Source organism: Variovorax sp. GW821-FHT09B01, assembly GCF_059418345.1.
The window spans coordinates 166,648-224,318 of the sequence record NZ_JBWKPQ010000007.1 but is presented as its reverse complement, the minus strand read 5'-3'; the positions used below and the strand labels follow the sequence as shown (position 1 = coordinate 224,318).

Annotated in this window: 43 protein-coding genes and 2 riboswitches (2 of these 45 only partly in view); of the genes, 26 read left to right on the top strand and 17 right to left on the bottom strand. The window is 69.2% G+C overall.

Annotated features, from left to right (window positions below; all coding sequences use genetic code 11):
- The 10 genes from AC07RV_RS21655 to AC07RV_RS21610 form a co-directional block, all read left to right on the top strand.
- Positions 1-8,557, top strand: partial view of a filamentous hemagglutinin family protein gene (locus tag AC07RV_RS21655; RefSeq protein WP_296782140.1) — the 3' portion only. Its footprint begins 2,825 nt before the window's first position; the window shows 8,557 of its 11,382 coding nt (coding positions 2,826-11,382); its start codon lies off the left edge, out of view; its stop codon occupies positions 8,555-8,557.
- A 103-nt stretch (positions 8,558-8,660) separates the two neighbouring features.
- The gene (locus AC07RV_RS21650; protein ID WP_296782139.1) at positions 8,661-9,290 is read left to right on the top strand and encodes an RNA polymerase sigma factor; all 630 of its coding nucleotides are present in this window, start codon (positions 8,661-8,663) and stop codon (positions 9,288-9,290) included.
- A 261-nt stretch (positions 9,291-9,551) separates the two neighbouring features.
- Positions 9,552-14,156 (top strand): TreTu family toxin, encoded by a 4,605-nt coding sequence (locus tag AC07RV_RS21645; protein ID WP_296782138.1) that lies wholly within the window; start codon positions 9,552-9,554, stop codon positions 14,154-14,156.
- Between the two features lie 14 nt (positions 14,157-14,170).
- Entirely contained in the window at positions 14,171-14,470 is a 300-nt protein-coding gene (locus AC07RV_RS21640; RefSeq protein WP_444813757.1) for an immunity protein TriTu family protein, read from the top strand.
- A 150-nt stretch (positions 14,471-14,620) separates the two neighbouring features.
- Positions 14,621-14,911, top strand: coding sequence for a hypothetical protein (locus AC07RV_RS21635; protein ID WP_296782136.1), 291 nt, complete (start codon positions 14,621-14,623; stop codon positions 14,909-14,911).
- Positions 14,912-15,054: 143 nt separating this feature from the next.
- Positions 15,055-16,137, top strand: coding sequence for an RHS repeat-associated core domain-containing protein (locus AC07RV_RS21630; protein ID WP_296782135.1), 1,083 nt, complete (start codon positions 15,055-15,057; stop codon positions 16,135-16,137).
- A gap of 15 nt (positions 16,138-16,152) precedes the next feature.
- Positions 16,153-16,677 carry an Imm21 family immunity protein gene (locus tag AC07RV_RS21625; protein WP_296782134.1) on the top strand — a complete coding sequence of 175 codons (525 nt, stop codon included), beginning with the start codon at positions 16,153-16,155 and terminating at the stop codon, positions 16,675-16,677.
- Between the two features lie 110 nt (positions 16,678-16,787).
- On the top strand, positions 16,788-17,279 hold the full coding sequence (locus AC07RV_RS21620; RefSeq protein ID WP_296782133.1) for a hypothetical protein: 492 nt from the start codon (positions 16,788-16,790) through the stop codon (positions 17,277-17,279).
- A complete protein-coding gene (locus tag AC07RV_RS21615) occupies positions 17,264-17,653 on the top strand; it encodes a hypothetical protein (RefSeq protein ID WP_296782132.1) in 390 nt (129 codons plus the stop codon). The genes AC07RV_RS21620 and AC07RV_RS21615 overlap by 16 nt, the downstream gene beginning before the upstream one ends.
- Before the next feature lie 118 nt (positions 17,654-17,771).
- Positions 17,772-18,137 carry a hypothetical protein gene (locus AC07RV_RS21610; RefSeq protein WP_296782131.1) on the top strand — a complete coding sequence of 122 codons (366 nt, stop codon included), beginning with the start codon at positions 17,772-17,774 and terminating at the stop codon, positions 18,135-18,137.
- Positions 18,138-18,287: 150 nt separating this feature from the next.
- Here AC07RV_RS21610 and AC07RV_RS21605 read toward each other — a convergent pair whose 3' ends face one another.
- Entirely contained in the window at positions 18,288-19,073 is a 786-nt protein-coding gene (locus AC07RV_RS21605) for an IclR family transcriptional regulator domain-containing protein (RefSeq protein WP_296782130.1), read from the bottom strand.
- Positions 19,074-19,273: 200 nt separating this feature from the next.
- On the opposite strand from AC07RV_RS21605, the gene AC07RV_RS21600 reads away from it, so the two are divergent.
- The 11 genes from AC07RV_RS21600 to AC07RV_RS21550 all read left to right on the top strand — a co-directional run bounded on the left by AC07RV_RS21600 (position 19,274) and on the right by AC07RV_RS21550 (position 31,974).
- Positions 19,274-20,188, top strand: coding sequence for a shikimate dehydrogenase family protein (locus AC07RV_RS21600; protein WP_057596427.1), 915 nt, complete (start codon positions 19,274-19,276; stop codon positions 20,186-20,188).
- Positions 20,189-20,216: 28 nt separating this feature from the next.
- On the top strand, positions 20,217-21,050 hold the full coding sequence (locus tag AC07RV_RS21595) for a shikimate dehydrogenase family protein (RefSeq protein ID WP_296782129.1): 834 nt from the start codon (positions 20,217-20,219) through the stop codon (positions 21,048-21,050).
- A gap of 21 nt (positions 21,051-21,071) precedes the next feature.
- The gene (pcaB, locus tag AC07RV_RS21590; protein ID WP_296782128.1) at positions 21,072-22,271 is read left to right on the top strand and encodes a 3-carboxy-cis,cis-muconate cycloisomerase; all 1,200 of its coding nucleotides are present in this window, start codon (positions 21,072-21,074) and stop codon (positions 22,269-22,271) included.
- A gap of 35 nt (positions 22,272-22,306) precedes the next feature.
- Entirely contained in the window at positions 22,307-22,732 is a 426-nt protein-coding gene (locus tag AC07RV_RS21585; RefSeq protein WP_296782127.1) for a carboxymuconolactone decarboxylase family protein, read from the top strand.
- A 35-nt stretch (positions 22,733-22,767) separates the two neighbouring features.
- Positions 22,768-23,967 carry an MFS transporter gene (locus AC07RV_RS21580; protein WP_296782126.1) on the top strand — a complete coding sequence of 400 codons (1,200 nt, stop codon included), beginning with the start codon at positions 22,768-22,770 and terminating at the stop codon, positions 23,965-23,967.
- Complete coding sequence (locus AC07RV_RS21575; protein WP_296782125.1) at positions 23,964-24,728, top strand: alpha/beta fold hydrolase; 765 nt, start codon at positions 23,964-23,966, stop codon at positions 24,726-24,728. Before AC07RV_RS21580 ends, AC07RV_RS21575 begins: the two co-directional genes overlap by 4 nt.
- A gap of 191 nt (positions 24,729-24,919) precedes the next feature.
- Positions 24,920-26,803 carry a bifunctional sugar phosphate isomerase/epimerase/4-hydroxyphenylpyruvate dioxygenase family protein gene (locus AC07RV_RS21570; RefSeq protein ID WP_296782152.1) on the top strand — a complete coding sequence of 628 codons (1,884 nt, stop codon included), beginning with the start codon at positions 24,920-24,922 and terminating at the stop codon, positions 26,801-26,803.
- Positions 26,804-26,862: 59 nt separating this feature from the next.
- The gene (locus AC07RV_RS21565; protein ID WP_093344958.1) at positions 26,863-28,275 is read left to right on the top strand and encodes an MFS transporter; all 1,413 of its coding nucleotides are present in this window, start codon (positions 26,863-26,865) and stop codon (positions 28,273-28,275) included.
- Between the two features lie 73 nt (positions 28,276-28,348).
- Entirely contained in the window at positions 28,349-29,032 is a 684-nt protein-coding gene (locus AC07RV_RS21560; RefSeq protein WP_296782151.1) for a DsbA family oxidoreductase, read from the top strand.
- 121 nt (positions 29,033-29,153) lie between these two features.
- Positions 29,154-30,737 carry a DUF1800 domain-containing protein gene (locus AC07RV_RS21555; RefSeq protein ID WP_296782124.1) on the top strand — a complete coding sequence of 528 codons (1,584 nt, stop codon included), beginning with the start codon at positions 29,154-29,156 and terminating at the stop codon, positions 30,735-30,737.
- A gap of 25 nt (positions 30,738-30,762) precedes the next feature.
- The gene (locus AC07RV_RS21550) at positions 30,763-31,974 is read left to right on the top strand and encodes a DUF1501 domain-containing protein (RefSeq protein WP_296782123.1); all 1,212 of its coding nucleotides are present in this window, start codon (positions 30,763-30,765) and stop codon (positions 31,972-31,974) included.
- 3 nt (positions 31,975-31,977) lie between these two features.
- Here the strand turns inward: AC07RV_RS21550 and AC07RV_RS21545 are convergent, their stop codons facing one another.
- Together AC07RV_RS21545 and AC07RV_RS21540 are read right to left on the bottom strand one after the other, a co-directional pair.
- Entirely contained in the window at positions 31,978-32,604 is a 627-nt protein-coding gene (locus tag AC07RV_RS21545) for a hypothetical protein (protein ID WP_296782122.1), read from the bottom strand.
- A 15-nt stretch (positions 32,605-32,619) separates the two neighbouring features.
- Entirely contained in the window at positions 32,620-33,543 is a 924-nt protein-coding gene (locus AC07RV_RS21540; RefSeq protein WP_296782121.1) for a hypothetical protein, read from the bottom strand.
- 224 nt (positions 33,544-33,767) lie between these two features.
- On the opposite strand from AC07RV_RS21540, the gene AC07RV_RS21535 reads away from it, so the two are divergent.
- The 3 genes from AC07RV_RS21535 to AC07RV_RS21525 all read left to right on the top strand — a co-directional run bounded on the left by AC07RV_RS21535 (position 33,768) and on the right by AC07RV_RS21525 (position 36,639).
- Positions 33,768-34,829, top strand: coding sequence for an NAD(P)H-dependent flavin oxidoreductase (locus AC07RV_RS21535; RefSeq protein WP_296782120.1), 1,062 nt, complete (start codon positions 33,768-33,770; stop codon positions 34,827-34,829).
- Between the two features lie 30 nt (positions 34,830-34,859).
- Complete coding sequence (locus tag AC07RV_RS21530) at positions 34,860-35,528, top strand: alpha/beta hydrolase (RefSeq protein WP_296782119.1); 669 nt, start codon at positions 34,860-34,862, stop codon at positions 35,526-35,528.
- Between the two features lie 178 nt (positions 35,529-35,706).
- On the top strand, positions 35,707-36,639 hold the full coding sequence (locus tag AC07RV_RS21525) for a DUF3014 domain-containing protein (protein WP_444813755.1): 933 nt from the start codon (positions 35,707-35,709) through the stop codon (positions 36,637-36,639).
- Here the strand turns inward: AC07RV_RS21525 and AC07RV_RS21520 are convergent.
- From AC07RV_RS21520 to AC07RV_RS21500, 5 genes are read right to left on the bottom strand one after another with little or no spacing between them, the layout of a single operon-like run.
- Positions 36,636-37,232: a glycerol-3-phosphate responsive antiterminator gene (locus tag AC07RV_RS21520; protein ID WP_057596439.1), complete on the bottom strand. Its 597-nt coding sequence runs from the start codon at positions 37,230-37,232 to the stop codon at positions 36,636-36,638. The two genes, AC07RV_RS21525 and AC07RV_RS21520, sit on opposite strands and share 4 nt — an antisense overlap.
- Before the next feature lie 10 nt (positions 37,233-37,242).
- Complete coding sequence (locus tag AC07RV_RS21515; protein ID WP_296782118.1) at positions 37,243-38,793, bottom strand: FAD-binding oxidoreductase; 1,551 nt, start codon at positions 38,791-38,793, stop codon at positions 37,243-37,245.
- A complete protein-coding gene (locus AC07RV_RS21510) occupies positions 38,790-40,469 on the bottom strand; it encodes a glycerol-3-phosphate dehydrogenase/oxidase (protein ID WP_296782117.1) in 1,680 nt (559 codons plus the stop codon). The genes AC07RV_RS21515 and AC07RV_RS21510 overlap by 4 nt, the downstream gene beginning before the upstream one ends.
- Complete coding sequence (locus AC07RV_RS21505; RefSeq protein ID WP_296782116.1) at positions 40,466-42,025, bottom strand: FGGY family carbohydrate kinase; 1,560 nt, start codon at positions 42,023-42,025, stop codon at positions 40,466-40,468. Before AC07RV_RS21505 ends, AC07RV_RS21510 begins: the two co-directional genes overlap by 4 nt.
- Positions 42,022-43,491, bottom strand: a complete 1,470-nt coding sequence (locus tag AC07RV_RS21500) for an MFS transporter (protein ID WP_296782115.1) — start codon at positions 43,489-43,491, stop codon at positions 42,022-42,024. Before AC07RV_RS21500 ends, AC07RV_RS21505 begins: the two co-directional genes overlap by 4 nt.
- Positions 43,492-43,761: 270 nt before the next feature.
- Between AC07RV_RS21500 and AC07RV_RS21495 the strand changes: the two genes are divergently transcribed.
- Positions 43,762-45,327: an alpha/beta fold hydrolase gene (locus AC07RV_RS21495; protein WP_296782114.1), complete on the top strand. Its 1,566-nt coding sequence runs from the start codon at positions 43,762-43,764 to the stop codon at positions 45,325-45,327.
- On the opposite strand, the gene AC07RV_RS21490 is transcribed toward AC07RV_RS21495, so the two are convergent.
- The 9 genes from AC07RV_RS21490 to AC07RV_RS21450 all read right to left on the bottom strand — a co-directional run bounded on the left by AC07RV_RS21490 (position 45,270) and on the right by AC07RV_RS21450 (position 57,198).
- A complete protein-coding gene (locus AC07RV_RS21490; RefSeq protein ID WP_296782113.1) occupies positions 45,270-46,001 on the bottom strand; it encodes a Crp/Fnr family transcriptional regulator in 732 nt (243 codons plus the stop codon). The genes AC07RV_RS21495 and AC07RV_RS21490 overlap by 58 nt on opposite strands.
- 25 nt (positions 46,002-46,026) lie before the next feature.
- Positions 46,027-48,939, bottom strand: a complete 2,913-nt coding sequence (gene gcvP, locus AC07RV_RS21485) for an aminomethyl-transferring glycine dehydrogenase (RefSeq protein ID WP_296782112.1) — start codon at positions 48,937-48,939, stop codon at positions 46,027-46,029.
- A 75-nt stretch (positions 48,940-49,014) separates the two neighbouring features.
- The gene (gene gcvH / locus AC07RV_RS21480; protein WP_296782111.1) at positions 49,015-49,386 is read right to left on the bottom strand and encodes a glycine cleavage system protein GcvH; all 372 of its coding nucleotides are present in this window, start codon (positions 49,384-49,386) and stop codon (positions 49,015-49,017) included.
- A gap of 83 nt (positions 49,387-49,469) precedes the next feature.
- Entirely contained in the window at positions 49,470-50,669 is a 1,200-nt protein-coding gene (gcvT, locus tag AC07RV_RS21475) for a glycine cleavage system aminomethyltransferase GcvT (RefSeq protein WP_296782110.1), read from the bottom strand.
- Positions 50,670-50,684: 15 nt separating this feature from the next.
- Positions 50,685-50,791: riboswitch (glycine riboswitch) on the bottom strand.
- 20 nt (positions 50,792-50,811) lie between these two features.
- Positions 50,812-50,895, bottom strand: a riboswitch (glycine riboswitch).
- A 22-nt stretch (positions 50,896-50,917) separates the two neighbouring features.
- Positions 50,918-51,877 (bottom strand): alpha/beta hydrolase, encoded by a 960-nt coding sequence (locus AC07RV_RS21470; RefSeq protein WP_296782109.1) that lies wholly within the window; start codon positions 51,875-51,877, stop codon positions 50,918-50,920.
- Entirely contained in the window at positions 51,874-53,217 is a 1,344-nt protein-coding gene (locus AC07RV_RS21465) for an amidohydrolase family protein (protein WP_296782108.1), read from the bottom strand. Before AC07RV_RS21465 ends, AC07RV_RS21470 begins: the two co-directional genes overlap by 4 nt.
- Before the next feature lie 4 nt (positions 53,218-53,221).
- Positions 53,222-54,745 carry an FAD-dependent oxidoreductase gene (locus tag AC07RV_RS21460; protein ID WP_296782107.1) on the bottom strand — a complete coding sequence of 508 codons (1,524 nt, stop codon included), beginning with the start codon at positions 54,743-54,745 and terminating at the stop codon, positions 53,222-53,224.
- A 24-nt stretch (positions 54,746-54,769) separates the two neighbouring features.
- A complete protein-coding gene (locus AC07RV_RS21455; RefSeq protein WP_296782106.1) occupies positions 54,770-55,843 on the bottom strand; it encodes a porin in 1,074 nt (357 codons plus the stop codon).
- Between the two features lie 32 nt (positions 55,844-55,875).
- Complete coding sequence (locus AC07RV_RS21450) at positions 55,876-57,198, bottom strand: MFS transporter (protein ID WP_444813754.1); 1,323 nt, start codon at positions 57,196-57,198, stop codon at positions 55,876-55,878.
- Positions 57,199-57,356: 158 nt separating this feature from the next.
- Here AC07RV_RS21450 and AC07RV_RS21445 point away from each other — a divergent pair, with 158 nt between their 5' ends.
- Positions 57,357-57,671 carry the start of a LysR family transcriptional regulator gene (locus tag AC07RV_RS21445; protein WP_296782104.1) on the top strand. The gene runs 645 nt beyond the window's last position, so 315 of the gene's 960 nt are visible here — the first part of the coding sequence; it begins with the start codon at positions 57,357-57,359; its stop codon lies off the right edge, out of view.

The window sequence follows — 57,671 nt, the reverse complement described above, 5'->3', positions numbered from 1 at the left end:
CCGGGACATCCGCATCTTCGGCCAGATCCGCACGCCGGGCGGGCGCATCGGCCTGTCGTCGAGCAACGGCGCGCTCGAGATCGGCGCGCAGGGCCGGCTCGATGCCAGCGGCCAGTGGCTCAACACCTGGCGCGAAGGCCCGGGCAGCGGCGCCTGGGCCATCGACGGCGGCGCGATCTCGATCAGCGTGGGGAAGATCGCGGCCGATCCGGCGGCGGTCTTCGACGTCTCGGGCGGCGGCCGCGTCGATGTCGCGAAGAACGGCCTGCCCGCGTTGCGCGCGGGCAATGCGGGTTCGGTCACGCTGGTGGGCGTGACGCCCGAGCTGGACCTGGGCGCGCTGAACCTGCGCGCCTTCGCGGCCGGTTCCGCGGGCAGCCTGGTGCTCGACGTGTTCTCGCCGGTGCAGATCGGCGGCAGCGCGGCTACCGATCCCGAGACCGGCAAGCCGCTCGTGACGCTGCTGCCGCCCACCCTCTACGGCGAGCGCGGCTTCGGCCGCGTCACGGTCTCGGTGCGCGGCGAGGGCGGCATCGTGGTGCCCGAGGGCGTGACGGTGTCGCAGCAGGCGTCGAGCCTCGATCTCGCGAACTTCGACTGGCGCCACCTGCCCGGCGGTGCCAGCCTGGCCGATGCCGCACCGATCGGCATGCTGCGGCCCGAGGAGCGCGCGGCGCGCAAGCCCACCGCGCTGTCGCTGGGCACCACCAACGGCGCGATCTCGATCGGGGCGGGCGCGGTGGTGCGCACCGACATCGGCGGCAACCTGTCGCTCGGTGCCGGCGGCGAGCTGGGCACGATCACCGTGGCCGGCCGGCTCGACGCGCCGGCCGGCAGCATCTCGCTGTCGGGCGGCAAGGTCACATTGCAGGCCGGCGGCGAACTGCTGGCGCGCGGCGTGCCGCTGACCTACCTCGACAACCGCGGCCGCCAGGTGGGCGAAGTGCGCGACGGCGGTTCGGTCGACATCCAGGCCGGCGAGGTGCAGCTCGAGAAGGGCGCGCTGATCGACGTGTCGGGGGCCACCGGCGAGATCGACGGCGTGGCCGACACCGGCCGCACCGGCACGCAGCTGCCGAAGGCGACGCCGAAGATCCGGCTCGACAGCGACGGCGGCCTGATCCAGGTCAAGGGCCAGGGCCTGATCGAGAGCACGCTGGTGGGCAACGCGGGCGGTCCCGGCGGCATCGGCGGGCGCATCCGGATCAACATGGACGTGCCCGCCGCGCCCGGCGGCTCGCCGCTGGAGCGCCTGAGCCAGACGCTGCAGGATCCCGACTGCTTCGGCTTCTTCGTCGACGGCGCCTGCAACAACTGGCGCCAGGGCCTGGACTACGACTGGGCGCCGGGCCTGCGCAGCTTCGGCTACGAGGTCGACGGCACGATGATCATTCCGTCGAGCCTGCTGGCGCACCTGGCGGAGAGCAAGGAGCTGGTGCTGTCCGACCGCCTGCCGGCGCCCGGCCCGGTCGGGGCGCTCGACCCGGCGCAGTTCGGGCTGACGCCGGCCACGCTCGACCTGTTCCGCGACACCCTGTTCGGCGGCGAGCTGCTGCGCGAGATCCTGCAGAAGCCGGGCCAGGCCTTCGCGCTGACGCTGCGCCCGCAGTCCTTCGCGAACGGCGGCTTCGCCGACCTCGCGCTGGTGAATTCCTCGCAGGGGCCGATCCGCCTCGACGACGCGCACATCAGGATGGGCCGCGCGATCTCGCTGCAGGGCCGGATCCTCGGACATGCCGACACCTCGTCGTCGCTGAGCGCGCCGCACCTCACGCTGCTGACCGTGCCGGGGCCGGCCTCGGCCTCGCTGGTGGCCGAGGTGCCCGATGCCAAGGGCGAGCTGAAGCTCGCAGGCCAGCTGATCGAGATCGTCTCGGGCAACGAGGCGGGCGTGTCGCCCGAAGGCACCGTGCGCATCGGCGGCTTCGGCCGCACGCGACTCGAGGCCGGCGAGATCCGCATCGGCGGCGCGCTGCCCGATCAGATCAACGACGACACCCGGTTGCAGTTGAACCTCGACGTCGACGGGCAACTGGTGCTCGCGGCCGGCCAGGTCTATCCGAGCACGGCCATGACCGGCGTGATCCGCGCCACCGGTTCGATCGCCGTCGAGCGGTTCGGCGAGCCGGGCGACACGCCGCTGTCGGCCGGCGGCACCCTGCGGCTGGAAGCACCGACGATCGCGCAGAACGGCGTGCTGCGCGCGCCGCATGGCCAGATCGAACTGGCCGCGAGCGAGCGCCTCGCGCTGGGCGCCAACAGCCTGACCTCGGTGTCGGGTGCCGGCGTGGTCGTGCCCTACGGCACCTTGCTCAACGACGAGCACTGGCACGATCCCACCAAGGCGGTGGACGCGGCCAATCCCTCGGGCGGCTCGCTGAGCGCGCCGCCCGAGAAGCGGATCACGCTCAAGTCGCCCGACGTGGCGCTGGCGCGCGGCGCGACGGTGGACATCACGGGCGGCGGCGACCTCTATGCCTGGGAGTTCGTGCCCGGGCCCGGCGGCTCGCATGACGTGCTGAACCGGCCCGGCACCTACGCGATCCTGCCGGGGCAGACCGCCGCCGCACCGGCGAGCGCCGCCGAAGCGGGCCAGCGGGTCTGGCTCGCGGGCGGGCCGGGCCTGGCGGCCGGCTGGTACACCCTGCTGCCGGCGCGCTATGCGCTGTTGCCCGGCGCCTTCGCGGTGCAGGCCACCGGCAAGGCCTGGGGCGGCGCGCTGGCGCCGGCCACGCTGGCCTCGGACGGCAGCCTGGTGATGCAGGGCCGCGGCGGCAATGCCTACAGCGGCCAGCAGGACGCGCAGGCCTCGGCCTGGCGCGTGATGTCGGGCGACACGCTGCGCAAGTACACCGAATACAACGAGGCCACGGCCAACGACTTCTTCTCGTCCGAGGCCTTCAAGCTCACGCAGTACCGGCTGAGCGGCCAGAACGTCGTCACGCCCCGGCTGCCGCGCGACGGCGGCGCCGTGGTGTTCGATGCCGGCAAGCGGCTCACGCTCGACGGCACGCTGCGCTCGGCGCCCGACGCGGGCGGCCGCGGCGGGCTGGTCGACATCGCGGGCGGCAAGATCGCGATCGTCGGCGCCGGCCTGGACGCGGCCAGCCTGCAGGCCGACGGCTACCTCGTGATCGATTCGGCGAGCCTGTCGAACTTCGGCGCCGGCAGCCTGCTGGTGGGCGGCAAACGCCAGGGCAATGCGCTCGGCCTCGAGATCGACGTGACGGCCACCGACATCGTGGTGCGCAACGGCGAGGGCTCCGAGCTCAGCGGGCCCGAGATCATCCTCGCGGCCAGCGAGCAGGTGGCGATCGAGGGCGGCAGCCGGGTGCGCGCCAAGGGCGCGGGCGGCCGCGGCTCGGGCAACCTGGTGATGAAGCCGAAGGCGCCGGCGGTCTACACCGACCCCGACGGCAACCTCGACGACAACGGCGACGGCGTGATCGACGCCAGGGACGCGGCCGACGACGTGCTCACCTCGCCGACGAAGGACTGGGGCGCGCTGGTGCGCCTGGCCGCCGGCGACGCGGTGCAGGTGCTGCGCCAGAACGTGGACACCACGCGCGGCGGCCTGGTGACGATCGGCGCGGGCGCGCTGGTCGACGGCGGCGCCGCGCTGCTGATCGACGCGACGCGCACCACCGAGCTCGCGAGCTCGGCGCGGATCGCCGGCGCCGACCTGTCGGTGTCGGCCGGCCGCATCGGCTTCGGAGGCGGCACCGAGGGCATGGTGCTCGACAGCGGCGCGCTGGCGCAGCTCGCCAACTCGCAGCGCCTGACGCTGCGCAGCTACTCGGACTTCGACTTCTACGGTTCGCTCGACCTCGGCGCGGCCGGCCTGCATTCGCTGACCTTCGACGGCGCCGCCTTCGTCGGTCGTGGCACGGGCGACGTGACGATCCGCGGCGATGCCGTCACGCTGATCAACAGCGGCGGCGGCACCGGCGGCAGCGGCACCGGCAACGGCGCCTTCACGCTCGATGCCGGCACGCTGGTGCTGGGCGCGGGCCGCAAGGACTTCGCCGGCTTCGGGTCGGTCACGCTGGCGGGGCGCGACCAGATCGTCGGCGAGGGCGCGGGCGTGGTGGATACCGGCGCCGCGGCGCTGACCCTGGCCACGCCGCTGCTGACTGGCCGCGGCGGCGCGGCCCAGACCATCGCCACCCAGGGTGCGCTGCGCGTGACGGGCGGCGATGCCGGCGCGGGCACGCCCAGCGACCTGCAGGACAGCCTGGGCGCGCGCCTGAGCCTGAGCGGCAAGACCATCGACTTCGGCGGCCGCGCGGTAGCGCTCGGCGGCAGCATCGGCATGACGGCGACCGGCGGCCACCTGGTGGTGGGCGAGGGCGCGCTGATCGACGTGGGCGGTTTCGCCAAGCGCTTCTTCGACCTGGCCGAGTACGCCGACGCGGGCCGCATCGACCTGTCGGCCGTGGGCGGCGACGTCCGGCTCGAGGCCGGCAGCCGGCTCGGCCTGGCCGCACACGCGGGCGGCGGCAGCGCCGGCACCCTGGGCCTGGCCGCATCGAACGGCGGCACCGTGGTGCTCGACGGCACCATCGCCGCGCAGGCCGGTGCCGGCGGCAAGGCCGGCAGCTTCTCGCTCGACATCGAGGCACTGCCCGACTTCGCGGGCTTCAGCCAGCGCCTGAACGACGCCGGCTTCAACCGCTCGCGCCAGTTCCGCATCCGCCAGGGCGACGTGGTGCTCGGCGGGCTCACGACGGTCGAGGACTTCGGCCTCACCGCCGACCGCGGCAGCATCGACATCGCCGGCACCGTGGATGCGCGCTCGGCCTATGGCGGCACGATCCGCATCACCGGCGGCAACGGCGTGGCGATGCGCGACGGCGCGAAGCTGCTGGCCGGCGCGACCGGCGAACTCGGCAGCGGCCGCGTCACGCTCGAGGCGGCCGGCGGCCGGCTCGAGCTGCGCGGCGGCCAGATCGACGTGGCGGGCAACGAGGGCGGCAAGGTGCGCCTGCGCGCGCGGCAGAACGCGGGCCACGACGAGATCGAGGTCGGCGCGCTGAACGTCGCGGTCATGGGCGCGCGCTCGGCGGTGCTCGAGGGCACCAGCCGCTACGAGGCGCAGGACGGCACGGTCGATGCGGTCAAGGCCGAGGCGATCGCCGATGCGCGCCGCTTCAGCGCCGCCGCCGGCGCGATCGCCGGGCGCCTGGGCACCGGGCTCGCGGTCATGCCGGGCATCGAGATCCGCAGCGCCGGCGACCTGGCGCTCAACGGCGACTGGAACCTGTTCGCCGATCTGCCGGGCGCGCGCGACGGCACGCTGACCCTGCGCGCCGGCGGCAACCTGCTGATCAACGGCCACCTGAGCGACGGCTTCGACGCGGCGGACCGCAGCGGCGTGCTGCAGCCCGGCGCCTCGTGGAACCTGCGGCTGGTGGCCGGCGGCGACCTCGACTCGGCCAATGCGCTGGCATTGCGGCCGCTGGCCGCGCAGGCCGCGGGCAAGGGCTCGATCGTGATCGGCACCGCCAACACGGCGCAGCCGAGCGACAGCGACCCCACGCCCGACAACGGCGCCGGCAAGCTGGTGCGCACCGGCACCGGCGACCTCGAGGTGCGCGCGGGGCGCGATCTCACGCTGGCGCACAAGGAGTCGGCGATCTACACCGCGGGCCGCAAGGACACGACGGTGTGGAGCGACTTCACCACCGCCAACGCTAAGGCCAGCTACGGCATCGAAGGCGGCAATCTCGACATCGGCGTGCAGGGCAGCATCGACGCCGCGCCCGCGGGGCAGCGCTTCACCGAGTGGCTCAACCGCCAGGGCACGCTGAACGCGCAGCGCTATTTCGGCGAGTACGAGAACGGCGAGCTGGGCATGCGGCCCGATGGCAGCTTCGGCCCCCTGATCCACCCGACCGAGCAGTCGAGCTGGTGGATCGACTACGGCCGCTTCCAGCAGGGCGTGGGCGCGCTCGGCGGCGGCAACGTGGCGGTGCATGCGGGCGGCGACCTGCGCAACCTGCTGGTCGCGCTGCCCACCAACATGCGCGTGCGCGGCGGGCTCTCCGCGGGCGAGGCGATGACCGTCGAGATGCGCAACGGCGGCGCGATGCAGGTCGAGGCCGGCGGCGCGATTCGCGGCGGCCAGTACTACGTCGCGCGCGGCGCGGGCGAGATCCGCGCGGGCGAGACCGCGGTCGGCCGCACCGTGACCCTGAGCCGCGACGACAGCATGGGCGGCATCACGCGCACCAGCTACGGCGTGGCGCCGGTGCTCGCGCTCGGCGATGCCACGCTGAGCCTGCGCACCGCGGGCGACCTGGTGCTGCAGACGGTGGTCGACCCGCTGCTGGTCACCTACGGCGAGGGCCTGCGCCCCGACGGGCAGCAGCTCAACTACGGCGCCTACATGAGCGGCTACACCGACCGCAGCGCACTGAAGCTGGTCTCCACCGGCGGCGACATCCACTTCGTCAACCGCGCGGAGTTCATCTTCCGCGACGTGCTGCTGCGCAGCTTCGACCACGACACGCTGGTCGGCTTCGGCGGCAACCGCTATCCGGCGCGGCTGTCGGCGGTGGCGCTCAATGGCAGGCTGTCGATCGAGGGCCCGCTGTACGTGCTGCCGGGCACCACCAACGACGTCTCGCTGGCCGCGAAGAACGACATCCGCTTCGCCGCGCCGCTCGCGATGGCCTATGCCACGCCGGCGATGATGCCCTCGCCGACCATGCCCGCCGGCGCGGGTTCGCCCTTCAGCCAGATGAACATGGAGGACATGCTCGACAACTGGATCAACTGGTCGGGCGCTTCCTTCATCAAGGACCCGTACCTGCGCAGCGTGAGCAATCCCTCGGTGCTGCCGCTGGCCGGCGACTACGAGCCCAGCCGCATCTATGCCGCCGAGGGTTCGATCTTCGGGCTCGACCTCAAGGCCAATGAGCAGACCTGGGTGCGCGCGGGCAAGGACATCCGCGGCGTGCGCGTGGCGGGGCGCAACCTGCGCGCCTCCGACACCACGCTGCTGGAGGCGGGCAACGACATCCTGGCCACGGTGCGGGTTGATCCGATCGAGCGCGAGAACGCCATCAGCAACAGCCTGACCGGCAACATCGAGATGCAGGGGCCGGGCACGCTGACGCTGGCCGCCGGTCGCGACGTGTACGCCGACAACCTGCAGGTGCGCACGGTGGGCAACCAGCGCTACGACCGGAACAACCGGCCGCAGCCCGATACGCAGATCAACGGCCTGCCGGCCAACAGCGCCGCGATCACCGTCATGGCCGGACTGAACGGCGCCGTGGGCTACGACGCCTTCGCCGCGGCCTACCTCGATCCGGCCCGCGTGGCCGCGATGCCCGACTACCTCAAGACCCGCGCGCCCGACGGCACGCAGGTGCCGATCTACCTGGTGGACCAGGTCGAGACACGCCCCGGCGGGCAGGAGAAGACTGTGCGCCGCGGCCTCGTGTCGTACATGAAGGACATGACCGGCGAGACGCTCGCGCCGCTCGATGCCTGGACCCGCTTCCAGGCGCTGCCCGAACCCGCGCGCCAGCAGTTCCTGCGCCAGGCCTTCCTGCTCGAGCTGCGCGAGGCCGGCCGCGACCAGAACGAACCGGGCACGGGCGGCCTGCCGCGCAACGGCGGCTACAACCGCGGCTACGCGGCGATCGACACCCTGTTCCCGGGCAAGGACTGGAAGGGCGACGTGGCGGCCAACACGCTGATGCTGCGCACCATGGCCGGCGGCGACATCAACGTGCTCACGCCCGGCGGCGGATTGCAGGTGGCGGCGCTCGGTGCCACCGTGCCGGCCGGCTACGGCCTGGTCACGCTGGCCTCGGGCCACATCGACATCTTCGCCAAGGACGACGTCACGGTGAACCAGTCGCGCATCCTGTCCTTCGTGCCCGAGGTGACGAAGCAGGGCAGCGACCAGATCATCTGGTCCACGGTCGGCAACATCGACGCCGGCCGCGGCGCGAAGACCCTGCGCGTGCCCTCGGCGCCCGAGGTCGTCACCGACCTCGACGGCGTGACGGTGGTGCGCGAGAAGTCGGACATGAGCGGCAGCGGCATCGGCACCGTGGGCGACGGCGACGTCGACCTGGTCGCGCCCAGCGGCACCGTGAACGCCGGCGATGCCGGCCTGCGCGTGGCGGGCAATCTCAACATCGCCGCGTTGCAGGTGCTCAACGCCGACAACATCCAGGTCAAGGGCGAGACCAAGGGCCTGCCGGTGGTCGCGGCCGTGAACGTCGGCGCGCTGACCAATGCCAGCGCGGCCGCGGCCCAGGCCGCGGTGGCCGCGCAGGAGAGCCTGCAGCGCGACCGCACCGCGGCGCGCCAGGCGCTGCCCTCGGTGTTCACCGTGCGCGTGCTCGGCTTCGGCAACGAGCCGGCCGAGGGCGGCAGCCGCAACCCGCCGCCGCCCGCGGCCGGGCGCGCGGGCGACAGCGCCGTGCGCTACGACCCCGCGAACCCCGTGCAGCTCGTGGGCAACGGCCGGCAGTTCGATGCCCGGCAGGTGGCGCGGCTGACCGACGAGGAACGCCGCGCCTTGCAGGGCCGCTAGGTCCCACGCCCTCCGGCGCCTGCGTCCCGCCTCCCGCGAACCGGGAGGCGGGGCGGCAGCGTGCCTCTTTTCGCCCGCCGATGCACACCGAGACGGATCCGCCATGAGCCTGAACATCCCGTGCCGCACTGCAGACCATTCCTTGGACGACGCTTCATGCGGCGAGCCGTCCGATCCCGCGCCGCGTTGCGCCGCGCTGCAGGCCATCCTGGTCGCGAACTACGAGCATCTGCGGCGCCGGCTGCTGCGCCACCTGGGCTGCCCCGACCTCGCGAGCGAATGCCTGCACGAGGCCTGGCTGCGGCTCGGCGACCTGGGCCTGGCGCACGACGTGCAGAACCCGCTGGCCTACATCCACCGCATGGCGAGCAACCTCGCCGTGGACCGGCTGCGCAGCCACCGGCCGTGGCAGTACGCGGGGGAGGAGCAGGTTGCGCTCGATGAATTGGTGGACCGCGCGCCCGGGCCCGAGTCGATTGCACAGGCGCGGTCCGATGTGGCGGCGGTGGAGCGTGCGATCGAGCGGCTGCCACGGCGCCATCGCGCGGTGCTGATCGCGTTGCGCATCGATGAGATGACGCGGGTGGAAGCGGCGGCGCGATTCGAGCTGTCGTTGCGCAGCGTGGATACGGCGCTGCGGCAGGCGCTGGATTACTGCGCGGAGAGTGCGGGGCAGGAGGTGTGGGTGGGGGTGAATGGGGGGAGGAGGGCGGTGCGGGTGGGGGCGGCGTAGGGGGCTCGGCACTTGAGCATGAGGGGCATGGTTGGCGTTGAGGTTCGGTGCGGGAGTTGGTGGGAGGTGGCCGGCAACTGCGGCATCGGCCTTTGGGAGCGATCGACTTCGAGTTGTCGTTGCTCAATTAAAGTATTTGGTTTATCTTGAAAAGATTTTACGATTGTGCAGTGCGCACGTCGCCTAAGCAGCGCGTGACCATTCAACGAATGTGCCATGGCGGCCGAACATAGCAAAAGAATAGAGAGGGAGTGCGGGAATATGCAAAGCCACGTGAGTCTTGATCGCGGCACAGCCGGAAAAATTCTTGCCACCGCGAAACGCAATCGCGCAATTCTCCATGTGCTATCGAAGTGCGCCATTGATATGGCTAAGCGCGTCAACCGGATAGTCTGCCTTGGTGCCATGCTCTTGTTTGTTGTGCTCGGCTCCAACAATGCATCAGCAGAAATTTCGCCGATCTCGCAAGCGGTTACTCTCAGGGCTGACGGCTATCTTGAATTTCTCACCTCAAGGGGGTGGTTTTCTTCCAAAGAAAAGGCTTGCGAAGCATTTTCTGGATGGTATGGGGAAAGATGGCCGCCCGGTCCTTACAACTTTCAAGTACATCCGCAGGGGCATTTGTGCGGGGTCTGGGCTTTCATCTTCGCATCGAACATGTGCCCCATAAATAGCGAATTGGTCGAGAATAGATGCGAATGCAAACGAGGCTTCGCAGAAACAAGCACGCCGGGAGCATGCACGGCCATTCCCAAGGAGGTGCCAGCGAACTCCTGTACGGCTGGCTTGCTAGCAGGGCACCCTGTAGCTCCTGCTGTAGGGGAAAAGTTTCGTTCAGAGATGGATTTCATTGACGGCGGGCCATCACCCCTAGCGCTCATTCGTACTTATCGAAGCAACTGGGGCGCGGATCCCAATCGAAAAATTGGGGCACTCGGGAAGGCTTGGATTCACAACCACGAAATCAAGCTTGAATTTGCGACAGGAGCCAGTCACGATTCGGTCTGGGTTTTTGATTCTTCAGGTCAACCCAGAGAGTTCAGAAAAGCGCTGGGGACAGCAAACTGGACGGCCTTCGATAGCGCAGATTCGTTCGCGCAAACAACGAATGGAGGATGGACTTACCGTCGTGCAGATGACGGGACTATTCGGTATTTTGATACTTTCGGAAAGCTGCAGACGCTAACGGAGCGAAATGGCTGGACAAACACGTACTCATACGCAGCGAGGGGCGAACTAACGTCCATAACAAATCAGTTCGGACGCAGCCTCACGTTCTCCTATGACAGCAGCAAGCAGCTGATTCAGGTCACGCTGCCGGACTTGCGAACCGTGGGCTATACCTACGACGCTACCGGCAGATTGACTGCGGTCATCTTTCCGGATGGCAAGAAGAAGGCCTACCTTTACGAATGGGGGCGTTTCCTGTATGCACTCACAAGCATGAAAGATGAGGTTGGCGTCCATTGGGCCAGGTTCTATTACACCGATCAAGGCCAAGCGAACGCGACTGAACTCACAGGGGGCGTAGACCGGTATGACATCGCGTATCCCAGCGCCGAAACTGCTGTTATCACCGATCCTCTGGGAACTGCACGTACTTATAGTTATAGCGGCACCAAGAGCAAGCAAGTGGTTGCTGGCGCGTCATTGCCTTCCGGCATTGGTGAGGCCGACGCCGCCTCACGTGTGCAGGACGCCAATGGCCTGATTACCTCGGAGACCGACTTCAATGGCGTGGTGTCCACCACCACCTGGGACACCGCTCGCCGCTTGCCGCTCACCGTGACCCGCGCGTCCGGCAGACCCGAGGCCCAGACCACCACCACCCAGTGGCACCCCACCTTCAGCCTCCCCGTGCTGATCACCGAGTCCGGCCGCACCACCGCCTTCACCCACGACGCGGTCGGCAATGTCCTGACTCGCACCGTCACCAACACCGCCACCAACAAGGCCCAGACCTGGCAGTGGACCTACAACGCTTCTCAGTTGGTCGAGACGGCCACCGAGCCCAACGGCGCCACCACCACCTACACCTACGACCCCCGAGGCAACGTCCTCACCAGCACCAACGCCCTGGGCCACGTCACCAGCTACGCCTACGACCTCTCCAACCGCGTCACCAGCCATACCGAACCCAACGGCCTCGTCACCACCTACACCTACGACGCGCGCGACCGCCTCCTGACCCAGACCGTCGGTGGCCAGCAGAACACCACGCTGACCTACAAGCCCTACGGCAGCGTCGAGACCATCACGCTGCCCACGGGCCTGGTGCTGACCTACACCTACGACCCGGCCCATCGCCTCACCGGCTGGAGCAACAACCGCGGCGAGAGCGGCAGCTTCACGCTCGACGGCATGGGCAACCGCACGGCCGAGCAGATCAAGGACAGCAGCGGCGCCGTGGCCTGGAACGCCGCGCGCACCATCAACAACATCAACCGCGTCTCGGGCAAGACGGAAGGCTCGAACCAGACCAGCTCCTTCGGCTACGACGCCAACGGTGACCTCACCCGCAGCACCAACGGCCTCAACCAGAGCACGCAACTGGGCCTGGACAACCTGCGCCGCGTGGCCTCGGTGACCAACGCGGCCAACGCCACGGCCACCCTCAAGTACAACGCCCTCGATGCCGTCACCGAAGCCAAGGACTTCAAGGGCGTGGCCACCGGCTACACCCGCGATGCCCAGGGCAACGCCACCGCCGAGAGCAGCGCCGACACGGGTGGAGCGACCACCCAGTACGACAACCTGGGCCTGCCCAGCCAGATCGTCGACGCGCTGGGCCAGGCGACCACCATCAACAGGGATGCCTTGGGCCGGCCCACGAGCCTCGTCTTCGCCGACGGCAAGACCACCACCCTGCGCTACGACCTCACGGCCACCAGCAAGGGCTACCTGTCGGAGATCGTGGACCGCAGCGGCACCACCGAATACACGCGCGATGCCTTCGGGCGCGTGGTGGTCAAGAAGCAGACGCTGGCCAATGGCAGCGTGCAGCAGATCGGCTACGCCTACAACCTCAATGGCACGCTGGGAAGCATCGCGTACCCCACGGGCGCCACGCTGAGCCACGTCTACGACGCGACAGGCCGCCTCACCGGCTTGAACTGGAACAGTACGCCGCTGGTGAGCAACATCACCTGGAACCCGCTCGGCCAACCCACGGGTTGGACCTGGGCCTTCACGAGCACCGACCCGAAGCTCAAGGCCACGCGCAGCTACGACACGGCCGGGCGCATGACCGCGACCGAGTTCGGCAGCTACGTCTACGACGCCGCGGGCCGCATCACGAGCCTGACGCAGAACCTCTACGACCCAGCGGACTCCGACCCCACGCACGACACCATCGCGAACGCCAACACCACCTGGAACGTGGGCTACGACAGCGTCGGGCGCATCACGAGCTTCAACGTGGCGGGCAGCAGCAGCAACACCGCGGGCTTCGGCTACGACGCGAACGGCAATCGCTCGAGCAGCACGCGGGTGGTCAATGGGCTGAGCACCAGCCGCAGCTACACCGTCCCAACCAACGGAAACCGCCTCACCGGCTTCAGCCAGACCACGGGTGGTGCGACCACCAGCGTGGTCTACGGCTACAACGCCAATGGCGACCTCACGGGCGATGGCCTGCGCAGCTATGGCTACGACGCCGAGGGGCGGCTGAGCACGGCGACTACTGGCGCAACGGACAGCAGCCCGACGACGCGCTATGCGCACAACGCGCTGGGGCAGCGGGTGTTCAAGACGGAGCCGCTGTATCCGCCGAGCCAGGGGGATGAGAGCGATCCGGGGTTCTGGGGCAGCCTGGTGGCGTTCTTCACGAAGATGTGGAGTCCGGCAACGAGCCAAGCCGAACAGTTGGGCTATGCCTATGTCTACGATGAGCAAGGCACGTTAGTAGTGGAGATCGGCAGCGGGGGCACGAACAGCTCAGGCCAAGCCAGCTACATCTACCTGCCCACCGCCAATGGGCCGATGCCAATCGCTGTCGTCATCAACGGCAATGCCTATGCGGTGCACAGCGATCACTTGAACACGCCAAGAAGGCTGAGCAACGAGGCGAGCCAACCGGTCTGGCAGTGGCGCTACAGCGCGTTCGGGGAGGAGGAGCCAACGATGGCGGCAAAGCGGTTCACGGGGCCGGAGACGATGCCCACTACTGGCGCGACGTCAGCGACTGCAGTCACCTTCAACCTTCGCTATCCGGGGCAGTATGCGGATGCTGAGAGTGGGTTGTTCTACAACTACTTCCGTAGCTACGACGCGAGGACGGGCAGATACAGCGAGCCTGACCCGATTGGGCTGGATGGTGGATGGAACCGATTTGGGTATGTGGATGGAAATCCGCTGGGCTACAACGATCCGTTCGGTCTGGATCGTTGGGGGAGTTATGGCTATGGGCGATACCTTCCGGCGACAAACCCTTCGCCCTCGATCTGGGAGAGACTCAATTTCCCTGAAACGCCTGAGCAGCGAGCGCTCGGGGAAAACATCGCAATGGCATTTTGCGGCGGTGGGCTTGGAGGCGCTACAAAAGCAATAACGCGAGTTGGACGATGGATGTCTCAGGCAGAGTACGATGCTATGAGGGCATCAGGAAAAGTCCAAGAAAGTTTGTCGGGGACTACGCATGTTGCCGATCCAGCGGATGCAGCAGCCTTCTTGAATCAGGCCAAACCTGGAAGCCTCTACGCTGAGTTTGGTGTTCCCTCTTCCTCATTGAAGCCGACCAACGATGGATGGTCGAAAATCATCGGACCAAACTCTCTTGAGGGCAGGCTTGCCCAGCGGAAGGGGCTTCCAGCACCGCAGATGCCCAGCGCATCAGACATAGTTCATTCGGCAACCAAGCTCCCATGACAGGAAATCCTATGTTGAACAGATTCATCGGCTGGGCACATTCGGTCGAAACGGCCCAGGCCAAATTGCATAGAGACATTGAAATGCAGTTGACTGAGAGTGATCCTTGCGACAATCGCTCCGCGCGATTGGATGTTGATACCCCGACAGCGGTAGGTCGTATCACTTGCTGGGAAAGCGGTGATTACGATGCTGAAGCCATCGACCTCCAAACCGAGCGCTCGCTTTACACGGATCGCGGGACCTTGCGAGAGGGAGAAGAGATGTTGAAGAAGTTTTCCCCGTTCTTCGAGGCGATGGGAATAGCGGAATGAACGAAGGATTGCATAAAGATCACTCTCCTTGAGGCCTTGTGGCTTCGTCTTTTACGCCGCTCTGTCAGAGTTCTCGGAGAAGGTTGCGATGATCGATCCCTCGTCGATCGCTGACAAAACAGCATCGCGAACGCCAGCACCACCTAGAACGTGGGCTACGACAGCGTCGGGCGCATCACGAGCTTCGACGTGGCGGGCAACATCAGCAACACCGCGGGCTTCGGCTACGACGCGAACGGCAATCGCTCGAGCAGCACGCGGGTGGTCAACGGGCTGAGCACCAGCCGCAGCGACACCGTAGGAGCCAACAACAACCGCCTCACCGGCTTCAGCCAGACCACGGGTGGTGCGACCACCAGCGTGGTCTACGGCTACAACGCCAACGGCGACCTCACGGCGATGGCCTGCGCAGCTACGGCTACGACGCCGAGGGTCGGCTGAGCACGGCGACCACGGGCGCGACGGACAGCAGCCCGACGACGCGCTATGCGCACAACGCACTGGGGCAGCGGGTGTTTAAGACGGAGCCGTTGTATCCGCCGAGCCAGGGGGATGAGAGTGATCCGGGGTTTTGGGGCAGCCTGGTGGCGTTCTTCACGAAGATGTGGAGTCCAGCCAACAACCAGGCCGAGCGACTGGGCTATGCGTATGTTTACGACGAGCGAGGCACCTTGGTGGCGGAGATCGGCAGTGGGGGCACGAACAGCTCAGGCCAAGCCAGCTACATCTATCTGCCAACGGCGAATGGGCCGATGCCGATTGCTGCCGTCATCAACGGCAATACCTACGCGGTGCACAGCGATCACTTGAACACGCCAAGAAGGCTGAGCAATGAAGCGAGCCAGCCGGCCTGGCAGTGGCGCTACAGCGCGTTCGGGGAGGAGGAGCCAACGACGGCGGCCAAGCGGTTCTCGGGGCCAGAGACGGTGCCGAGTACTGGCGCGACGGGGATCTCGGAGGTGAAGTTCAACTTGCGCTATCCGGGGCAGTATACGGATGCGGAGTCGGGGCTGTTCTACAACGGGTTCAGAACCTACATCCCTACAGTCGGGCGATACACCCAGAGCGATCCGATTGGGTTGGCTGGAGGGTGGAATCGGTTCGGCTACGTTGATGCCAACCCGTTGAACTATGCCGATCCGTCGGGCCTCTTGAAGGTGTGCGCCTTCCCTGGCGGATGTGTGGACTTTAATCCGCCCCCTTACATGGGCCCTGATAACCCGTATCCCCTGGGTTCTTCGGGCTATGTCACACCGCCCAATCTGCCAAGTTGGACGGAAAGCCCTCGGCCATCGCCGCTGGATGCCACTATTCCCGGGCTGATCGTCGACCTGTGCCGCGGCATTAGCGATCGGATTTTTTCGGGAGGAAAAGGAAATGTCCCTAGCAATGTGGGGCCGGGGCCTTATGCGGGAGATTGGGTGCCCGTAGGTGACACAGCGAGACCAACAAAAGAAGAGCAGCAGAGGATCAATGATATTGGCAATCGAAGCGGGTGCCATACATGCGGTACCCCCGAATCTGGGACAAAAAGTAGCAATTGGATAGGTGACCATCAGGACCCTACCAAACTCAATCCGGAAGGTAAGCCGCAGCGGTACTACCCACAATGTCAAAATTGCAGCAATGAGCAAGGTGGTAGGTTGAGATGGCTGCCTCGGCAGTAGAAAGGTGAAGCATTCATGAAATCAATTTCGTCGGGCGGTGGCCCTTTAGTTTGTATAGAGCTTGATGCGGTCGATCGTTGGCATGGGGTCGCAGGGAGCGAAGATTTTCTCAAGGGTGGCTTAGAGCGGGCGAATGATTACCAACGAGCGTGCAGCATTCGAGATTACCTTGGGCAGGTGTCGCTCGGCGATCGAACTGCCCTCGTACTTGGCGACATGCCGCTCGAAACCTCAATCTGGCAACGATCGGGTGATCTTCCTAGGATTGTGCGTGTTTACTACGGTGATTCTGGGGCTGATATCCATGCATTGTTAGAAGCTGGTGGTGAGCTTAATTTCGACGATCCTGTCGAAGCGATGCCAGTAGAATTTTCAGCTTCACCCGTCGTCGTCTTTGATTCAGCTTGCTCAGGCGCTGATGAAGCTATCGATCGGATTTCATTTGAAATTCCAAAGGGTAAATACATTGCGCTTACGAAGAAATTTGAGCCTGATGAAAGAACATCTGTCCTCGTTCACTTTTTTGTCAAAGCACAATAACCGGCCAAGCGATATCTCTCGTATAGAAGTATCTGCAAATAATCACGAAGCAGAAGCCAGATCTATCGGCAACGATGAGTAGCTCCTGATTGGGCACAACTGCGCTGTCCATGACAATGATGGCCTACGCAGCGACGACGCGCGATGCGCAAAACGTGCTGGGGCAGCGGATGCTCAAAACAGAGCTGCTGCACCCGCAGACCCAAGGGGCGCAGGGCCGGTGCCGACGGCCGCGGTCCTCAACGGCAACACCTTCATGTTGCCTGTCTATCGGAGAAAAATTGAACTCCACGAATGAATTTGTTCTTCTTGCGGAACGCTCGTTGTTTTTGGTCGAAAAAGAAACAGATCAACGCAAGCCTATTACTGTGAGGCTGGGGCAGCCGTACTGGACTGAACATGGCATTGAAGCAGCATGTCCGGTGCTGGTCGAAGGCATGCTTGTGGGGCGCTCGGATATCAGAGGTGCCGACCTGCTTGATGCCGTCGAGTTGGCTATCAAGTTCGTCAACTCGTACTTGGAGGGTGTGCAGGCCGGCTGGGAGCTTCATTGGCCTGATGGAGAGATCTACGGAGGCGTTAAAGCATGTTCGCCAGGCTGATAATGATCTCGCTCGCGCTGATGTCGCTCTCCGCCGTAGCTCAGGATGCACCCGTGCGAGTTGGCAGCATCAAGGAAGCAAGCAATTGGATTGACAAGATTTATTCGTCGCACGCGGTGCGGCGCTACAGCATCAAGTTCCCAACCGGACAGAGTGGGGAGGTCTATGCTCTTTATGCCCCGAGGGGTTCGGGCATAAGCCAACTTGACGGCTGGTTCTATTCTTGTGCCGCTGGTGGTACCGTATGTGACTTGATCGCAATGGCGAATCTAGGGGCATCGAGAGATCTCAAAGAAGATCCCGTGATCACGTATGAGCATCCCTATCTGGTCGTCAAATCTGGCAGCAATATCTTGCTCAGGGTGAAGCGATAGACGCGCCGCAGTCGGGTCACAAGCTTCGATGTGCCGCAAGCGTCAGAGAATCACACGCTGTGACCATGACGCGAACGGCAACCGCTTCATCGGCTTCGGTCATACAAGTGAGGCACCTATGGATGAGTTGATCGAGCGATGGCATGAATTTTCGGGACAGTCGAAAGAGGAAATTGCTGCTCATTTCAATGACGATTCGCGCATCCTCTTCGCAGAATTTTTTACAAAGGGATTGGGTGACACGGGCCCTCAAGGCGCTAAGTGGGCCTCTGCGGAAGAGTTTGCGGAGCGTGTTCTGGATCTCAGAAGCAATGAGAAAGCTTGGTCGAGGCATCTGGGCGATACGCTCCTTCGAGCGCAAGACCTTGCAGACGATGGTCAAGTGGAGAAGGCCAAGCAGGAGTTGATCTCCTTCCGAGACACCTGCCCGTGGATTTTCTTTGCGGATATTGCCGTAACGCAGTTGGAAAACATGGGCGACTAGGACCCTTGTTTCGTTCTCACGCCAGGCCGTGTAGTGGCCTACCTTTTGCAGGCCGGCTGTTTGCCGATGGCGTGCCGTTGATCCGCTCAACGTCTCTCGTGTCGAAAGCCCGCTGCAGAGATGACCAAGCCGGCGACATAGAGCGCAATTTCAGATCAAATTCCGCATCGCCTGCGCCGTCTCCCGCAACACCGGCAACACTCGCGCCACCGCGTCCTCCGAGCTCTCATGCCCCATCGGCATCGTGATGTTGAGCGCGCCCACCAGCGTGCCGTGGCGGTCGCGCAGCGGCACCGCGATGCCGCGCGAGTTGAGGTCGAGCTGTTGCTCGGACAGCGCCCAGCCCTGGGCGCGGATGCGCGCGAGCTCGAGCTTCATGCGCTCCATGCTGGCGATGGTGTGCGACGTGAAGACGGTGAGCTGGCGCGTGGCGAGCCATTCGTTGAGCTCGGTGTCGCCGCGCAGCGCGAGCATCAGCATGCCCGAGGCCGTGACCTGCGCCGGCACGCGCGCGCCGAGCACGTAGCCGGTGCTCATGCTGCGGTTGGGGCCGTTGCGCGCGATGTAGACCACCTCGTCGCCATCCATCACGCTGAGGTAGGCGATCTCGTTGGTGCCGGCGGCCACGCGCTGCAGAAAGGGCTGCACCACGCGCGGCAGCCGCGCCGATTCGAGGTACGACTGGCCCAGCCGCAGCACGCGCGGCGTGAGCCAGAACAGCTTGCCGTCGCTCGCCACATAGCCCATGTGCTGCAGGGTCAGCAGGTAGCGGCGCGCGGCCGTGCGCGTCATGTTCGTGCGCTGGCCGGCCTGGCTCGCCGTCAGGCGCGGGTTGGCGTCGTCGAAGGCCTCGATGATGCTCACGCCGCGCTCCAGGCCGGCGATCCAGTCGCGCTTGTCGAGGCCGGGCGGTGCGGGTGGGTCGTCGTTGCTCATGACCGGGGAGTGTGCCTGCGCCGCCGCCCGGCCGCAGCGCCGGATGGGTGGGCAAAAACCCTAGGTTTGAACGATTGACGATCTTGAAAGATCGATGATCGAACGAAATGGCGGTTTGGCGTCAGCAAGCTCGGGGCGAAAGGACTATAAAGCCGGGCATCCAGCCTCGAAACGAGCGATTGACGAACGGAAAGACGCCCATGAGCCTCCCCATCAGCGGCAGCACCCAGGCCTACCTGATTCCCGGCGACCCGGTGCGCAACGTGCGGCTGCCGCGCATGTTCAACGCCGCCTTCGAGCGCTTCGGCATCGACGCGGTGCTGCTGCCGATGCAGGTGCCGGTGCGCGACTTCGCGGTGTTCTTCAAGTCGGCCTTCCTGGCGCGCAATGTGCGCGGCATGGTGATTGCGCCGCCGCACAAGCCGCTGGTGGTCGACCTGCTCGAGGGCGCGGGCCTGTTCGGCCGCGTGGCCGGTTCGGTCAACGTGGTGCGCCGCACCGAGGCCGGCCAGCTCGAGGGCGACCTGTTCGATGGCGAAGGCCTGATCGGCGCGCTCGACCGTTTCGCGATTCCGTTTCGCGGCAAGCGCGTGCTGATCCTCGGCGCGGGCGTGAGCGCCGCGGCCATCGGTGTGGCGCTGGCCGAGGGCGGCACGGTCGATGGGGCCGAGTACATCGCGTTCTACGACAGCTCCGCGGGCAAGGCCGCGGGCGTGGCCGCCAAGCTCGATGCCTTCTTCGACGCCCGCGTGGTGGCGGTGGACAGCAACGCGCCCGAGGGCTACGACCTGGTCGTCAACGCCACGCCGCTGGGCCTGGCCGAGGACGATGCGCCGCCGGTCGACGTGGCGCGCATGGACGGCCACGCTGCCCTGTTCGACATCCTGCTGCGCAACCAGCCCACGCCGCTGGTGCGCGCGGCGCGCGCGCGAGGCCTCAACGCGCAGGCCGGCTTCGAGATGCTGATCCAGCAGATGCCGCACTACTTCGACTACTTCGGCCATGCCGATGCGGCGGCGGCGCTGCGTGCCGACTCGGACTTCCTGCGCGAGATCGTCTACCCCGACGCGATGCGCGCCGAGATCGCCACGCCGTTGCGCTACGGCGCGGCCTGAACCTCTTTTCTTCCTTTGGCTTTCGCGCATGATTTCCGGCAAGACCACGCTCATCGCCCACCTGGGCTATCCCACCGAGGCCTTCAAGGCCCCGATGATCTACAACCCCTGGTTCGAGAAGCAGGGCATCGACGCTGTGGTGGTGCCGATGGGCGTGAAGCCCGAGGACTACGCGGCCTCGCTCGCGCAGATCTTTCGCTTCAGCAACCTGCGCGGCGCGCTGGTGACGATGCCGCACAAGGTCACGACCATGTCGCTGGTCGACGAGGTCACGCCCACCGCGCGCATCGCGGGCGCCTGCAACGCGATCCTCAAGCGGCCCGACGGCACGTTGCTGGGCGACCAGTTCGACGGCGCGGGCTTCGTGCGCGGGGTGGAGCGCAAGGGCCGGCCTTTTCGGGGCACGCGGGTGCTGGTGTCGGGCGCGGGCGGCGTGGGCTCGGCCATCGCGGCGTCGATCGCGGCGGCCGGCGCGGCCGAGCTGATGCTGTTCGATGCGCATGCGGCCTCGGCCGAGGCGCTCGCGGGGCGGCTGCGTGAGCACTATCCGCAGCTGAAGGTGGCCACCGGCTCGAAGGACCCGGCGGGCTTCGACGTGATCGTCAATGCCACGCCGCTGGGCATGAAGGCCGACGATCCGCTGCCCTTCGACATCGACCGCATCGATGCCGGCACCTTCGTCGGCGAGGTCGTGATGAAGACCGAGTACACGCCGCTGCTCGATGCGGCGCGCGCCAAGGGCTGCGCGGTGCAGGTCGGCACCGACATGCTGTTCGAGATGATCCCGGCCTACCTCGAGTTCTTCGGCTTCGGCAGCGCCACGGCCGACGAGCTGCGCGCCAGCGCGAAGCTCCAGTACTGACATCCCCACGACAAGAACACCATGAGCATCTTCGAAGGCTTCCTCTCCACTTCCGAAACCCTGGGCGCCTTCAGCGACCGTGCCTTCGTCGACGCGATGCTGCGCTTCGAGGCCGCGCTCGCGCGCGCGCAGGCGGCCGAGGGGCTGATCCCCGAGAGCGCTGCGCACTCGATCGTCGGCAGCTGCAAGGTCGAGCTGTTCGACGTCGCCAAGATCGTGCGCGAGAGCGGCCGCGCGGGCAGCGTGGCGATCCCGCTGGTGAAGGCGCTGCGCGAGGCGGTCGGGCTCTTCAATGCCGAGGCCGCGCCCTTCGTGCATTTCGGCAGCACAAGCCAGGACGTGATCGACAGCGCGATGTCGCTGGTCACGCGCGAGGCGGTGGCGCTGATCGAGACCGACCTTGCCAAGGCGGCCGAGGCGCTGCTGCAGCTCGCGGTACAGCATGCCGCCACGCCGATGCTCGCGCGCACGCTGATGCAGCCGGCCTCGGTCACCAGCTTCGGCTTCAAGTGCGCGGGCTGGGCCGCGCCGCTGGTGCGCGGCCGCCTGCGGCTGCGCGAGGCCGCGCGCCATGCGCTGCAACTGCAGCTCGGTGGCGCGGTCGGCACGCTGGCGCAGATGGGGCCGCAGGCGGGCGCGGTGCGCGCGCGCATGGCGAAGGAACTGGGGCTGGCCGATCCCGGCGCGACTTGGCACACGCAGCGCGACGAATGGGTGGCGCTGGGCTGCGAGCTCGGCCTCATGACCGGCAGCCTCGGCAAGATCGCGGTCGACGTGTCGCTGCTGGGCCAGTACGAGGTGGCCGAGGTGGCCGAGCCCAGCGAGCCAGGGCGCGGCGGCTCGTCGGCCATGCCGCACAAGCGCAACCCGGTGGCGTCGATGGTGGCGATCGCCGCCGCGCATCGCGCGCCACAGCGCGTGGCGGCCTTGCTCGGTGCCATGCCGCAGCAGCACGAGCGCGCGCTCGGCGCCTGGCAGGCCGAGCTCGGCGAATGGCCGCAGCTGCTGATGTCGGCGCACGGCAGCGTGCGCGCCATGGCCGCGGCGCTGCCGGGCCTGCAGGTGGATGCCGCGCGCATGCGCGCCAACATCGACCGGTTGCGCGCCGAGCTGCCGCGCGACGCGGCCGACGAATGGTTCGATCCCGCGCTGGCCGCGCGCGCCGGCGAGATCGCGCTGGCCGAGGTGAAGGCGCTGCGCGCGCAACTGCTGGCCACCTGAGATTCGCAAGAACACACGAACAAGGATTCCCTGACATGACTTCCTCTTCCGACACCCCCGCCGACGGCTACGAATCGGGCCTGCTCAATCGCCGCCGCGTGCTCGGCGACGCCTGGGTCGACCGCTCGCTGGCCAACCGCAACAGCTTCAATGCCGAGTTCCAGGAGCTGATCACGCGCCATGCGTGGAACGATATCTGGGGCCGCCCCGCGCTGGGCGACAAGACGCGCCGCTACATGGTGCTGTCGATGATGCTCGGCATCCACGCCTATGAGGAATTCGCGATGCACGTGCGCGCGGCGCTCGACGGCCCGCCCGAGTCGCGGCTCACGCCCGAGGACATCAAGGAAGTGATCATGATGGCCGCCATCTACTGCGGCGTGCCGGTCGCCAACCACGCCTTCGGCATCGCCACCGGCATCCTGCGCGAGAAGGGCCTGCTGCCAGCGGCGGCGCAGTGAGCGCGCCGCGAGGACCGCAGGATCCGCAAGAAAAGTTGAAAGGCCGCTGGCACGCCGGCTTCGCGCTGCTGCTGCCGTTGCTGCTCGCGGCCCAGCCGGTGGCCACCGACAGCTACCTGCCGGCGCTGCCCGCGATCGCCAAGGAGCTCGGCTCGGCCAGCACCAGCCTCACGCTGTTCGTGCTGGCCTTCGGCTTCGCGCAGCTGCTGTGCGGACCGCTGGCCGATCGCTTCGGGCGCCGGCCGGTGCTGCTGGCGGGCCTGGGCTGCTATGCGCTGGCCGCGCTCGGCGGCGCCTTCGCGGGCAGCGTGTTCATGCTGGCCGGCTGGCGTACGCTGCAGGGCTTCTCGATGGCGGCGATCCTGGTCTGCTCGCGCGCCGCGGTGCGCGATCTCTATCCGGCCCACGAGGGCCCGCACGTGATGGCACGCGGTCTCACGGGGCTGGGCGTGGTCGGGCTGGTGGCGCCGCTGCTCGGCGCCTGGCTGGTGCAGGGCGCGGGCTGGCGCTGGGTGATGGGCGCGATGGCGCTCTATGCGCTGGTGCTGTTCGCGCTGTGCTGGCGCTCCTTCGGCGAGACCCGGCCGAGCTTCGTCGACACGCCCTCGGCGCCGCGTGGCAGCACGCGCGTGGTGTTCGCGAGCCGCGCCTTCCGCGCCTGGGCCTCGGTGGCGGCCTCGACCTATGGCGGGCTGTTCTGCTTCCTGCTGCTGTCGCCGATGGTCTACATCGGCTATCTGGGCTGGTCGCCGGCCTGGTATGGCTGGATTCCGGCCGGCGGTTCGCTGGTCTACATCTTCAGCACCACCATGTGCCGCCGGCTGCTGCGCCGCCACGGGCCGGTGCGCACGGTGCAGCTGGGCGCCTCGCTGAGCATGGCGGGCGCCACGATCCAGGCGCTGGGCTGCTGGCTCGCGCCGCTGAGCGCGGTGCCGCTGCTCGCGGGCCACGCGGTCTATTGCCTGGGCCACGGCATCCACCAGCCCTGCGGCCAGGCCGGCGCGGTGGGCGACCTGCCGCAGCTCGCGGGCCGCGCCGTCTCGTGGTCGGGCTTCGGCATGATGATGGTCGCCTTCTGCGTCGGGCAGTTCGCCGCGCTGTTCGTCGATGCCGAGTATTCGAACGGCGCGTGGCCGATGGTGATCCCCATGGTCGCCGCCGCCTGCTCGCTGCTGGCCATCGCCTTCTTCTGGCTCCCCCGTCTTCATCCCCTCTCGAAGGAACCCGCCCCATGACCCGTCTGAACCTCGTCCGCGAAGGCAATGGCCCGATCGTCGTGCTGAGCCATGCGCTCGGCTGCGACCTCCGCATGTGGGACGGCGTGGCCGCGCAGCTCGCGCGTGCCCACACCGTGCTGCGCTACGACCACCGCAACCACGGCGCCTCCGAGCGCGTGCCGGGCGCGCTGCGCATCGAGACGCTGGCGCAGGACGCGGCCGAGCTGATCCAGCGCGAGGCCGGCGGCGAGCCGGTGCACTTCGTCGGCCTGTCGATGGGCGGCATGACGGCGCAGGCGCTGGCCGTGCGCCATCCCGAGCTGCTGCGCACCGTGACCATCGCGAACTCCTCGGCCCACTATCCCGACCAGGCGCCCTGGCGCGCGCGCGCCGAGACCGTGGCCGCGCGCGGCGTGGCCGCGATCGCGCCGGGCGCGGTGTCGCGCTGGCTCACGCCGGCCTTCGCCGCCACGCCCGAGGGCCAGGTGGCGGCCCAGCAGTTGCAGGCGGTGCTGCTGGCCAACGATCCGCAGGCCTACATCGAGAGCTGCAACGCGGTGGCGGCGATCGATTTCCGCGACAGCAACCGCCGCATCGCGGTGCCCACGCTGGTGATCGGCGGCCTGCAGGACGAGGCCACGCCGTTCGCGATGTCGGAAGCCATCGCCGCGGCGATCCCCAACGCGCGCCTCGCCAGCATCGATGCCGCGCACGTGAGCGCGGTCGAGCGGCCGGTCGAATTCGCGCAGCTGCTGATCGATTACTGGCGCAGTCTCTGATTCGGCGGGCGCATCGATGGTCCGCCGGACCTAGGTGTAACCCCTGATTCGTGCGAAATTCGCACGATGGCGTTCGATGATCGATCAAAGACGACGCTAAATGGTTGTGGGTACGGGCCGGCGTTCCTAAAGTCGCTCCCGTGAACACGCTCCAGCCCTCCGCCGACCTTCCGCAACGCGCCGCACGGCGCATGCACCGCTCGATCGCAACCGTCTCGCTCAGCGGCACCTTGCGCCAGAAGCTCGAGGCGATCGCGGCCGCGGGCTTCGACGGCATCGAGCTGTTCGAGAGCGACTTCGTCAACTTCAAGGGCACGGCTGCCGAGCTGCGCGGCCTTGCGGCCGACCTGGGCCTGGCAATCGACCTCTACCAGCCGTTCCGCGACTTCGAAGGCATGCCCGAGCCGCAGTTCCGCCGTGGCCTGGAGCGCGCCGAGCGCAAGTTCGAACTGATGGCCGCGCTGGGCGTGCCGCTGATGCTGTGCTGCTCGAACACATCGCCGCTCGCAATCGACGACCCCGCGCGCGCCGCCGCGCAGCTGCATGCGCTGGCCGAACGCGCCGCGGCCCATGGCCTGCGCGTGGGCTTCGAGGCGCTGGCCTGGGGCCGCTTCACCTCGCGCTATGGCCAGGCCTGGGACATCGTGCGGCGCGCCGGCCATCCCGCGCTGGGCCTGATCCTCGACAGCTTCCACACGCTCTCGCTGCGCGACGACCCGGCCGGCATCGCCGACATCCCGGGCGAGAAGATCTTCTTCCTGCAGATGGCCGATGCGCCGCAGCTCTCGATGGACGTGCTGCAGTGGGCGCGCCACCACCGCGTGTTTCCGGGGCAGGGCGACTTCGACGTGGCGGGCTTTTATACGCAGGTGCTGCGCGCCGGCTACACCGGGCCGCTGTCGCTCGAGATCTTCAACGACCTGTTCCGCGAGACGCCGAACCGCCGCACCGCGGTCGATGCGATGCGCTCGCTGCTGTACCTCGAGAGCCAGGTGCGCGAGCACGTGGCCACTGCGCCGGCGCAGCCGCTGCTGTTCGCTCCGCCGCAGGCGCCGGCCTTCCGCGGACTGTCCTTCATCGAGTTCGCTGCCGACGAGGCCTCGGCCGGCGCGCTCGATGCGTTGCTGCAGCAACTGGGCTTTCGCCGCGCGGGCCGCCATCGCTCGAAGGCCGTCACGCTCTACCGCCAGGGCGACATCCACATGGTCGTGAATGCGCAGCCCGGCAGCTTCGCGCGCACGCGCTTCGAGGCGCACGGCACCTCGGTCTGCGCGCTGGGCGTGCGCACCGACGATCCGCAGGCCGCGGTGGCGCGCGCCACCGCGCTGTGCTCGCAGCGGCACGACAGCCCGGTCGGCCCCGGCGAGCAGGCCGTGCCCGCGATCGTGGTGCCGGGCGGCAACCTGCTGCATTTCATCCCGTCGTCGCTCGGCGCCACGGGGCTCTACGAGGCCGACTTCATTCTCGAGCCCGAAGAAGCGCAGGGCGAAGAGGAGGGCGATGGCGCCGGCCTGCGCGCCATCGACCACGTCGCGCTCGGCCTCGCGCTCGACCAACTCGACACCTGGGTGCTGTTCTCGCGCGCCGTGCTCGGGCTCGAGGTCGGCGAGAGCCTGGAACTGGCCGATCCCTTCGGCCTGATCAAGAGCCGCGGCGTGGCCGATGCCGCGCGCAGCCTGCGGCTCGTGCTCAACGTCTCGCTGAGCCAGCGCACGCGCACCGCGCGCACGGTGCATGCGCAGGGCGGCGGCGCGGTGCACCACGTGGCGCTGCGCAGCGACGACATCTTCGCGTCGGTGGCGCGGCTGCGCGCCAACGGCGTGCGCTTCGTGCCGATCTCGGACAACTACTACGACGACCTCGCCACGCGCATCGCGCTCGATGCCGCGCTGCTCGAACGCATGCGCGCGGCGGGCGTGCTGTTCGACCGATCGCCGGCCGGCGACTACCTGCACATCTACACCGAGAGCTTCGAGGACGGCCTGTTCTTCGAGGTGGCGCAGCGCATCGGCGGCTACGACGCCTACGGCGCGCTCAACGCGCCGGCGCGCATGGCCTCGCAGGCCCAGGACTGATTTCCTTTTTTTCGTTCATTCATTCACCCGCTCATCCTCGTCCACACCGGAGACAAACCATGGCGAACACCACGGCTCACGAGCCTCAAGGCAAGCACCAGTCGAAGAAGGCCGCCGCCAGCGGCTGGATCGGCTCGGCGCTCGAGTACTACGACTTCTTCATCTACGCCACCGCCGCGGCGCTGATCTTTCCGCAGATCTTCTTTCCCAAGGGCGACCCGACCACGGCCATCATCGCCTCGCTCGCGACCTACGGCGTGGGCTATGTCGCGCGGCCCATCGGCGCCTTCGTGCTCGGCCACTGGGGCGACACGCACGGGCGCAAGCAGGTGCTGATCCTGTGCATGTTCCTCATGGGCTTCTCGACCGTGGCCGTGGGCCTGCTGCCCACCTACGACCAGATCGGCCTGGCGGCGCCCGTGCTGCTGGTGATCCTGCGGCTGATCCAGGGCTTCGCGGTGGCCGGCGAGATCTCGGGCGCGAGCTCGATGATCCTCGAGCACGCGCCCTTCGGCCGGCGCGGCTTCTTCGCGAGCTTCACGCTGCAGGGCGTGCAGGCCGGCCAGATCATGGCGGCCGCCGTGTTCCTGCCGCTCGCGCACTACATGCCCGAGGAGGCCTTCAATTCCTGGGGCTGGCGCATTCCCTTCCTGCTGAGCTTCGTCGTCATCATCGCGGGCTACATCATCCGCCGCGAGGTCGACGAGACCCCGGCCTTCGCCGAGGCCGACAAGAAGGGCGAGGTGCCGCGCTCGCCGATCGTGCAGGCCTTCACCGACAGCTGGGCCGACATGCTGCGCGTGGTCTGCATGGCGCTGATGAACGTGATCCCGGTGGTCGCCACCATCTTCGGCGCCGCCTATGCGGTGCAGTCGGCCTACGGCATCGGCTTCCAGAAGGACGTCTACCTGTGGATCCCGGTGCTCGGCAACATCCTCGCGGTGCTGGTGATCCCGTTCGTGGGCAACCTGTCGGACCGCATCGGCCGCAAGCCGCCGATCATCGTCGGCGCGCTGGCCTCGGGCCTGCTCTCGTTCGCCTACCTCTATGCCATCAGCGTGCGCAACGTGCCGCTCGCGATCTGCATGTCGCTGCTGATGTGGGGCATCGTCTACCAGGGCTACAACGCCACCTTCCCTAGCTTCTATCCCGAGCTGTTCCGCACCCGCAACCGGGTGTCGGCCATGGCCATCTCGCAGAACATCGGCACCACCTTCACGGCCCTGCTGCCCGCGCTGTTCGCGACCGTGGCGCCTCCCGGCTCGGCGAACATCTGGCTCACCGTGGGCAGCATCACCTTCGCCGTGACCGTGCTGGCCGCGCTGGCCGCGATCAGCGCGCGCGAGACCTACCGCGTGCACATGAACGACCTCGGCGACCCGGATGCGGTGCCGGTCGACAAGGCCGAGTACGACCGCCTGCGGGCCCAGACCCTGGGCGCGAGCCCGGTCGCGGCGCGCGCCACGGCCTGACGCCGCAGGGGTGGGGCAGCGGAAGACCTTGCACCTGACAAGGCCGCCGCCGCGCGGAAGAATGGCGGCCATGATGACCCCATCCTCCTCTCACCTCAAGATCGATTTCGTCTCGGACGTCTCCTGCCCCTGGTGCGCCGTCGGCCTGGGTTCGCTCGAGGCCGCGATCGCCCGCGTGGCGCCCGGGGTGACGGCCGAGCTGCACTTCCAGCCCTTCGAGCTCAACCCGCAGATGCCGCCCGAGGGCCAGGACACCTTCGAGCACCTGAACCAGAAATACGGTTCCACGCGCGAGCAGCAGGCCCAGATGCGCGAGGCCATCCGCCAGCGCGGCGAGGCCGTCGGCTTCGTCTTCAACCCCGAGGGCCGGCCGCGCATTTACAACACCTTCGACGCGCACCGACTGCTGCACTGGGCCGAGCTCGAGGACGCGGCCAAGCAGGTCGCGCTGAAGAAGTCGCTGCTCAAGGCCTACTTCACCGATGCCGAGAACCCCTCCGACCCCGAGGTGCTGGTGCGTCTCGCGGCCGCCGCGGGCCTCGATGCGGCGCGGGCACGCGAGATCCTGGCCAGCGACGAGTACGCGGACGAGACCCGTGCGCGCGAACGCATGTACACCGACGCCGGCATCCACTCGGTGCCCGCGATCATCATCAACGACCAGCACCTGATCTCTGGCGGCCAGCCGGTGGAGGTGTTCGAGCGCGCGCTGCGGCAGATCGCGGGGGCGCAGCCCAGCGGGGTGGTGTCGGCCTGAGGCCTTCAAGCCGTCTTGGGCCGCGGGGGCGTTTCGCCTTGAAACGAAGCTGACTCGCGGCTTTACACGGCGCTGGCATGCTGGGGTCAACCGCGCCCCGACGGCGCGGGTTGAACCCACCATGCACACGTTTCCGATCCGATCGCGCCTCGCGAGGGGCGCATGGATGGCGGCCGCCGCGCTGTGGCTCGCGGGCTGCGCGCTCGGCATGCGGCCCGATGCCCCGCCGCTCGCATTGCGCGGCGCACCGCCCGATGCATTGACCCAGCTGCGCTGGCTCGACCGCGTGAGCTGGGGCGCGAATGCGAGCGGCCAGGCCGAGGTCGCGAAGCAGGGCCTGGCGGAGTGGATGGGGCGCCAACTGGAGCCCGTACCGCAGCCGCTGCCGCCCGAGGCCCAGGCGCAGATCGACGCGATGGAGATCGCACGCACGCCCGTGGACACGCTCGCGGTCGCGCTCGATGCCGAGCGCAAGGCGGCCGACGCGCTGCCCGACGAAGACCAGAAGAAGGCCGCGCGCCAGGCCTACCAGCAGCACCTGAACCGGCTCGCGCGCGAGGCGCAGCAGCGCTTCGTGCTGCGCGCGCTCTATTCGCCGAACCAGCTGCAGGAGCAGATGACCTGGTTTTGGATGAACCACTTCAACATCAGCTCGCGCAAGGGCGGCAACATGCGCGCGCTGATCGGCGACTACGAAGAGAACGCGATCCGCCCGCATGCGCTGGGCCGCTTCCGCGACCTGCTTGGCGCCACGTTGCGCCATCCAGCGATGCTGCGTTATCTCGACAACGCGCAGAACGCCGCCAACCGCATCAACGAGAACTACGCGCGCGAGCTGATGGAGCTGCACACGCTGGGGGTGGGTAGCGGCTACTCACAGGCCGACGTGCAGGAACTCGCGCGCGTGCTCACCGGCGTGGGCGTGAGCCTGCAGCCGGCCGATGCACCGCCGCCCAAGCTCAGGCCCGCGATCGCCGCCGACTATCGGCGCCAGGGCCTGTTCGAGTTCAATCCCAACCGCCACGACTACGGCCCCAAGACGCTGCTCGGCGAGCCGATCCGTGGCCGCGGCCTGGCCGAGGTCGACGAGGCGCTCGACCGCCTCGCGCGCGCGCCGGCCACCGCGCGCTTCGTCTCGCGCAAGCTCGCCGTCTATTTCGTGGCCGACGATCCATCGAACGCGCTGGTCGAGCGCATGGCGGCGAGCTTCACGCGCAGCGACGGCGATATCGCCGCCACCCTGCGCACGCTGTTCGAGTCGCCCGAGTTCACGGCCTCGCTGGGCCGCAAGTTCCGCGACCCGGTGCACTACGCGGTGGCCGGCGTGCGGCTGGCCTACGACGGCCGCGTGGTGGCGAACGTGGGGCCGATGCTCAACTGGATCGACCGCATGGGCCAGCCGCTCTATGGCCACGAGACGCCCGACGGCTATCCGTTGCACGAGGCGGCCTGGGCCAGCGCGGGGCAGATGAACACGCGCTTCGAGATCGCGCGCATTCTGGGCGCGAGCGGTGCCCTGCTGTTCCGCACCGACGCCAAGGCGCCGCTCGAGAGCCCGGCCTTCCCGCCACTGGCCGAGTCGCCCGCGGTGCGCGAGATGCAGACCGGCTTCGGCGCCGGCACGCGCGAGGTGCTCGCGCAGGCGAAGAACCCGCCCGAATGGAACACGCTGCTGCTGGCCGCGCCCGAGCTGATGCGCCGCTAGCGCCCCCTCGAAAAAGGACAAGTCCATGCAACGCCGAGAATTGCTCCGTTTCGCCGCCGCCGCGCCACTGGCCGGCGCCGCCGCCCGCCTGATCGCCGCGCCGGCCGCCGAGGGCGCCAAGCTGTTGGTCGTGTTCCTGCGCGGTGCCTACGACAGCACCAGCTTGCTGGTGCCCACCTCGAGCGACTTCTACTACGCCTCGCGGCCCGGCATCGCGATCGGACGACCGGGCACCAGCGGCGGCGCCTTGCCGCTCGATGCCGACTGGGGCCTGCATCCCGCGCTCGCGCAGAGCGTGATGCCCCTGTTCCAGCAGAAGCAGGCCGCGTTCATCGCCTTTGCCGGCACCGACGATCTCACGCGCAGCCACTTCGAAACGCAGGACGGCATCGAGTTGGGTCAGGCGCTCGACCGACGGCGCGACTATCGTTCGGGTTTCCTCAATCGCCTCGCGGGCGTGCTCGGCGCGGGGCCACTGACCGACGTCTCGCCGATGGCCTTCACCGACCAGCTGCCGGTCTCGCTGCGCGGCGATGCCAAAGTCGCCAACATGGCGCTCGCGGGCGGCTCGCGACCGACCATCGATGCGCGCCAGAGCCAGCTCATCGCCTCGATGTACCGGAACACTCCGCTTGCACAGCCGGTCGCCGAAGGCTTCCAGGTGCGCGACGATGTGCAGCGCGCCATACAGGCCGAGATGGACGCCGCCAGCCGCAACGCCATGACCGCCAAGGGCTTCGAACTCGTCGCGCGCCGCATGGCCGCGCTGATGCGCGAGCGCTACGACCTCGGCTTCGTCGACATCGGCGGCTGGGACACCCACGTGGGGCAGGGCGCGGCCACCGGCTACCTCGCGAACCGCTTCGAGGAACTGGGCCGCGGCCTCGCGGCTTTCGCGCAGGAGATGGAGCCCGAGAACTGGCGCCAGACCGTGGTGGTGGTCATCAGCGAGTTCGGCCGCACCTTCCGCGAGAACGGCAACAAGGGCACCGACCATGGCCATGGCACGGTCTACTGGGTGCTCGGCGGCGGCCTCTCGGCGCAGGCCGGCGGCCGCGTGGTCGGCGAGCAGCAGGCGCTGACGGCGACCACGCTGTTCCAGAACCGCGACTATCCGGTGCTCAACGAGTACCGCGCGGTGCTCGGCGGGCTGTTCCAGCGCATGTACGGGTTGTCGCCCGCGCAGGTCGCGAAGGTGTTCGACGGCGTGACGCCGAAGGACCTGAAGCTGGTGTGAGGTTCACCAGAATTTCCACCAGGGCCTGCGCACCGGCGCGGGCGCGGCCGAGGTTGCGGGCCGCTTCGCGCGCCCGGGCACGCCGCCCATTGCATTCGCACTGAAGCGCACGCTCGGCGAGCCCTTCGCGGTGGCCGCGGCGCGCGCGCGGCCGTAGTTCATCGTCGGTGGCGCGAAGTTCGACGGCATGCCGTCGTCGTGCACGGCCAGGGTGCCGCCCGCGCGTTCCACCAGCAGCTGGTAGTAGTGCCAGACGTTGTCCTCGGGGCCGTTGACGATGCGGTTGTAGGCGCGGCGCCAGGGCCAGAACAACTGCTCGCGGTGGGTGCTGCGCATGCCGGGGTAGCTGTCGTCGCCGAGCGCGACCACGCCCCATTCGGCGCCATGGTTGCGGCGGAACACCTCACCCACGTAGCTGCCCAGGCCCTTGGCGTAGTCGAAGACCTGCGCGTCGCTCGGCTTGTCGTTGCGCGCGCGCAGGTGCAGCTGCTGCAGCAGCGCCTCGACCTTGCGGATGCTGGCATCGGTGAAGTCGAGCGCCACGTCGAAGTTGCGGCGCGCGCGCTCGATCATCTCGGTCGCGGCCTCGGTGGCCTCGGCTTCGATGCGGCGGTCGGGGATGAAGCCCATCGCTCGGCGCCCGTCTCAGAACGAGGGCACGGGATTGCGACCCTGCACCAGCGCATAGGCGCCGTTGCGCAGGCTGTAGACCAGCTGTTCGTCGACGGTCTCGACGCGCAGATTGTTCGCATCGCGCGTGCGCGCGCCCTTGAAGACGATCTGCAGCTCGCCCGGATCGTCCTGCGTGCCGAGCGCGAACTCGGGCTTGCCGTCGATGCGGTAGCAGGCGCCGCGCGGCGCTTCCTCGGGGCGCGTGGCCTGCAGCACCGGCTCGCAGGCGCCGTCGGCACCGCCGTTGTCGGCGCCCAGCGGCACGCCCTCGATCAGCTGGCGCACCTCGGCGGCGCCGATCTCGTAGACCGAGAGCCAGCTGCCGCAGTAGCCCTGCCAGCAGCTGCCGCTCGTGACGGTCAGCACGAAGCGCTGCGGCGCGATGCGTTCCACGCGCGTGAGGCCGATGTTGCCCGAGAAGCCGAGGTAGTCGACGCCGTCGTTGCGGCCCGCGAGCTTCCAGCCCGCGTCGCCATGCTCGAAGAAATAGGCGCCGAGCCATGCACCCGCCACGTGGGCATCCATCGGCTGGCCGCGGTCGTCGACCGGCACGGTCTCGGTGAGCAGCACGGCATGCGTGTCGTCGAGCCGGACCACCTCGCGCGGCGAGACCTGGGCACGGGTCGGCGCGAAGCCCTCGGTCATCGGCTTGCCGTCGTTGCCGATCTCGGGCAGCTGCACGTCATCGGTGCGGCTCGCGGTCTCGCCGGCGGGCGGCGGCTCGAACAGCAGCGCCATCAGCGCATCGCGCTGCAGCGTGGCCGAGAACTCGGGCCGGGGCGTGGCGGGCGGCGCCGGGTCCGCGGCGGCGGGCGTGGCCTCCACGGCGGCCGTGTCCTGCGCCGATGTCGCACTTTCGGATTCGTTCTTCGTGCAGGCCGTGAGCAGAATGAACATCACGGTACTCACGGCGAGCCCCGCGAGCGATGCAAGGGGCCGGCGGTGCCGAGCAGGGCGGTTCGACGGGGTCGGTGTGCGCATGCGGGCATTGTTGCTCAAGCCGCGCCGATGACCCCGCGCGGGCGGCCCGACCGCGCTTCCCTTCAGAATCGGGGCGTGCGGCGCGCGCATCGGCATGCCGCGCCTTCCGAAGAATCCCCGTTCGCACTGGAGCATCTTTCATGACCACCACCTCGACGCTGTTGCAACTGCTGGGCACCGAACTGCCGCTGATCCAGGCCCCCATGGCGGGCGTGCAGGGCAGCGCGATGGCGATCGCCGCGAGCAACGCGGGCGCGCTGGGCTCGCTGCCCTGCGCGATGCTCTCGAACGACGCGATCCGCGGCGAGGTCGCGGCGATCCGCGCGGGCACGAACAAGCCCTACAACCTCAACTTCTTCTGCCACCAGCCGCCGGTGCCGAGTGCCGAGCGCGAAGCCACCTGGCGCGCCGCGCTCGGTCCCTACTACGCCGAGTTCGGCATCGACCCCGCGGGCATCGCGGCCGGCCCGGGCCGCAACCCGTTCAGCGCCGAGATCGCCGAGCTGCTGGCCGAGTTCCGTCCGCCGGTCGTGAGCTTCCATTTCGGATTGCCGTCGGCCGAGCTGCTCGCGCGCGTGAAGGACTGGGGCGCCAAGGTGCTGGCCTCGGCCACCACGGTCGAGGAGGGCCGCTGGCTCGCGGCGAACGGCGCCGACGCGGTGATCGCGCAGGGCCTAGAGGCCGGCGGGCACCGCGGCCATTTCCTGTCGCACGACCTCACGGCGCAGCTGGGCACCTTCGCGCTGCTGCCGCAACTGGCGCAGACCTTGCGCGTGCCGGTGATCGCCGCGGGCGGCATCGCCGATGCGCAGGGCGTGGCGGCCGCGATGGCGCTGGGCGCCGCGGGCGTGCAGGTGGGCACGGCCTACCTGCTGGCCAACGAGGCCACCACCAGCGCCATGCACCGCGGCGCGCTCAAGAGCGAGGCCGCGCGCCACACCGCGCTGACCAACCTGTTCACCGGCCGGCCCGCGCGCGGCATCGTCAACCGCGTGATCCGCGAGCTGGGCCCGATCGGCCCCGCGCCCGAATTCCCGCTCGCCACCTCGGCGATCGCGCCGCTGCGCGCCAAGGCCGAGGCCCAGGGCAGCGGCGACTTCTCTCCGCTGTGGTCGGGTCAGAACGCGAGCGGCTGCCGCGAACAGCCCACCGCCGATATCACGCGCTCGCTGGCCGAAGGCTTCAAGGCCTCGGTGCGCTGACAGGACCTTCCGCTTTCCTCTTCCATCGACATGACCACGCTCCAACTGCCGCTCCAATTCCTCGAACAACCGACCGCCGCCGGCACGCGCGATCCCTGGCTGCTGGTGCTGATGCATGGCGTGGGCAGCAACGAGCAGGACCTGTTCGGCCTCGCGCGCCTGATGCCGCCGCAGTTCCACGTGCTGAGCCTGCGCGCGCCCTATGTGCTCACGCCGGGTTCCTATGCCTGGTTCGAGTTCGAGGTGCTGGCCGATGGCCAACGCCGCATCGACGAGGACCAGGAGCGCGAGAGCCGCTTCCTGGTCGGCGAGATGCTGGCCTCGGCCTCGGCGCAACTGGGCATTCCGCCCGAGCGCGTGGTGGTCGGCGGCTTCAGCCAGGGCGGGATCATGGCGCTGTCGCTGCTGCTGACCAGGCCGGCGTCGATGCGCGCCGCGATGGTCTGGCACAGTCGGCTGCTGCCGCAGGTGCTGCCCCAGGTGGCCGCGCCCGAGGCCTTCGAGGGCAAGTCGCTGTGGGTGAGCCATGGCAGCGCCGACAACGTGATTCCGCCCGCGGCCGCGCAGGCCACGCGCGAACTGGCACGCGGCCTGCCGCTCGCGCTCGCGGGCAGCGATTTCCCCGGCGGCCACGAGATCCGGCCGGCCGAGCTGCAAGGCACGCTGGCCTGGCTGCAGTCGCTGACGGCCGCGCACTGAGCGCCGAGCGCGCGCCCCGGAAACCGGTGGCGGCGCCTGCGTGTCGAGGGCGGGGCTGAACTTCCGTGTGGCGAGGGCGTCACACGGGGTTACGAGGCCCCGGGCTCCCGGGGCCCTTGTTGGTGCAACATGACGGTTCGTCATCACGCATCGCACGCCACAGGAAAGACACGCCGACATGCCCGAGAACGACAACAACGAACTCCGTGCCGAACGCGACATGAGCACCGCGGGCGAGACCCGCGACTACGCACCGCGCCGCGAGCGCTCCATGCTGCCGTGGGCGCTGCTCGTGCTGGTGCTGCTGGTGGCCGGCTACTTCGGCTGGCGCTGGTACCAGCAACAGCAACAACCCGTGGCACCGCCGGTGGCCGCCACCACGCCCGAAGACGCACCGCCCGCGCCCGCGCCGGCCCCCGTGGCCTCGGGGCCGCAGAACCCGGTCGACGCGCTCGCGCCGCCCGATGCAGCGCTGCCCTCGCTGGCCGATTCCGACTCGCGCGTGCTGAAGGCGCTGGCCGAACTGCTTGGCGGCAAGAACGCCAACACCTTCCTGCGCCCCGACGGCGTGGCGCGGCGCTTCGTCGCCACGGTCGACAACCTCGCGCGCGAGCAGGCGCCCGCGAGCGCCTGGCCGGTGCAGCCCACGGGCCAGCGCTTCATCACCGAGGGGCAGGGCGCCAACCAGACCATCGCGGCCAACAATGCCGCGCGCTACAACGGCTTCGTGCTGCTCGCCGAATCGGTCGACCCGGCCAAGGCCGCGGGCGTGTACGCGCGGCTCTATCCGCTGTTCCAGCAGGCCTATGAAGAGCTCGGCTATCCGGGCCGCTATTTCAACGACCGGTTGATCGCGGTCATCGACCACCTGCTGGCCGCGCCCGAGCCCAAGGGCCCGGTGCAGGTGCGGCTGGTCGAGGTCAAGGGCGACTATCCCTCGCAGCGCCCGTGGACGCGCTACGAGTACGTCGATCCCCAGCTCGAGTCGCTCAGCGCGGGCCAGAAGATCATGGTGCGCATGGGCCCGGAGAACGAGCGCAAGCTCAAGGCCAGCCTGCGCGCGCTGCGCCAGCAGATCGCCACGGGCGAGGTCGCGAAGAAGAAGTCCTAGCCCGCCGCGCCGGTCTTCGGCGCCTGGATGTCGAGGCTCCACATCGCGGTGTCGCTGGTCGACACCGCCACCGCGCCGGCCGCGAGCGCGCTGCGCACGTCGTTGGTGGTGATCACGAAGCCCGAGGCGACGATCGGCGGCAGCGCGTTGCGCTCCTTGATCGAGATGTGAGGCAGCATCGGCGCGGGCATCAGCTGGACCAGGTTCGGGTCGCTCTGCTCGAGCGCCTTCACGCTGCGCGGCCAGGTCGAGCGGTCGGTCACGAACACCTTCTGCATGGTCAGCAGGCCGGCGCGGTTGGCGCGCTGGATGGTCGCCACGCGCGTGGACACCAGGCTGGTCGCGCCGATCTCGGCCAGGTACTCCACGCCGCCCTTGTCGGGCGAGATGCCCTCGCAGCTGTCGATGTTGACGATGGCGATCTTGTCCGCGCGCGTGATGGTCGCGACCACGGCCTGCAGCCGGCGCAGCTCCACGTTCGCGACGATGGCGATCTCGCTCGCGCTGTCGACGAAGCTGTCGATCTGCTCCGCGCCGTAGAGCGTCGCGATGATCGGGTGCCGCGCGAGGCGCGCGCCGAGGGAACGGTCCATTCGATGGGGCTCAGTCTGCGGAAGGGGGCAGCTCGTCGGTGAGGCCGAGCTTGCCCGGGTTCAGGATGTTCTTCGGGTCCAGCGTGCGCTTGATCGCCTGCAGCACCGGGAAGGCGCTGCCCAGCGAGTCGGCCATGTAGGGCGCACGCAGCAGCCCGACGCCATGGTGGTGGCTCAACGCGGCATTGTGGCGCACCAGCACCGCGTTGGCCGCGTCCCAGGCCGCGCGGTACCAGCGCGCGCGGTCCGCCACCTCGACCTCGCCGCGCAGCGAGAAGTAGAGGCAGGCGCCGTCCACGTAGGCATGCGACTGGTGGGCCGAGCCGGCCAGCGTACCGGGCACGGCGTTGATCGCGGCCACCACCTCGTCGTAGATCGCGGGCAGGTCGCTCCAGCGGCCGCTCATCTCGAGCGTGTCGGCCACGAAGCCCGGGCTGCGCTTGAAGCCCTCGGCGCTCTTGCCCGTGAGGTAACGGGTGTCGAGCCAGCGCTCGAAGATCACGGGCCCGTCGAGCTCGCGGCCCAGCTCGCGGCAGGCGCGCTCGCTGATCGCCATGACCGCGTCGACCATCTCGGGCGCGCCCTCGTCGGCGATCAGCAGCACGTGCGTGTCGGCCAGCTCGAACTGCACCTTGCTCTCGAGCGCGTCGTACAGCCGCAGCGCGGCCGGGTTGGCGCCGCGCTGCATGATCTGGCGGCAGGCCTCGAGGCCGGTGGCGAAGCTGTCGAAGCCGAAGGCGATGGCGCGGCCGTAGTCGGGCAGGCGGTGCAGCTTGAGCCGCACGCGCACGATCACGCCGAGCGTGCCCTCGGAGCCGATGAACAACTGCTGCAGGTCGGCGCCGACCGCGGCGCGCGAGTAGCCGCCCACGGTGACGAGGCTGCCGTCGGCCAGCACCACGTCCATGCCGAACACCATGTCCTCGATCTTGCCGTAGCGCGTCGAGAGCTGGCCCGCGCCGCGGCAGGCGACCCAGCCGCCGACCGTGCTGATGCCGAAGGACGAGGGCCAGTGGCCCATGGTCATCCGGTGGTCGCGCTGGATGGCCTCCTCGAACACGTCGCCGAACATGCCGGCCTCGACCTCGACGATCTGGCTCTCGGCATCGAAGCCGATGAATTTGTTGAGCTCGCAGACGTCGAGCACGATGCCGCCGCGCACCGGCAGCGCCGCGCCGGTCACGTTGCTGCGGCCGGCCGACACGGTGACGGGAATCGATGCCGCGTGCGCGATGCGCATCACGGCCTGGATCTGCTCGACGGTGGAGACACGCACGATCGCGGCCTGCGGCGTCGCGGGGCGGCCGCCGGTCTCGCTGACCATGGAGCCGGCCCACCAGTCGCGCGTCCAGGCCACCACGTCGGCGGTGGCGGTGAGCACCTCGTCGGCGGCCTGGCGCAGCGCCTCGAGCTGCGCGGGCGGCACCGCGATCGGCGCGCGCTGCAGGCCCGCCGGGCCGTCGGTGGCCGCGATGGTCTTCGCATAGGCCGGTGGCGTGTGCGCACCGACGATGTAGTTGCGGCGGTTGTAGCCGCGCTGGATGGCGTCCTTGCTGATCATCTGCTTTCTCCCATGAGGATGGATTTTTCGTGTGCGAGGGCGGCGCGGTAGCTGGTGACCTGCTGCGCCGTCTCGGCGGGGGACAGGCCGAGTTCGGCCTGGAGGATTTCGCCCACGCGGTCCGCGGCGCGGCCCGAGGCGTCGCGCGCCATCAGGCGCGCGCGGATGCGCCGCGACAGCACGTCGTCGACGGTGCGGGCGAGTTCGTGGCGCACCGCGTAGACGATCTCGGCCTCGCTGTAGGGCAGGCCTTCGACGATCGGCTTCTGCAGGCCGGGGTCGTTCTGCAGGATGTCGCTGACGAAGCGCGCCTCGGTGCCGTAGCGCTCGCCGAGGTGGGCCGAGAGCCCGCCCGAGGCGGTGATCGCCTGCGCGTCGTAGCCGGCCGCGCCGAGCAGGAAGGCCGACTTGGTGGTGCAGCCGGCGCGCCGGCCCAGCACCTTCTGCGCGGCATCGATGGTCTGCTCGGCCATGTGGCGCGAGGTGGTGAGCTTGCCGCCGACGATGGTCAGCAGTCCGTCGGAGGCGGTGCGGATCTCGTGGTTGCGCTTGATCTCGAGCGTCTTGCCGCCGGGCGGCGCCACCAGCGGACGGCAGCCCGCGATGCTGCCGACCACGTCCTCGGCGCGCAGGTCGGTCTTGAGCGCCGAGCGCGCGCCCTCGAGCAGGAAGTCGAGCTCCTCGCGCGTGCAGCAGACGTCGTCGAGGTTGCCCTCGTAGTCCTCGTCGGTGGTGCCGAGGTAGGAGACGTTGCCCCAGCGCGTGATGGTCGCGCGCCGGTTGCGGCCCGGCACCGGGATGGTCACGGTGCAGTCGTTGCGGATCTTGAGCCAGGGGATCGCCACGTGCACGCCCTTGGCCGGGCGCACGTTGAGCGTCTTCTCCTCGTTCTTGCGCCGGCCGTCCCAGTCGCGCAGCCAGACGCCGGTGGCCATCACCACGACGCGGGCGCGCGCGCGGATCTCGCGGCCGTCGGCCTGCACGATCGCGCCGTCGACCTTGCCGTGCGCGTCGCGCGTGATCTCGATCGCCTTCGCATGGTTGAGCACCGCAGCGCCGTGGAAGGCGGCGGTGCGCGCCACGTTGAGCGTGAGGCGCGCGTCGTCCACGCGCGCGTCGAAGTACATGAAGCCACCGGTCAGGTGCTCCTCGCGGAAGGTGGGGCAGTGCGACAGCACCTCGGCCTTGCTGAGCTTCTGGTGCAGGATGCCCTCGCGCCAGCCGCCCGCGATGTCGTAGGTCCACAGCAGGCTCTCGAAGGCCTTGGCCAGGCGCTTGTCGAACACGCCCTCGCGCTCCATCACCGGGAACAGGAAGGGCAGGCGCTGCACCAGGTGGCGCGCGTTGCGGCGCAGGCGCTGGCGCTCGAGCAGCGAGTGCCGCACCAGGCCCAGGTTGCCCTGCTCGATGTAGCGCAGGCCGCCGTGCACCATCTTCGAGGACTTCGACGAGGTGCCGAAGGCGAAGTCGTCCTTCTCGACCAGCGCGACGCGGTAGCCGCGCAGGCTGGCATCGAGCGCGGCATAGGCGCCGGTGATGCCGCCGCCGACGATCAGCATGTCGAAGTGCTCGTCGCCCAGGCGCGCGAGCAGGTCGGGGCGGTGCAGGCGCAGGGGCTCGGTGGCCGTCATCTCGGCGCGGTCCCTGGCCGGTCGAAGGGATGGCAGGACCCTCATCGTGGAAGTTCTCCTGGCGTGGTGGAAAGTGATGGGTTCTTGAAGCGCTGCGCATGCGCGAGCTCGGAGTCGACCCGTGCCTGCCATTGCGCGCGCCGGGCCTCGCGCTCGTCGGCGCCGATCGCGGGTTCGAACACCGCGTCGGTGGCCAGCGTGGCGCGGGCCTCCTGCAGCGAGGGCCACAGCAGGCCCGAGGCACCCGCGAGGAAGGCGGCGCCGCGCAGGCTCGCGCGCTCGGTCTCGGCCATTCGGCGCACCGGCATGCCGCTGAGGTCGGCCTGGATCTGCAGCAGGGTCGAGCTGCCCGACAGGCCGCCGCCGACCACGAGTTCGGACACCTGCAGGCCCGAGACCTGCTCGTTGGCCGCGATGCACGCGGCCACCGAATGCGCGATGCCCTCGAGCACCGCGCGCGCCACCTCGGCGCGCGTGGTCGCCATCGAGATGCCCGTGAGAGAGGCGCGCGCGGCCGGCTCCATTGCGGGCACGCGCAGGCCCGTGAGAGCGGGAACGAAGCTGACGCCGTTCGCGCTCGCGGCCTCGGCCGCCAGCGCGCCGATCTGCGCCGCGTTCTCGAACCACTGCAGCTTCTCGCAGACCCAGTTGAGCGCGGAGCCGGTGGTGGCCACATAGGTCTCGACCGCGAAGTGCGAGACGCCGCCCGAGCGCCGCGCCGTCATGGCGAGCGTGCCCGGATGCAGGCCCGCGTCGAGGGGCGGCACGGTGCCGGTGATCACGTCGACGAAGCTGCCGGTGCCGTGCACGCACATGGCCTGCGCGCGGTCGAGGCAGCCCAGGCCGACGGCGCCCGCATGCTGGTCGCCCGCGCAGGCGAGGATCGGCACCGCGATGCCGAGCAGCTCGGCGCGCGTGCGGCCCAGGTCGCCGGCATCCTCGCGCAGTGCGGGCAGCAGCGCGCGCGGAAAGCCCAGGGTGTCGATCCACTCGAGCTGGTAGCGGTGCTCGGCCAGCACGTAGGCGTTGCCCGAAGTCACGTTGGTCGGCGTGGTCACGCATTCGCGCCGCTCCGACAGGTGCCACAGCAGCCAGCTGTCGATGGTGCCGAAGCCGAGCCGGCCCTGCTCGAAGGCATGCGCCACGGCCGGCGTGTCGCGCAGGTGGTGCGTGGCCCAAAGGTAGGGCGAGCGCACGCCGACCGGGCGGCCGAGCTGGCGCATCAGCGGCGCGTCCCACTCGGGCGCGAGGCGCGCCAGTTCGTCGACATGGCGCGTGTCCTGCCAGACCATCACGGGCACCAGCGCGCGGCCCGTGTGGGTGTCCCACAGCACGGCCGAGCAGCGCTGGGTGGCGATGGCGAGCGCGGCGATGCGCTTGCCCTCGGCCTGGGCGCGCGCCACGCTGGCGCGGCACACGGCGAGGGTCTTCGCGAGGATCGCGTCGGCGTCCTGCTCGACCACGCCGGGGCGCGGCGTGTCGACCGAAAGGGGCGCGTACTCGAGGCAGGAGACGTGGCCGTCGCGGCCGACGACCGCGGCGCGCGTGCCCGAGGTGCCTTCGTCGATGGAGAGGATCACGTCCTCGGTGGTGGAGCTCATCGGTTCATTTTTCCCACGGCGGGTTGGAGCGATTCGGAGGGGATGCCGGTGCGCGCGTCGTCCTTGAACTGCGGCGCGCCGGCTTCGTTGTCGGGATTGATTCCGGTACGGGTCGGGTCCCAGCGGATCGCGAAGCAGATCGCGCTCGCGATCAGCGGCACCACCGAGAGGATCAGGAAGGTGTGCTCGAGCCCGTACTTCTCGCGGAACAGCGGGAACACCAGCAGGCCCAGGGCCGCGCCGATGGAGCCGAGCGCGCCGATGATGCCGTTGGCGCCCGCGCGCAGTTCGCTGCGGAAGGACAGCGAGGACAGGCTCTTGCCGTTGGCGCCCGGCCCGCCCGAATGGAACAGGATGAACAGCGAGGGCACCGCCACCGCCAGCCACAACGGCATGCGGCCATGGAACAGGCCCAGCGTCAGCAGCATGAGGAACACCATCGCGAAGCCGAAGGCCGAGGCTCGGCGCAGGCCGAGCTTGCGGCCGATCCACGGCGAGAGGAAGCCGCCGAAGATGCCGAACACGTTGAAGGCCAGCGCGCCGATGGTGGCCTGCGCGAAGTCCTTGCCGAACAGCGTGGCGCTGATCAGCGGCAGGTACCAGCCGACCGCGAAGTACTGGATCGACTGGCCGATCTGCACCGTGGCCGCGAGGATGGTGCGCGGCAGGTAGACACCGCGGAAGATCAGCAGCACGTTGGCCGCGCCGCGGCGCGCCTGGTTCGTGACCGGCACGCGCTCGTGGCGCGGCGCGGCGGCGAAGCGCTCGGCATAGATGCGGCTCATGGCGGCGGCGGCCTCGTCGAGCCGCTCCTTGCGCGCGAGCCAGACCGGGCTCTCGACCAGCAGCGCGAACTGCAGCAGCAGGATCGCGAGGCCGAACACCGCGGTGGCGGCCACCGAGTAGCGCCAGATCGAATCGCCCACGTTCCACGAATAGAACATCAGCGCCAGCAGCAGGTTGCTGCAGACGGCCAGGTACCACATGCCCTGCCAGGTGTTGAGCCGGCTCTTGAAGCGCGCCGGCGTGAACTCGGCCAGCACCGCCATCGCGATCGCGAAGTCGATGCCGTAGGCCGCGCCCACGAAGAAGCGGCCGACCAGGATCGTCTCGAAGCCCGGCGCGAACACCACGATCACCGCGCCCGTGACGGCCAGCACCTTGGCGAGGATCAGCGGCCGGATGCGGCCCCAGCGGTCGGCCATCCAGCCGCCGATGGGATTGAAGGCGATCGCGACCCACGAGGCCATCGAGGTCATCAGCGCGACCTGCGCGGCGCTCAGCGAGAGGTTGCGCGTCATGGGCCCGAGGCCCGCGCTCAGTGCGGAATTGGAAAAGGCGTCGAGGAACAGTCCGCCGAGTGCGAGCCACCAGATGACGGCGGCCCGGCCCTTGATGCCCTGGCGTGAATCCAGGTAGGCGATGACATCGTCGATGCCGCGGATCTTGAGCGCGTTGGGTTGCACAGTTGTCTCCATTGGAATAATCCGCAAGAAGACGATGCAAACCATGCAGGCGCGACAAAGCCATCTCACAGATGGTCTTTAAATCTGAACCTGCGCCGAAATTCTAAGTGCGAAGTTTTCAATCCGTCAATGAATGTGATTCGAGGCGGTGTTAACCACTAGAACCGCCAGAAGCCACCGTGTTGCATCTGTTCCCGCGGGGACAAACAGCGGCGGCCCTCGTTCCTAGAGTCGCGTGCTTCGAAAGACATGACGAGGAACGAACGAGACATGAAGACCCTGATCCACGCCATCGCGCTGTGCGCCGCCGCCTGCCTGGCCTTGCCGGCGGCGCACGCGGCCACGGTGCAGCAGCATGCGCTGCAATCGTCGGTGCCCGATCCGCTCGCGGGCGCCGATGCGGCCAGGGGCACGAAGGTCGCGTTCACGCTGTTCCTGCCCGATGCGAAGCCCGAGGGCGGCTACCCGCTGGTGCTGCATGCGAGCGGCTTCGGCCTCGGCCGGCTGCGCGAACTGCCGCCGCGCGACACCGACCCGGGCGCGAGCTACTGGTCGCGCGTCGACCGCCTCGTGCCCACGCTGGTCGAGCGCGGCTATGCGGTGATCAGCTTCGACCACCGCGGCCATGGCGACAGCGGCGGCGACAGCCGCATCATGGATCCGCAGGTCGAGATCGCCGACATCCGCAGCCTGATCGACTGGGCCGAGCGCGAGCTGCCGCTGCGCAAGGGCGCCGACGGCAAGCCGCGCATCGGCAGCATCGGCGGCTCGTACGGTGGCGGCTACCAGATGCAGCTCGCGCAACTCGAGCCGCGCATCGCGACCGCGATCCCGTCGATGACCTGGTACGACCTGCAGCATTCGCTCGCGCCGCAGGGCGTGCTCAAGCAGGGCTTCGTGCAGTTCGAATGCTTCATGGCGCAGCGCGGCAAGGTGCGCGACGGCGGCCTGCTGCGGCCGCTGTGCGAGACGGCGCCGAAGCCCGGTGCCTGGTCCTGGAACGACATGGGCGCCGATGCGCAGCGGCTGCGCGATGCCTACCAGGCGCACGGGCCCTCGGGCCTGAGCTGGTCCGGGCAGCCGTCGCGCCGCGTCGATGCGCTGGTGGTGCAGGCCAGCGAGGACGTGCTGTTCGACATGGACGAGGGCCTGCGCAACTGGCGCCAGCTGAAAGCCGTCGGCGGCGATGTGCGGCTCATGGTGCTGCGCTCGGGCCATGTGAATCCGCGCGCGGGGCAGCGCGACAAGCCCGCGCGCTGCGGCAGCGTCGATGCCATGGACGCGATGCTCGGCTGGCTCGATGCCAAGCTGCGCGACATCGAGCCGTCAGCGCCTTCGGTGCCCCAGCTGTGCATCGCGCTCGACGACGGCACGGCCTTCGAGGGCACGGCGCCGATCGCGGCGCAGTTCGGCGCGGCCCTCGCGCGGACCGAGGTGCGCGCCGGTTCGCCGGCGCCGGTCTTCGTTCCCTTGCCCACCGATGCGCTGCGCGGCGCAGTGCTGGCCGGCGTGCCCGAGGCCGAGCTCGACGTGCGGGCCGCCGGCGGACCCGGCGTGGCCCTGGTGGGGCTCGCGCTGCGCCGCAACGGCGAGCTGATGCTGCTGTCGGACCAGGTGGTGCCCGCGCCGCCGGGGCGGCAGCGCATCGCGCTCGGCGGCGTGGCCGCGCGCCTGCGGCCCGGTGACGAGCTCGGCGTGGCGCTGTTCGCCACCCATGCGCAGTACGTCTGGGCGCCCGCGTCGGGCGCGCCGGTGGCCGGCATCGCCGGCGACAACGCCTATGCGGTCTCGGGCCGCGTGTGGCTGCCGCTCGCGGCCGATGGCGCGGCGCGGTAGGCGCGCAGCGCATCGAGGTCGCGCAAGGTCACGACCTGGTAGCCCAGCGTCAGCAGGCCCTCGGCCTCGAGCCGCCGCAGCGCCGCGTTGAGCCGCGAGCGCGACATGTTGCAGTAGAGCGCGAGCTCTGCCTGCGAGACCTGCAGCTCGAGCGAGCGCGGCGGAAAACCCGCGGGGCTGAACAGCGAGGCCAGGCTCTGCGCGACCTTGGCGACCGGATCGAGCGTGCGGTCCGACAGCGTGACGGCCATCGACTGCGTGAGCCGCTCGCTCAGCAGCTGCAGCACGAAGCGGTTGAAGGCGCGGTTGCCGTCGAGCAGGTGGAAGAAGGCCGTCTTCGGCATCTTGATGACCACCGCGTCGGACAGCGCCACCGCATCGCAGAAGCGCGGCTCGTTGCGGATCAGCTCGACCTCGCCGACCCAGCTGAAGGCCTGGCCCATGAAGGTCACGGGCTTGCCCGAGGCCGAGGTGGTGCACAGCTTCATGCTGCCGCGCCCCATGCCGACCCAGTGCTCGGCCGGATCGCCGCGGTGCCAGATGGCCTGGCCCGCGGCGAGTTCGACGAAGCGCAGCTGCGGCAGCAGCACTTCGGCCTCGTCGTCGCTCAGCGTGTGGGCCCAGACGCAGCCGCGCCAGCGCGACTTGAGCGAGGCGATCTCGCCGGGGTCCATGCGGCGTCGGCCGATCTGGTGCGGATCAGGCCGCTTCGGTTTCCTGGTACTCGCCCACCGGCACGCAGCTGCAGAACAGGTTGCGGTCGCCGTAGACGTTGTCGACGCGGCCGATCGGCGGCCAGTACTTGGCGTCCTTGAGCCCGGCCAGCGGGAAGGCGCCGAGCTCGCGCGCATAGGGATGGCCCCATTCGCTGCCGAGCAGGCTCGCGGCCGTGTGCGGCGCGTGCTTGAGCGGGTTGTCGTCCTTCGGCCAGACGCCTTCCTCGATGCGGCGGATCTCGCCGCGGATGGCGATCATCGCCTCGATGAAGCGGTCGAGCTCGGCCAGCGGCTCGCTCTCGGTCGGTTCCACCATCAAGGTGCCGGGCACCGGGAAGCTCAGCGTGGGCGCGTGGAAGCCGTAGTCGATCAGGCGCTTGGCGACGTCCTCGGCGGTGACGCCGCTGGTGTCCTTGAGCGGGCGCAGGTCGAGGATGCACTCGTGCGCGACGTGCCCGTTGGGGCTCGCGTACAGCGTGGGGTAGTGGTCCTTGAGCCGCGCGCTGATGTAGTTGGCGCTGAGGATCGCGGTCTCGGTCGCGGCCTGCAGGCCCTTCGCGCCCATCATGCGGCAGTACATCCAGCTGATCGGCAGCACGGCCGCATTGCCCAGCGGCGCGGCGGACACGGCGCCCACGCCATGGCCCGACACGCCCGCGGTCGCATGTCCCGGCAGGTAGGGCACGAGGTCCTCGACCACGCAGACCGGGCCCACGCCCGGGCCGCCGCCGCCGTGCGGGATGCAGAAGGTCTTGTGCAGGTTCAGGTGGCTCACGTCGCCGCCGAACTCGCCCGGCGCGGCCACGCCCACCAGCGCGTTCATGTTGGCGCCGTCGACGTACACGCGACCGCCGTGCGCATGCACCAGCTCGCACAGTTCCTTCACGCGGGTCTCGAACACGCCGTGCGTGCTCGGGTAGGTGATCATCACCGCGGCCAGGTTCCTGCCGTGCTTCTCGCAGGCGCGCTTCAGGTCGTCGAGGTCGACGTTGCCCTGCGCGTCGCAGGCCGTCACCACCACCTGCAGGCCCACCATCTGCGCGCTCGCGGGATTGGTGCCGTGCGCCGACGAGGGAATCAGGCAGATGTTGCGGTGGCCTTCGCCCTGGGCCTCGTGGAAGGCGCGGATCGCCAGCAGGCCCGCGTACTCGCCCTGCGAGCCGGCATTGGGCTGCAGGCTGATGCCCGCGTAGCCGGTGGCTTCGCAGAGCCAGGCGCGCAGCTGGGCGTCGAGCTGGGCATAGCCCTGCAGCTGCTCGGCCGGCGCGAAGGGATGGATGTTCGCGAACTCGGGCCAGGTGATCGGGATCATCTCGCTGGTCGCGTTGAGCTTCATGGTGCAGCTGCCCAGCGGGATCATGCTGCGGTCGAGCGCGAGGTCCTTGTCCGACAGGCTGCGGATGTAGCGCAGCATCGCGGTCTCGCTCTTGTGGGTGTTGAACACCGGGTGCGACAGGAAGGTGCTCGCGCGGCGCAGCGCCTGCGGGATGCGCGGCGCGGTGTTGGCGGCCAGCTCCTCGAAGCGCGGCATCGGCGTGCCGGCGGGCACGAACAGCGCCCACAGGGTCTCGACGTCGGCGCGCGTGCTGGTCTCGTCGAGCGAGATGCCAAGGTGCTGCTGCAGCCGCTGGCGCAGGTTCACGTTGGCGGCCTGCGCACGCTCGAGGATCTTCGCGGTGTCGTCGCCGGTGCGGATGGTCAGCGAATCGAAGGCGGTCTCGTTGACCGGCTCGCGGCCCATCTGGGCCAGGCCGCGCGCGAGGATCGCGGTGAGCGCGGCCACGCGCTGCGCGATGCGCGTGAGGCCGTCGGGGCCGTGGTAGACCGCGTACATGCTCGCGACCACCGCGGGCAGCACTTGCGCGGTGCAGATGTTCGAGGTCGCCTTCTCGCGCCGGATGTGCTGCTCGCGCGTCTGCAGCGCGAGGCGGTAGGCGGGGCGGCCATGGGTGTCGACGCTCACGCCGACCAGGCGGCCCGGCAGCGAGCGCTTGAAATCGTCGCGGCAGGCCAGGTAGGCCGCGTGCGGGCCGCCGTTGCACAGCGGCATGCCGAAGCGCTGGGTGGTGCCGCAGACGATGTCGGCATCCCATTCGCCGGGCGGCGCGAGCAGGGTCAGCGCCAGCAGGTCGGCCGCGACGCAGAAGGCCGCGCCGTACTGGTGGGCGTGGCCCGCGAGCGGGCGCAGGTCGTGCACGTGACCGGTGGTGGCCGGGTACTGCGCCAGCACGCCGAAGAACTCGCCGCTGGCCATCAAGTGCGGCAGGGTTTCCGAAGCGGTGCTGACCTTGACCTCGATGCCCAGTGGCGCGGCGCGGGTCTTCACCACCTCGATGGTCTGCGGATGGCAGTCGCCCGAGACCAGGAACACGTTGCTTTTGCTCTTCACGCTGCGCTTGGCCAGCGTCATCGCCTCGGCGGCCGCGGTGGCCTCGTCGAGCATCGAGGCATTGGCGATCGCCATGCCCGTGAGGTCGCAGACCATGGTCTGGAAGTTGACCAGCGCCTCCATGCGACCCTGCGAGATCTCGGCCTGGTAGGGCGTGTAGGCCGTGTACCAGGCCGGGTTCTCGAGGATGTTGCGCAGGATCACGCCCGGCGTGTGGGTGCCGTAGTAGCCCTGGCCGATGAAGTTGCGGAACACCTTGTTCTTCGCCGCGATCGCCTTGAGCTCGGCCAGCGCGTCGGCCTCGGTGGCCGGTGCCGGCAGCCGCATCGGCTTGCTGCGCCGGATCGCCGCGGGCACGATGCCGTCGATGAGTTCGGCGCGCGTGGCCGACCCGATCACGGGCAGCATGCGCGCCTCGTCGTCGGCATCGATGCCGATGTGGCGGGCGATGAATTCCTCGGCGTTCTCGAGTTCTTGCAGGGTGGGCAGGGCGGCGGGGGTGGGCATGGCGGGCGGGGGAAGAGAAGGGGGAGCGGACTTCCGGACGCGAGCCTTCGCGTCCGGCCATCCGGTTTCAGGAGCTCAGGATTCCTCGGCGAACTTGCCGTAGGCGGTTTCGTCCATCAGCGCGTCGAGCTGCGCCGGTTCGGACAGCTTGACCTTGAAGAACCAGCCTTCGGCCAGCGGCGCGCTGTTGGCGAGCGAGGGATCGGCGCGCAGGGCTTCGTTGACTTCGGTGATCTCGCCCGAGACGGGCATGAACACGTCGGCCGCGGCCTTCACCGATTCGACGACGCCGGCGACATCGCCCTGGGCGAAGCTCTTGCCGACCTCGGGCAGGTCGACGAAGACCACGTCGCCCAGCGCGTCCTGCGCATGGACGGTGATGCCGACCGTGGCGTTGCCGCCCTCGGCCTGCACCCATTCGTGGTCCTTGGTGTACTTGATGGTCATGTTGAAAAACTCCTCGTGGATAAAAAGTGGCCGATGCCGGGGCGTAGGTTAGCCGCGACGGCGGTCCGCCGGATGTCCGGTCGTCAGCCGCGGTAGTAGCGCGTCGGCACGAAGGGCAGGGTCGACACCTCCATCGGCACCGGCTTGCCGCGCACGATGGCCTGCACCCGGGTACCGGGCTCGGCGAAGGCGGTGGCCACGTAGCCCATGGCGACCGGCCGGTCGGCCGTCGGGCCCAGCAGGCCGCTGGTGACCTGGCCGATGTCCTGGCCCTCGAAGGACTGCAGCGGCGTGCCGTCGCGCACCGGGATGCGCTCGAGCGCGACCAGGCCGACGCGGCGGCGCTTCAGGGTGTCGTGGTCGAGGTGGCCAGCGGCGCCGGTGGCGGCCACGAGCTGGGCCAGGATCTTCTCGGCGCCGGGGAAGCCGCCCGCGCGCGCGCCGCCCGTGCGGCGCACCTTCTGGATCGCCCAGTTGAGCGAGGCCTCGACCGGCGTGGTGCCGGTGTCGATGTCGCTGCCGTAGAGGCACAGGCCGGCCTCGAGCCGCAGCGAGTTGCGCGCGCCCAGGCCGATGGGCTTGACCTCGGGCTGGGCCAGCAGCAGCCGCGCCAGCGCATCGGCGTCCTTCGCGGCGACCGAGATCTCGAAGCCGTCCTCGCCGGTGTAGCCGCTGCGCGTGACGAAGGCGGCCATGCCGCCGATCTGCACGGCGCCGCCGGTCATGAACACGAAGCGCTCGATGCCGGGCGACAGCCGCGCCAGCGTGGCCGCGGCCTGCGGGCCCTGCAGCGCGAGCAACGCCTGCTCGGGCAGCGGCTGCACCTGGCAGCGCTGGCCGATCTTCTGCTGGATGTGGGCGATGTCGGCCACCTTGCAGGCGCCGTTGACGATCACGAACAGCGAGCCGTTGCCTTCGTTGAAGAACATCAGGTCGTCGAGGATGCCGCCCTTGTCGTCGAGCAGCAGGCCGTAGCGCTGCTTGCCCGCGGGCAGGTCGATCACGTCGACCGGCATCAGGGTCTCGAAGGCGGCCGCGGCGTCGGGGCCGGACAGGCGCAGCTGGCCCATGTGGGAGATGTCGAACAGGCCCGCGGCCTCGCGCGTGTGCCTGTGCTCGGCCATCAGGCCGGCGGGGTACTGGACCGGCATCGAATAGCCGGCGAAGGGCACCATGCGGGCGCCGAGTTCCAGGTGCAGCGCGTGCAGCGGGGTCTTGAGCAGTTCGGATTCGGGGGCGGAAGCAGCCACGGGGCACTCCTGGGGGCAGCAATCGAATGCCATGGCTCGCGCCATGGGGCCACCCCTGCTGTCCGCTTTACCTGAGAGATTCGCCCCACGATCGGGGTTTGCTCCTTCGGTGGACCGGGCGCCTGCGGCACCGGCCTCTCTCCAGCAAGGAAACGCCGTCCCGCGAAGGCCGGCGCTGTGTCAGTCCTTTTGCCTGAGCGTTCGGGGGTTCCCTGCGCCTTCGGCGGCCCCGTGCGGGGCTCTCTCCTGACCCGGGCGAGTGTAGTGGATTGCGGGCCGCTTCAGCCGTGGCGGCGCAGCCGGTCCGACAGCGCCTGGCAGATGGCGTCATGGGCCCGGCCGGCGGCGGCCGAGTGCGCGAAGAAGCCGAAGAACGGGTGGAACATGTCGTCGAAGCGCAGCAGCCGGGTCGGCACGCCGGCCGCCTCGAGCCGGTGCGCGTAGGCCAGGCCCTCCTCGCGCAGCGGGTCATGGCCGGCGACGGCGATCAGGGTCGGCGGCAGGCCCGCGACGTTCGCCGCGCGCAGCGGAGACGGTGGCACCTCGGCGGCGCGGTGGGCCGAGGCTCCCATGCAGAGCCGGGCGATCTCGCGCAGGTCAGCGGGTGCGAGCATCGGGTAGTCGATGCCGCGGGCCTCGATCGCGGCCACGTCGCGCGCCATGTCCAGGCCCGGCACCACCAGCAGCTGGGCCGCCAGCGGCCGCGCATGGCCGCGCAGCGCCAGCGCGGCGCAGGCCGCGAGGTTGGCGCCCGCGCTCTCGCCGGCCAGGGCGACCCGGGACGGATCGCCGCCGAGCATTTCCGCATGGCCCAGCGCCCAGCGGGTCGCGGCCAGTGCATCGTCGTGCGCGGCCGGGAACGGGTGCTCGGGCGCCAGCCTGTAGTCCACCGAGACCACCACGGCTTCGACGTCGCGGCAGAGCTTGCGCGCGATGTCGTCCATCAGTTCGACGCTGCCGAGCACGAAGCCGCCGCCGTGCAGGAACACCACGGTCGGCAACGCCGCTTCGGTCGAGACGGGCCGATAGATCCGAACCGGCACGCGCAGGCCCTGGTGCTCGGCGACGCGGTCCTCGGTGGAAGCCACGACCGGCAGCGTCGTGCGCTCGCGCGCCGCCATGACCGCGCGGCGCATGCGTTCGCGCGCCTCGGCGGGCGTGCCCGAGAATGGTGGTGGGGCCCCATGGGCGCGCATGGCCGCGACGATCGTCGCGAGCTGGGGATCGAGCGCGGCGCTCATGCCAGCCCCAGCACATAGGCCTGCGAATCCGCCGCGCGCTGCCGCAGCCGATCGAGGTCCACATCGAGCAGGCGACCGTCGCGCTTCACCGGCCGCCCCGCGACGAACACGCTGTCGACATTGCCCGGATGGGCGCCCAGCACCACCGCGCCCACTGCGTCGGAGACCGGCGCCAGGTTCAGGTCGTCGGCGCGGATCAGCACCACGTCGGCCTGCTTGCCCGGCGTGAGCGAGCCCACCTTGTGTGCCAGGCCGTTCGCCTGCGCGCCGGCCAGGGTGGCGAAACCGAGCACGTCGCGCAGGCCCAGCGTCGCCGGGGCGTTCTTCGTCTTCGAATGGCCGCCGCCCATCCACGAGCGGTAATAGGCCAGGGCATGGCGCATCTGCGTGAACATGTCGCCCGCGCACTTGGTCTCGGTGTCGCCGCTGAGGCTGGGCCGGATGCCCACGGCCAGCAGCCGGTCGAACGGGATGTCGCCCATGCCCTGCGCATTGAGCTCGCAGTGCACGCCGAGCGAGGCGCTGACGCCAGCGTCGGCCATCATCGAGAACTCGTCGTGGTGCGAGCAGCAGCAGTGCACGAAGGTCAGGTCGTCGCCGAGCACGCCGGCCTCGTGCATCTGCGCGATGCCGCGCACGGCGGCGTTGCGTGCGTAGGCGCCCATGTGGATGCTCGAGCGGATGCCGAGTTCGCGCGCCAGCCGCAGGTCGCCGAGCCAGGTCTCGCGCCGCGCCATCTCGGGGCCGCGCGCGGCCATCGCGAGCGTGAGCAGCTGGTCGTCGCTCGAGAAGTAGCGCTCGCGCAGCCGCCGGATGTCCTGCGGATGGCCGCGCTCGCTGCCGAACATCCACGAGGCGCCGTCGACCAGCGGCCAGCCGTGCGCGAACACGCCGCGGATGCCGGCGTCGCGCAGCGCCGCGATCGCCGCGTCGGAATGCTCGGGGCTGTTCTGCACGTGCGACCAGTCGAGCATGGTGGTGATGCCGCTGTCGAGTGCCGCGACCGCGCCCAGCAAGGTGCCGGTGTAGACGTCCTCGGGCCGGTAGGCCGCGCCCTTGGCGCCCAGCATCTCGGCGAAGTAGACCTGCGAATCGATGTCGGCGTAGCGATGCCGCACGCAGCTCTGCCAGGTGTGGCGATGTGTGTCGACGAAACCGGGCAGCACGATCATGCGGTCGGCCTCGATCCGCTCGGCCTGGGGGGCATCGATGCTCGGCGCGATCGCGACGATGCGCTGGCCCTCGATCAGCACGTCGCCACGGCGCAGCTCGCCGATGGCCGGGTCCATGCTCAGTACCCAGCCGCCCGCGATCAGCAGTGGCCTGTGGTCGTTCTTCATCGCATCACCTCCTCATCCAGCGCGAGAGTTCGGTCTCGACCTCGGCGGCGCGCGTCACGTCCGCGGTGGCCCAGGCCACATAGGCATCGGGCCGCACCAGCATCGCCTGCACGCCGCGCATGGCGGGCGGCACGCGCGCCACGCGGGCCGGCAGCAGGGTCACGGGCAGGCCCTGCAAGTCCAGCGATTCGAACTGCCGCGAATTGCCCTCGAGATCGAGCAGCAGGAAGCGCCGCTCGCGCAGCAGCTCGGCGACGCGCACCGAGCGGCCGTCGCGCGTGACGAGGTCGAAGTCGGGCAGCCGCTGGCCGGCCAGCGGGTGGCGGTCGGCTTCCCCGGCGCGACCGGGGTAGGGCTGCTCGAGCCCGCACAGCTCGAGCACCAGCTGGCGCTGCACCTCGGGCAGCGGAATGATGTGCCTGGCCAGCCGGCGCTTGAGCGCCACCGCATCGGGCTCGAAGTTGAACTGCAGCACGCACTGCGCCTTCACGCTCTCGAGCAGCGCATGCATCACCGGCAGGCGTTCGGCGTCGTAGCTGTCCAGCGTGGCCTCGTCGGCCACGCCCGTGACGACGTTCGCGAGCTTCCAGCCCAGGTTGAAGGCATCCTGCAGGCAGAAGTTCATGCCGACCCCGCTGGCCGGGTAGTGGATGCGCGCCGATTCCCCGACCAGGAACACGCGCCCCTGGCGCAGGCGGGGCACGGCGCGCATCTGGTCGTCGAAGCGCGAGGCCCAGCGGAAGCCCTCGATGCCGTAGTCGCTGCCGAGCACGTCGCGCAGGCACTGCTTCGCCTCCTCGAGCGTCACCGGCTCGTCCTTGGCGGCATGGCGGCGGTCGCGGTGCACGATGTTGAAGCGCGTGATGCCTTCGCCGAAGGCATAGCCGCGCACCCAGCCCATTTCGTTGTCGGCGCCGGTGCGCCCGCCGGGCCAGGGCGCGCTGAGTTCGGCGTCGATCACGATGCCGCGGAAGGTGCCCGAGTGGCCCTCGAAGGGCAGGCCGCACTGGGTTCGCACGGTGCTGCGGCCGCCGTCGGCGCCCACCAGGTATCTGGCGCACAGCGTCGATACCGCGCCCGACGGGTCGGCCACCTCGATCTCCACGCCCTCCGTGTCCTGCCGCACCGAGCGCACCTCGGCACCGCGGCGAAGCTCGGCGCCGCTCTCGGCCGCCCAGTCCCAGAGGATCTCCTCGGTCATGTTCTGCGGCAGCCCGAGCGTGAAGCCGAAGCGGGTGTCGAGGTGCTCCCACTCGATCGACTGGAAGCCGGCCCAGATGTGGCTCGAACGGAACGGGTAGTCGAGGATCTGCCTCGTCCGCTCGATGAAGCGATCGGCGATGCCGCGTGCATCGAACAGCTCGAGCACGCGCGGCAGCAGCGTGCCCGCGCGCGACTGCACGCCCTCGATGCGCCGCTCCAGCACCAGCGTGCGCGCGCCCGAACCCGCCAGCTCGGCCGCCACGGTCAGGCCCGAGGGGCCGCCACCGACGACGATCACGTCCCACTGCATTGAATCTCCGGTCACTCGATCTCCTTGGAAGAAAACTTTTTAGAAGGCGTGCGTCATGCCGACCTCGAACGCCGACTGGCGGCGGCCTCCGGCCACGGCCTGGCTGCGCAGCACCGCCTTCTGCCCGGGCCCCGCCTTCTGCAGCACGCCGAGCAGGTACAGGCTGGTGCGCTTGGACAGCGCGTAATCGATGTGGCCGTGCACCTGGTCCCAGCGGTAGCTCGCGAGCTTCGTGAGCGAATAGCCGCCGCCGATGCGCAACTGGTTCGTGAGGTACTTGTAGGCACCGACGTCGATGGTTCGCGCGGTCTCCGTCTGCTGCAGCCCGGCCGCCGACAGGCGCGTGTGGCTGTAGTTGCCCATCCAGCGCCAGCCGTCGCTGGTGTAGGCCAGCCCGACCGTGGCCGTGTCCTGCGTCTGCGACAGGGTCGTGCCCGGGGCCTTGGTGAAGTCGACGCCGTAGAGGGCGGGCACGCCGAGCCGGGTCGCGGGCGCATACGGGATGCCCTTGACCGACTCCCAGATCGCGAGCGCCTGCAGCGGACCGCTGGCATAGCTGAGTTCCGCGCCAACGGCGCGCCCGACGTTGGTGGTCGAATCCGCCTCCGCGAAGCCGTACATGGCGCCGAACTGGAAGCCGCCGAACACCGGCGACTTGTACTTGACGAGGTTGCTCAGCGAGTTGCCGACCGTGCGGTCCAGGTTGCCGGGATGCGTGGCGAGCAGCGAGGTGTAGCGCTCCGAGGTGAAGGGCGTCGCGTCGGCGAGCAGGTCGTACATCGCGCCGAGCGTGAGCGTGCCCCAGGTGCCCGAGCTCAGGCCCAGGTAGCTCTCGAGCGGCGCGAGCGTTCCGCTGTCGACGAAGACCGAATTGCTCCAGCGGAAGATCGCGCGCAAGTCGCCGCCCAGCGATTCGCTGCCGGTCAGCGCCAGGAAGGGCGCGGCATGCGTCGAGGTCATCTGCAGCTGGCTTCGGCCGCCCGAGTCGCGGGTGTAGAGCACGCCGCTGCCGAGCAGGCCCGACAGCTTGAGTTCCGATTGCGCCTGCGCGCCTTGCGCCAGCGAGAGCCCCGACAGGGCGAGCAGCAGGGCCTGGGTGTTGCGTTGGATCATGAGGGTGTGGCTCCCGGAAGGCTGCTGCGAGATCACGACGACATCCGCCGCTCGAGGGCCACGCCCGACGTCTCGCGCCGCGCGAGCCGCCCGCCGAGCAACAGCGCCGCGCCCACCGCGACGCAGCCCGAGAGCGCGAACACCGTGGCCATTGCCGAGGGCAGGGCCAGCGCCTGGCCGTCGTAGAGATGGCGGGCCACCAGCGCGATCAGCGTGGGCGAGCCCGACTGCGCGATCAGCCCGTTGAGCACCAGCACGATCGCCATCACCATGCCGATGCCGCCGGCCGGTACGGTGCGCGCCACGAAGGTCGAGGCGACCGCCATGAAGCTCCACGAGCACAGCACCACGAGCGCGTCGAGCAGCCAGAAGGTGGTGAGGTCGCCGGTCAGGCACATCGACACGCTGAACACGGTGGTGGCCGCGGCCACCACGGCGCCGATGCGCGCGACCGCCGCCAGCCCGGTGGCGCGGTCCAGCGCCACGCCGACCAGCCACAGCCCGAGCGGGCCCATGGTCAGCAGCAGGCCGCCCTGCATCAGGCCGATGTCGCGCAGCTCCAGGCCCCAGCGGCGCGCGATCATGGTGGGTATCCAGGCCGCCATGCCGAAGCCGATCATCGAGCTGCCGACCGCGAAGGCGAACAGCGGCACGAACAGCCGCCGCTGGCCGGCCAGCCAGCGCAGCACGGTGCGCAGGCTCTCCTGCGGACGGGCGGCCGCATCGCGCTGCGAGCGCGGATCCTTGAAGCAGAAGATCAGCAGGCTCAGCGGCAGGCCGGCCACGCCGATCATGAACAGCGTCAGCTGCCAGGCCGAGACCTCGCCGACGAAGGGCAGCGCATGGATGCCCGAGGCCTGCACCAGGTGCAGGAGTGGACCGCCCAGCACCAGCGACAGGCCGGTGCCCAGCATCATCGACATGGTGTAGACCGAGAGCGCGCGGGCGCGTCGCTGGTCGTCCACGCCGTCGCGGATCAGCGAGTAGGAGGAGGGCGGCGTCAGCGCCTCGGCCGCGCCGACGACGGCGCGCGCGATCACCAGCGCGATGAAGGCGGTGGCCGCCGCGTTGGCCGCCACCGCCGCCGACCAGACCAGCACGCCGGTGGCGATCACGAGGCGGCGGTCGAAGCGGTCGGCCAGCCAGCCGGCGGGCAGGCCGACCAGGATGTTGGCGACCGCGAAGGCGGTGCCGATCAGGAAGCTGATCTGGATGTCGCTGACGCCGAAGTCGCGCTGGATCGGACCGACCATCAGAACCAGGATGTTCTTGTCGATCTGCGCCAGCATGTTCAGCAGGGTCAGGCAGGCCACCAGGGCCCACTGCGCGAGTGCGCGCTTGCGTTGGTCTTGCATCTTGTCTTGTCTCCGGTTGCTTGTTCTGCGAGCTCGCGATGGCTCGTTGGTGGCGGATGATCCGGGCCGGCGATGCATATGCAAAATTCATTCTTTAAATTCGATGCATTTGCCGCGCAAATTCCTGGAAGATCCCGCGCGAATCAAGGAGACGACCCATGCGCTTCAACAAACTCGACCTCAACCTGCTGGTGGTGCTCGATGCGGTGCTGACCACGCGCAGCGTGAGCCGCGCCGCCGAGCGGCTGTACCTGAGCCAGCCGGCGACCAGCCTGTCGTTGAGCCGGCTGCGCGAGTACTTCGAAGACGAGCTGCTGGTGCCGGTCGGCAAGACGCAGGTGCCGACCGCGCTCGCCAACGAGCTGATGAAGCCGGTGCGCGACGTGCTGCTGCAGCTGCAGACCATCACGCGCGCGCGGCCCGGCTTCGACCCAGCCACCTCGACGCGGCGCTTCACCATCGAGTCCTCGGAC

Excerpts from the sequence above, each read along its gene's own strand:
- AC07RV_RS21505 (WP_296782116.1), bottom strand. The coding sequence starts at position 42,025 with ATGAGCTCCACCACCGAGGACGTGATCCTCTCCATCGACGAAGGCACC.
- AC07RV_RS21530 (WP_296782119.1), top strand. The coding sequence starts at position 34,860 with ATGACCACGCTCCAACTGCCGCTCCAATTCCTCGAACAACCGACCGCC.
- AC07RV_RS21525 (WP_444813755.1), top strand. The coding sequence starts at position 35,707 with ATGCCCGAGAACGACAACAACGAACTCCGTGCCGAACGCGACATGAGC.
- AC07RV_RS21455 (WP_296782106.1), bottom strand. The coding sequence starts at position 55,843 with ATGATCCAACGCAACACCCAGGCCCTGCTGCTCGCCCTGTCGGGGCTC.
- AC07RV_RS21610 (WP_296782131.1), top strand. The coding sequence starts at position 17,772 with ATGGATGAGTTGATCGAGCGATGGCATGAATTTTCGGGACAGTCGAAA.
- AC07RV_RS21495 (WP_296782114.1), top strand. The coding sequence starts at position 43,762 with ATGAAGACCCTGATCCACGCCATCGCGCTGTGCGCCGCCGCCTGCCTG.
- gcvH (WP_296782111.1), bottom strand. The coding sequence starts at position 49,386 with ATGACCATCAAGTACACCAAGGACCACGAATGGGTGCAGGCCGAGGGC.
- AC07RV_RS21615 (WP_296782132.1), top strand. The coding sequence starts at position 17,264 with ATGTTCGCCAGGCTGATAATGATCTCGCTCGCGCTGATGTCGCTCTCC.
- AC07RV_RS21510 (WP_296782117.1), bottom strand. The coding sequence starts at position 40,469 with ATGAGGGTCCTGCCATCCCTTCGACCGGCCAGGGACCGCGCCGAGATG.
- AC07RV_RS21555 (WP_296782124.1), top strand. The coding sequence starts at position 29,154 with ATGCACACGTTTCCGATCCGATCGCGCCTCGCGAGGGGCGCATGGATG.
- AC07RV_RS21470 (WP_296782109.1), bottom strand. The coding sequence starts at position 51,877 with ATGAGCGCCGCGCTCGATCCCCAGCTCGCGACGATCGTCGCGGCCATG.
- AC07RV_RS21540 (WP_296782121.1), bottom strand. The coding sequence starts at position 33,543 with ATGTTCATTCTGCTCACGGCCTGCACGAAGAACGAATCCGAAAGTGCG.
- gcvP (WP_296782112.1), bottom strand. The coding sequence starts at position 48,939 with ATGCCCACCCCCGCCGCCCTGCCCACCCTGCAAGAACTCGAGAACGCC.
- AC07RV_RS21650 (WP_296782139.1), top strand. The coding sequence starts at position 8,661 with ATGAGCCTGAACATCCCGTGCCGCACTGCAGACCATTCCTTGGACGAC.
- AC07RV_RS21600 (WP_057596427.1), top strand. The coding sequence starts at position 19,274 with ATGAGCCTCCCCATCAGCGGCAGCACCCAGGCCTACCTGATTCCCGGC.
- AC07RV_RS21620 (WP_296782133.1), top strand. The coding sequence starts at position 16,788 with ATGACAATGATGGCCTACGCAGCGACGACGCGCGATGCGCAAAACGTG.
- AC07RV_RS21465 (WP_296782108.1), bottom strand. The coding sequence starts at position 53,217 with ATGAAGAACGACCACAGGCCACTGCTGATCGCGGGCGGCTGGGTACTG.
- AC07RV_RS21625 (WP_296782134.1), top strand. The coding sequence starts at position 16,153 with ATGAAATCAATTTCGTCGGGCGGTGGCCCTTTAGTTTGTATAGAGCTT.
- AC07RV_RS21550 (WP_296782123.1), top strand. The coding sequence starts at position 30,763 with ATGCAACGCCGAGAATTGCTCCGTTTCGCCGCCGCCGCGCCACTGGCC.
- AC07RV_RS21585 (WP_296782127.1), top strand. The coding sequence starts at position 22,307 with ATGACTTCCTCTTCCGACACCCCCGCCGACGGCTACGAATCGGGCCTG.
- gcvT (WP_296782110.1), bottom strand. The coding sequence starts at position 50,669 with ATGGCATTCGATTGCTGCCCCCAGGAGTGCCCCGTGGCTGCTTCCGCC.
- AC07RV_RS21575 (WP_296782125.1), top strand. The coding sequence starts at position 23,964 with ATGACCCGTCTGAACCTCGTCCGCGAAGGCAATGGCCCGATCGTCGTG.
- AC07RV_RS21515 (WP_296782118.1), bottom strand. The coding sequence starts at position 38,793 with ATGATCAGCAAGGACGCCATCCAGCGCGGCTACAACCGCCGCAACTAC.
- AC07RV_RS21450 (WP_444813754.1), bottom strand. The coding sequence starts at position 57,198 with ATGCAAGACCAACGCAAGCGCGCACTCGCGCAGTGGGCCCTGGTGGCC.
- AC07RV_RS21520 (WP_057596439.1), bottom strand. The coding sequence starts at position 37,232 with ATGGACCGTTCCCTCGGCGCGCGCCTCGCGCGGCACCCGATCATCGCG.
- AC07RV_RS21570 (WP_296782152.1), top strand. The coding sequence starts at position 24,920 with ATGCACCGCTCGATCGCAACCGTCTCGCTCAGCGGCACCTTGCGCCAG.
- AC07RV_RS21560 (WP_296782151.1), top strand. The coding sequence starts at position 28,349 with ATGACCCCATCCTCCTCTCACCTCAAGATCGATTTCGTCTCGGACGTC.
- pcaB (WP_296782128.1), top strand. The coding sequence starts at position 21,072 with ATGAGCATCTTCGAAGGCTTCCTCTCCACTTCCGAAACCCTGGGCGCC.
- AC07RV_RS21565 (WP_093344958.1), top strand. The coding sequence starts at position 26,863 with ATGGCGAACACCACGGCTCACGAGCCTCAAGGCAAGCACCAGTCGAAG.
- AC07RV_RS21605 (WP_296782130.1), bottom strand. The coding sequence starts at position 19,073 with ATGAGCAACGACGACCCACCCGCACCGCCCGGCCTCGACAAGCGCGAC.
- AC07RV_RS21645 (WP_296782138.1), top strand. The coding sequence starts at position 9,552 with ATGCAAAGCCACGTGAGTCTTGATCGCGGCACAGCCGGAAAAATTCTT.
- AC07RV_RS21535 (WP_296782120.1), top strand. The coding sequence starts at position 33,768 with ATGACCACCACCTCGACGCTGTTGCAACTGCTGGGCACCGAACTGCCG.
- AC07RV_RS21545 (WP_296782122.1), bottom strand. The coding sequence starts at position 32,604 with ATGGGCTTCATCCCCGACCGCCGCATCGAAGCCGAGGCCACCGAGGCC.
- AC07RV_RS21595 (WP_296782129.1), top strand. The coding sequence starts at position 20,217 with ATGATTTCCGGCAAGACCACGCTCATCGCCCACCTGGGCTATCCCACC.
- AC07RV_RS21490 (WP_296782113.1), bottom strand. The coding sequence starts at position 46,001 with ATGGACCCCGGCGAGATCGCCTCGCTCAAGTCGCGCTGGCGCGGCTGC.